At 70.0% G+C, this 57,671-nt stretch carries 54 protein-coding genes (1 of these 54 running past the window's edge); 24 read left to right on the top strand and 30 right to left on the bottom strand.

Annotated features, from left to right (window positions below; all coding sequences use genetic code 11):
* Positions 1-199: 199 nt before the first annotated feature.
* The gene (locus tag M1L60_RS17460; RefSeq protein ID WP_253238492.1) at positions 200-859 is read left to right on the top strand and encodes a rhomboid family intramembrane serine protease; all 660 of its coding nucleotides are present in this window, start codon (positions 200-202) and stop codon (positions 857-859) included.
* Here M1L60_RS17460 and M1L60_RS17465 read toward each other — a convergent pair.
* The 3 genes from M1L60_RS17465 to phoH2 form a co-directional block, all read right to left on the bottom strand.
* Complete coding sequence (locus M1L60_RS17465) at positions 856-1,632, bottom strand: S1 family peptidase (protein ID WP_253238493.1); 777 nt, start codon at positions 1,630-1,632, stop codon at positions 856-858. The two genes, M1L60_RS17460 and M1L60_RS17465, sit on opposite strands and share 4 nt — an antisense overlap.
* A gap of 68 nt (positions 1,633-1,700) precedes the next feature.
* Complete coding sequence (locus M1L60_RS17470; RefSeq protein ID WP_253238494.1) at positions 1,701-2,432, bottom strand: aggregation-promoting factor C-terminal-like domain-containing protein; 732 nt, start codon at positions 2,430-2,432, stop codon at positions 1,701-1,703.
* 288 nt (positions 2,433-2,720) lie between these two features.
* Positions 2,721-4,130: an RNA 5'-3' helicase PhoH2 gene (gene phoH2, locus M1L60_RS17475; RefSeq protein ID WP_253238495.1), complete on the bottom strand. Its 1,410-nt coding sequence runs from the start codon at positions 4,128-4,130 to the stop codon at positions 2,721-2,723.
* A 270-nt stretch (positions 4,131-4,400) separates the two neighbouring features.
* Between phoH2 and otsB the strand changes: the two genes are divergently transcribed.
* Positions 4,401-5,207, top strand: a complete 807-nt coding sequence (otsB, locus tag M1L60_RS17480; protein ID WP_253238496.1) for a trehalose-phosphatase — start codon at positions 4,401-4,403, stop codon at positions 5,205-5,207.
* On the opposite strand, the gene M1L60_RS17485 is transcribed toward otsB, so the two are convergent.
* From M1L60_RS17485 to M1L60_RS17505, 5 genes are all read right to left on the bottom strand, one after another.
* A complete protein-coding gene (locus M1L60_RS17485) occupies positions 5,204-5,986 on the bottom strand; it encodes an isoprenyl transferase (RefSeq protein WP_253238497.1) in 783 nt (260 codons plus the stop codon). The genes otsB and M1L60_RS17485 overlap by 4 nt on opposite strands.
* Before the next feature lie 32 nt (positions 5,987-6,018).
* The gene (locus M1L60_RS17490; protein ID WP_253238498.1) at positions 6,019-7,143 is read right to left on the bottom strand and encodes an NAD(P)/FAD-dependent oxidoreductase; all 1,125 of its coding nucleotides are present in this window, start codon (positions 7,141-7,143) and stop codon (positions 6,019-6,021) included.
* A 49-nt stretch (positions 7,144-7,192) separates the two neighbouring features.
* Positions 7,193-7,918 carry an SDR family NAD(P)-dependent oxidoreductase gene (locus M1L60_RS17495; RefSeq protein WP_253238499.1) on the bottom strand — a complete coding sequence of 242 codons (726 nt, stop codon included), beginning with the start codon at positions 7,916-7,918 and terminating at the stop codon, positions 7,193-7,195.
* A gap of 261 nt (positions 7,919-8,179) precedes the next feature.
* Entirely contained in the window at positions 8,180-9,016 is an 837-nt protein-coding gene (locus M1L60_RS17500) for a hypothetical protein (protein ID WP_253238500.1), read from the bottom strand.
* A gap of 29 nt (positions 9,017-9,045) precedes the next feature.
* Positions 9,046-10,842 carry a phosphoenolpyruvate carboxykinase (GTP) gene (locus M1L60_RS17505; protein WP_256516634.1) on the bottom strand — a complete coding sequence of 599 codons (1,797 nt, stop codon included), beginning with the start codon at positions 10,840-10,842 and terminating at the stop codon, positions 9,046-9,048.
* 260 nt (positions 10,843-11,102) lie between these two features.
* Here M1L60_RS17505 and M1L60_RS17510 point away from each other — a divergent pair, with 260 nt between their 5' ends.
* The 3 genes from M1L60_RS17510 to M1L60_RS17520 are packed head-to-tail and all read left to right on the top strand — an operon-like array spanning position 11,103 to position 12,990.
* The gene (locus M1L60_RS17510) at positions 11,103-11,843 is read left to right on the top strand and encodes a sigma-70 family RNA polymerase sigma factor (RefSeq protein WP_253238501.1); all 741 of its coding nucleotides are present in this window, start codon (positions 11,103-11,105) and stop codon (positions 11,841-11,843) included.
* A complete protein-coding gene (locus M1L60_RS17515) occupies positions 11,824-12,435 on the top strand; it encodes a GtrA family protein (RefSeq protein WP_438862121.1) in 612 nt (203 codons plus the stop codon). The genes M1L60_RS17510 and M1L60_RS17515 overlap by 20 nt, the downstream gene beginning before the upstream one ends.
* A gap of 27 nt (positions 12,436-12,462) precedes the next feature.
* The gene (locus M1L60_RS17520) at positions 12,463-12,990 is read left to right on the top strand and encodes a GtrA family protein (RefSeq protein WP_253238503.1); all 528 of its coding nucleotides are present in this window, start codon (positions 12,463-12,465) and stop codon (positions 12,988-12,990) included.
* Here the strand turns inward: M1L60_RS17520 and M1L60_RS17525 are convergent.
* The 3 genes from M1L60_RS17525 to M1L60_RS17535 are packed head-to-tail and all read right to left on the bottom strand — an operon-like array spanning position 12,971 to position 15,363.
* A complete protein-coding gene (locus M1L60_RS17525; protein WP_253238504.1) occupies positions 12,971-13,543 on the bottom strand; it encodes a PH domain-containing protein in 573 nt (190 codons plus the stop codon). The genes M1L60_RS17520 and M1L60_RS17525 overlap by 20 nt on opposite strands.
* Before the next feature lie 4 nt (positions 13,544-13,547).
* Positions 13,548-14,399 carry a biotin--[acetyl-CoA-carboxylase] ligase gene (locus M1L60_RS17530; protein ID WP_253238505.1) on the bottom strand — a complete coding sequence of 284 codons (852 nt, stop codon included), beginning with the start codon at positions 14,397-14,399 and terminating at the stop codon, positions 13,548-13,550.
* Between the two features lie 16 nt (positions 14,400-14,415).
* A complete protein-coding gene (locus tag M1L60_RS17535; RefSeq protein WP_253238506.1) occupies positions 14,416-15,363 on the bottom strand; it encodes a hypothetical protein in 948 nt (315 codons plus the stop codon).
* Here M1L60_RS17535 and M1L60_RS17540 point away from each other — a divergent pair.
* A complete protein-coding gene (locus tag M1L60_RS17540) occupies positions 15,326-17,038 on the top strand; it encodes an acyl-CoA carboxylase subunit beta (RefSeq protein WP_438862122.1) in 1,713 nt (570 codons plus the stop codon). The genes M1L60_RS17535 and M1L60_RS17540 overlap by 38 nt on opposite strands.
* Here the strand turns inward: M1L60_RS17540 and M1L60_RS17545 are convergent.
* The 3 genes from M1L60_RS17545 to M1L60_RS48635 form a co-directional block, all read right to left on the bottom strand.
* Positions 17,035-17,694, bottom strand: coding sequence for a M50 family metallopeptidase (locus tag M1L60_RS17545; RefSeq protein ID WP_253238508.1), 660 nt, complete (start codon positions 17,692-17,694; stop codon positions 17,035-17,037). The genes M1L60_RS17540 and M1L60_RS17545 overlap by 4 nt on opposite strands.
* Before the next feature lie 257 nt (positions 17,695-17,951).
* Positions 17,952-18,686 (bottom strand): M50 family metallopeptidase, encoded by a 735-nt coding sequence (locus M1L60_RS17550; protein WP_253238509.1) that lies wholly within the window; start codon positions 18,684-18,686, stop codon positions 17,952-17,954.
* A gap of 299 nt (positions 18,687-18,985) precedes the next feature.
* On the bottom strand, positions 18,986-22,168 hold the full coding sequence (locus tag M1L60_RS48635; protein ID WP_498370526.1) for a serine/threonine-protein kinase: 3,183 nt from the start codon (positions 22,166-22,168) through the stop codon (positions 18,986-18,988).
* A gap of 101 nt (positions 22,169-22,269) precedes the next feature.
* Here M1L60_RS48635 and M1L60_RS17560 point away from each other — a divergent pair, with 101 nt between their 5' ends.
* From M1L60_RS17560 to M1L60_RS17575, 4 genes are all read left to right on the top strand, one after another.
* Positions 22,270-22,467, top strand: a complete 198-nt coding sequence (locus tag M1L60_RS17560; RefSeq protein WP_253238510.1) for an acyl-CoA carboxylase subunit epsilon — start codon at positions 22,270-22,272, stop codon at positions 22,465-22,467.
* 92 nt (positions 22,468-22,559) lie between these two features.
* A complete protein-coding gene (locus M1L60_RS17565; RefSeq protein ID WP_253238511.1) occupies positions 22,560-22,988 on the top strand; it encodes a hypothetical protein in 429 nt (142 codons plus the stop codon).
* 1,492 nt (positions 22,989-24,480) lie between these two features.
* On the top strand, positions 24,481-25,518 hold the full coding sequence (locus M1L60_RS17570; protein ID WP_253238512.1) for a S8 family serine peptidase: 1,038 nt from the start codon (positions 24,481-24,483) through the stop codon (positions 25,516-25,518).
* Between the two features lie 102 nt (positions 25,519-25,620).
* Complete coding sequence (locus M1L60_RS17575) at positions 25,621-26,235, top strand: Maf family protein (RefSeq protein WP_253238513.1); 615 nt, start codon at positions 25,621-25,623, stop codon at positions 26,233-26,235.
* Positions 26,236-26,426: 191 nt separating this feature from the next.
* Here M1L60_RS17575 and M1L60_RS17580 read toward each other — a convergent pair whose 3' ends face one another.
* From M1L60_RS17580 to M1L60_RS17590, 3 genes are read right to left on the bottom strand one after another with little or no spacing between them, the layout of a single operon-like run.
* The gene (locus M1L60_RS17580; protein ID WP_253238514.1) at positions 26,427-27,182 is read right to left on the bottom strand and encodes an ABC transporter permease; all 756 of its coding nucleotides are present in this window, start codon (positions 27,180-27,182) and stop codon (positions 26,427-26,429) included.
* A gap of 3 nt (positions 27,183-27,185) precedes the next feature.
* The gene (locus M1L60_RS17585; protein ID WP_253238515.1) at positions 27,186-28,130 is read right to left on the bottom strand and encodes an ATP-binding cassette domain-containing protein; all 945 of its coding nucleotides are present in this window, start codon (positions 28,128-28,130) and stop codon (positions 27,186-27,188) included.
* Positions 28,131-28,159: 29 nt separating this feature from the next.
* Complete coding sequence (locus M1L60_RS17590) at positions 28,160-28,789, bottom strand: PadR family transcriptional regulator (protein ID WP_308208502.1); 630 nt, start codon at positions 28,787-28,789, stop codon at positions 28,160-28,162.
* A 44-nt stretch (positions 28,790-28,833) separates the two neighbouring features.
* Here M1L60_RS17590 and M1L60_RS17595 point away from each other — a divergent pair, with 44 nt between their 5' ends.
* On the top strand, positions 28,834-30,582 hold the full coding sequence (locus tag M1L60_RS17595; protein WP_253238516.1) for an acetyl/propionyl/methylcrotonyl-CoA carboxylase subunit alpha: 1,749 nt from the start codon (positions 28,834-28,836) through the stop codon (positions 30,580-30,582).
* 351 nt (positions 30,583-30,933) lie between these two features.
* Here M1L60_RS17595 and M1L60_RS17600 read toward each other — a convergent pair whose 3' ends face one another.
* Positions 30,934-31,476 carry a GNAT family N-acetyltransferase gene (locus M1L60_RS17600; RefSeq protein WP_438862123.1) on the bottom strand — a complete coding sequence of 181 codons (543 nt, stop codon included), beginning with the start codon at positions 31,474-31,476 and terminating at the stop codon, positions 30,934-30,936.
* A gap of 366 nt (positions 31,477-31,842) precedes the next feature.
* Between M1L60_RS17600 and M1L60_RS17605 the strand changes: the two genes are divergently transcribed.
* Entirely contained in the window at positions 31,843-32,640 is a 798-nt protein-coding gene (locus M1L60_RS17605; RefSeq protein ID WP_253238517.1) for a DedA family protein, read from the top strand.
* A gap of 21 nt (positions 32,641-32,661) precedes the next feature.
* Here the strand turns inward: M1L60_RS17605 and M1L60_RS17610 are convergent, their stop codons facing one another.
* Positions 32,662-34,107: an NAD(P)H-quinone dehydrogenase gene (locus M1L60_RS17610; RefSeq protein WP_253238518.1), complete on the bottom strand. Its 1,446-nt coding sequence runs from the start codon at positions 34,105-34,107 to the stop codon at positions 32,662-32,664.
* A gap of 87 nt (positions 34,108-34,194) precedes the next feature.
* On the opposite strand from M1L60_RS17610, the gene M1L60_RS17615 reads away from it, so the two are divergent.
* Positions 34,195-34,656, top strand: coding sequence for a gamma-glutamylcyclotransferase (locus tag M1L60_RS17615; RefSeq protein ID WP_253238519.1), 462 nt, complete (start codon positions 34,195-34,197; stop codon positions 34,654-34,656).
* On the opposite strand, the gene M1L60_RS17620 is transcribed toward M1L60_RS17615, so the two are convergent.
* The 4 genes from M1L60_RS17620 to M1L60_RS17635 all read right to left on the bottom strand — a co-directional run bounded on the left by M1L60_RS17620 (position 34,653) and on the right by M1L60_RS17635 (position 38,000).
* On the bottom strand, positions 34,653-35,603 hold the full coding sequence (locus tag M1L60_RS17620) for a GNAT family N-acetyltransferase (protein ID WP_253238520.1): 951 nt from the start codon (positions 35,601-35,603) through the stop codon (positions 34,653-34,655). The two genes, M1L60_RS17615 and M1L60_RS17620, sit on opposite strands and share 4 nt — an antisense overlap.
* 40 nt (positions 35,604-35,643) lie before the next feature.
* Entirely contained in the window at positions 35,644-36,381 is a 738-nt protein-coding gene (locus M1L60_RS17625; RefSeq protein ID WP_253238521.1) for an SCO6745 family protein, read from the bottom strand.
* A 67-nt stretch (positions 36,382-36,448) separates the two neighbouring features.
* Complete coding sequence (locus tag M1L60_RS17630) at positions 36,449-37,363, bottom strand: hypothetical protein (RefSeq protein WP_253238522.1); 915 nt, start codon at positions 37,361-37,363, stop codon at positions 36,449-36,451.
* 1 nt (position 37,364) lies between these two features.
* On the bottom strand, positions 37,365-38,000 hold the full coding sequence (locus M1L60_RS17635; RefSeq protein ID WP_253238523.1) for an MBL fold metallo-hydrolase: 636 nt from the start codon (positions 37,998-38,000) through the stop codon (positions 37,365-37,367).
* A 108-nt stretch (positions 38,001-38,108) separates the two neighbouring features.
* Between M1L60_RS17635 and M1L60_RS17640 the strand changes: the two genes are divergently transcribed.
* Positions 38,109-39,086: a DUF4349 domain-containing protein gene (locus M1L60_RS17640; protein WP_253238524.1), complete on the top strand. Its 978-nt coding sequence runs from the start codon at positions 38,109-38,111 to the stop codon at positions 39,084-39,086.
* Positions 39,087-39,089: 3 nt separating this feature from the next.
* Here M1L60_RS17640 and M1L60_RS17645 read toward each other — a convergent pair whose 3' ends face one another.
* Positions 39,090-40,346: an amidohydrolase gene (locus M1L60_RS17645; RefSeq protein ID WP_253238525.1), complete on the bottom strand. Its 1,257-nt coding sequence runs from the start codon at positions 40,344-40,346 to the stop codon at positions 39,090-39,092.
* 210 nt (positions 40,347-40,556) lie between these two features.
* Entirely contained in the window at positions 40,557-42,122 is a 1,566-nt protein-coding gene (locus M1L60_RS17650) for an acyl-CoA mutase large subunit family protein (protein WP_253238526.1), read from the bottom strand.
* Positions 42,123-42,328: 206 nt separating this feature from the next.
* Here M1L60_RS17650 and M1L60_RS17655 point away from each other — a divergent pair, with 206 nt between their 5' ends.
* Together M1L60_RS17655 and M1L60_RS17660 are read left to right on the top strand one after the other, a co-directional pair.
* Positions 42,329-44,239, top strand: coding sequence for a serine/threonine-protein kinase (locus M1L60_RS17655; protein WP_253238527.1), 1,911 nt, complete (start codon positions 42,329-42,331; stop codon positions 44,237-44,239).
* 27 nt (positions 44,240-44,266) lie between these two features.
* Complete coding sequence (locus tag M1L60_RS17660) at positions 44,267-45,904, top strand: phospho-sugar mutase (RefSeq protein WP_253238528.1); 1,638 nt, start codon at positions 44,267-44,269, stop codon at positions 45,902-45,904.
* On the opposite strand, the gene M1L60_RS17665 is transcribed toward M1L60_RS17660, so the two are convergent.
* Complete coding sequence (locus tag M1L60_RS17665) at positions 45,905-46,588, bottom strand: GOLPH3/VPS74 family protein (protein ID WP_253238529.1); 684 nt, start codon at positions 46,586-46,588, stop codon at positions 45,905-45,907. It abuts the gene before it with no gap.
* Between the two features lie 88 nt (positions 46,589-46,676).
* On the opposite strand from M1L60_RS17665, the gene M1L60_RS17670 reads away from it, so the two are divergent.
* Entirely contained in the window at positions 46,677-47,162 is a 486-nt protein-coding gene (locus tag M1L60_RS17670) for an NUDIX hydrolase (RefSeq protein WP_253238530.1), read from the top strand.
* On the opposite strand, the gene upp is transcribed toward M1L60_RS17670, so the two are convergent.
* A complete protein-coding gene (gene upp, locus M1L60_RS17675; protein ID WP_253238531.1) occupies positions 47,159-47,791 on the bottom strand; it encodes a uracil phosphoribosyltransferase in 633 nt (210 codons plus the stop codon). The genes M1L60_RS17670 and upp overlap by 4 nt on opposite strands.
* A gap of 60 nt (positions 47,792-47,851) precedes the next feature.
* Here upp and deoC point away from each other — a divergent pair, with 60 nt between their 5' ends.
* The 6 genes from deoC to M1L60_RS17705 all read left to right on the top strand — a co-directional run bounded on the left by deoC (position 47,852) and on the right by M1L60_RS17705 (position 55,917).
* Entirely contained in the window at positions 47,852-48,802 is a 951-nt protein-coding gene (gene deoC / locus M1L60_RS17680) for a deoxyribose-phosphate aldolase (RefSeq protein ID WP_253238532.1), read from the top strand.
* A gap of 5 nt (positions 48,803-48,807) precedes the next feature.
* A complete protein-coding gene (locus tag M1L60_RS17685; protein WP_253238533.1) occupies positions 48,808-50,226 on the top strand; it encodes an aldehyde dehydrogenase family protein in 1,419 nt (472 codons plus the stop codon).
* Positions 50,219-51,043, top strand: a complete 825-nt coding sequence (locus tag M1L60_RS17690) for an aldehyde dehydrogenase family protein (RefSeq protein WP_253238534.1) — start codon at positions 50,219-50,221, stop codon at positions 51,041-51,043. The genes M1L60_RS17685 and M1L60_RS17690 overlap by 8 nt, the downstream gene beginning before the upstream one ends.
* Before the next feature lie 121 nt (positions 51,044-51,164).
* Complete coding sequence (locus M1L60_RS17695) at positions 51,165-52,034, top strand: SatS C-terminal domain-containing protein (RefSeq protein ID WP_253238535.1); 870 nt, start codon at positions 51,165-51,167, stop codon at positions 52,032-52,034.
* 19 nt (positions 52,035-52,053) lie between these two features.
* Positions 52,054-54,333: a transposase gene (locus M1L60_RS17700; RefSeq protein WP_253238677.1), complete on the top strand. Its 2,280-nt coding sequence runs from the start codon at positions 52,054-52,056 to the stop codon at positions 54,331-54,333.
* A gap of 597 nt (positions 54,334-54,930) precedes the next feature.
* The gene (locus M1L60_RS17705) at positions 54,931-55,917 is read left to right on the top strand and encodes a glycosyltransferase family 2 protein (protein WP_253238536.1); all 987 of its coding nucleotides are present in this window, start codon (positions 54,931-54,933) and stop codon (positions 55,915-55,917) included.
* 8 nt (positions 55,918-55,925) lie between these two features.
* Here the strand turns inward: M1L60_RS17705 and M1L60_RS17710 are convergent, their stop codons facing one another.
* Both M1L60_RS17710 and M1L60_RS17715 read right to left on the bottom strand, forming a co-directional pair.
* A complete protein-coding gene (locus M1L60_RS17710; protein WP_253238537.1) occupies positions 55,926-56,573 on the bottom strand; it encodes a 4a-hydroxytetrahydrobiopterin dehydratase in 648 nt (215 codons plus the stop codon).
* Positions 56,570-57,046 (bottom strand): Lrp/AsnC family transcriptional regulator, encoded by a 477-nt coding sequence (locus M1L60_RS17715; protein WP_251803743.1) that lies wholly within the window; start codon positions 57,044-57,046, stop codon positions 56,570-56,572. Before M1L60_RS17715 ends, M1L60_RS17710 begins: the two co-directional genes overlap by 4 nt.
* Positions 57,047-57,137: 91 nt before the next feature.
* Between M1L60_RS17715 and M1L60_RS17720 the strand changes: the two genes are divergently transcribed.
* Complete coding sequence (locus tag M1L60_RS17720; protein WP_253238538.1) at positions 57,138-57,596, top strand: DUF2000 domain-containing protein; 459 nt, start codon at positions 57,138-57,140, stop codon at positions 57,594-57,596.
* On the opposite strand, the gene M1L60_RS17725 is transcribed toward M1L60_RS17720, so the two are convergent.
* A protein-coding gene (locus M1L60_RS17725) for a protein kinase family protein (protein WP_253238539.1) crosses the window boundary here: on the bottom strand, positions 57,585-57,671 show its 3' end. 846 nt of this gene lie beyond the right edge of the window; only the last 87 of its 933 coding nucleotides appear in the window; its start codon lies off the right edge, out of view; the stop codon is at positions 57,585-57,587. The genes M1L60_RS17720 and M1L60_RS17725 overlap by 12 nt on opposite strands.

The following is a 57,671-nucleotide window of genomic DNA, read 5'->3' on the forward strand; positions in this document are numbered from 1 at the left end:
GGCAGGGTCCGCCCACTGGAACGGCGGACGGGGCCTGCCATCGCGACAACCTGATTGTCTGAGAACTACCTGATGGCAGGGTCCGCCCACTGGAACGGCGGACGGGGCCTGCCATCGCGACAACCTGATTGTCTGAGAACTACCTGATGGCGGGGTCCGCCCATTGGCGGGGCCTGCCATCGCCTGGAACTATCGAAAGATGAGTTACGGGGAGCAGGCGCGCGCGGACGCAGCGGCGAAGTTCGGCACGGACGCTTTCTACGCGTCCCTGGGGCGGGCGTTCGTCACCATGTGCGCCGTCATCCCGGTGCTCTTCCTGGTCGAGGCGATCGACGTCGGCATCGGCTCGGGCCAGCTCGACGTGGCCGGCGGCATCATCCCGCATCGCATCGACGGGCTCGACGGCGTGCTGTTCAGCCCGTTCCTGCACGCGGGGTGGGACCACCTCTACGGCAACGCCGTCCCGCTGATCCTGGTCGGCACGTTCGCGCTGGCCGGCGGCACCAAGCGGTTCATCTGGTCGACCTTCGTGATCATGCTGGTGAGCGGCCTCGGCGTCTGGTTCGTGGGCGACCCCAACAGTGTGGTCGTGGGGGCCAGCGGCGTCGTCTTCGGTTACCTGGGCCTGCTGCTCACCCGCGGCCTGGTCGAGCGCTCGTGGTGGAACCTCGGCGTGGCCGCGTTCATCGGCCTGCTGTATTGGTACCAGCTCTACAACATCCTGCCGACCGACCAGCCGATCTCATGGCAGGGCCACCTGCTGGGCCTGCTGGGCGGCGCGATCGCGGCCATCATCTTCCGCCGCAAGCGGGTGCGCCCGGCCTCGTCCCCCAGCAGCACCTCGACGCTGGAGTTCTAGCGCAGCTTGCGCACGGCGGCCTTGATCGCCGGGCGGAACGTGGAGAGCTGGGTGTAGACGCCGGGGTACCCGTCTCGCGCGCACCCCAGGCCCCAGCTCACGATGCCCACCTGCACCCATTCGCCGTGCCGGCCGTGGCCGACCATCGGGCCCCCGCTGTCCCCCTGACACGTGTCGACACCGGGCGACCCGGCACAGAGCTGCTCATCCGACACCAGGGTCACCCCTGCCTTCTGGTACGCCAGGGCGCATTTGTCATCCGGCACGGTCGGCACGCTCGCGTAGTGCAGGCGCTCCTCCTGCTGCACGGAGTCCTCGCGGGTCAGGCCCCATCCCATCACCACGTACTTGCCGTCGCCGATCACGTCCCGGCCGATCGGCAGGGTCGGCAGGTGCAGGTCCCGGTCGAGGCGGACGACGGCCCAGTCGTCACCGCGGACCTCGTCGATGAAGCCCTCGGCCCGGATCACTCGTTCCGACTGGGCGGTCCGGGCCCGGCGGGATTTGAGGTCGGTGACACCGGCGGTGACCACGATGCTCTTGTTCTTGCCGGTGCCGTCGACGCAATGGCCTGCGGTCAGCACGATCCGGGGCTCGATCAGCGTCCCGCCGCAGCCCATCGAGAGGCGCACCGCCCACGGGAACTTGCCCTGCGGCGCCACCAGCCCGCCGATCACGTCGCGGGCCGGGCGCGCGTCGCTGATCGCTCGAGCGGGCTGCCCGCCGAACAGCAGGACCGCGGCCAAGGCCAGCAAAGCGGCTTTTCGGACCATACAGACATTTGATCACAGCAAAACGGGCCGCGCGATTAGCCGCGCGGCCCGTCAGAATGCTCGTCTACTTAGTACCAACCCACGTCCTGCGAGTGGCCCCACGCGCTGCACGGGGTGCCGTAGCGACCCTCGATGTAGCCGAGACCCCACTCGATCTGGGTGGCCGGGTTGCTCTTCCAGTCGCTGCCGGCCGAAGCCATCTTCTTGCCCGGCAGGGCCTGCGGGATGCCGTACGCACCCGAGCTGCGGTTGGTGGCCTTGTGGTTCCAGCCGCTTTCCTTCTTCCACAGCTTCTCGAGGCACGAGAACTGGGAGATCTTGAAGCCGGCGTCGAGCATCAGGGCACAGCCGGTGGCCCGGTTGCCGCTGAACTCGTCGCACGAGGCGGGGATGTCGCCGGTGAACTCCGGCGTACTGCCCGAGCCCTCGTCGCTGTCCTTCTTGGCCGCCTCTTCCTCGGCCTTCTTCTTGGCCGCCTCGGCGTCCGCCTTCTTCTTGGCGATGGCCTTGGTCTCGACCTTGTGCGCCTGACCGGCAGCGGCCTTGGCCGCGCTCGCGGCCGTGGCGGCGGCGTCACCCTCGGCGGCCCGGCGGGTCGCGCGGGCGGCGGCATGCTCGGCCTGGCGCTGCTTCAGCAACTGCACGTCGTCGACCGCGGCTACCCGCGCGACGGTGCCGGCCTCAGCGGTCTGCTGCTGGACTTCGTTGTCTTGTCCGAGGTAGATGCCGGTAGCCGCGCCCGCAACCAGCAGGCTGACCGAGGCAACTCGAACTCCGACCCGGCTCCAGAGCCGATTCACGAAGGTTCCCTTCGTCGGGGGCAATGACGCGGCGCCGGGCCCCCGCGAAGGTGGCCAGACACGCCGCGAGCACCGCGACCCACCGGCTCGAAAAGTTGATCTCCGATCACGATGAACACGCTTGGCGCTCGTCAGACACCATGGCCCACGGTGAAGTGGATGTGAAATGGCGACGCGCTCTTGTGAACTTGCTCACATGAATTCTACGCTCAAACCGGGTGAAAAAACCCGCCGATCACGACACTCCGGAGGGGAATCCGTGATCACACCACGGATTCTCCTCGCTACTCAGAGTGGAATTTCTTCGAGCAGGTCGGTGACCACTTCGGCGATCGGCGACCGCTCGGAACGGGTCAGCGTGACATGGGCGAAGATCGGGTGGCCCTTGAGCGCCTCGATCACCGCCGTGACGCCGTCGTGCCGGCCCACCCGCAGGTTGTCGCGCTGGGCCACGTCGTGGGTGAGCACCACCCGCGAGCCCTGACCGATGCGCGAGAGCACGGTGAGCAGCACGTTGCGTTCCAGCGACTGCGCCTCGTCGACGATCACGAAGGCGTCGTGCAGGCTGCGCCCGCGGATATGGGTCAGCGGCAGCACCTCGAGCAGCCCGCGGGCCATCACCTCTTCGACCACGTTGGCGTGCGCCACAGCGCCCAGCGTGTCGAACACGGCCTGGGCCCAGGGCGACATCTTCTCGTTCTCGCTGCCGGGCAGATAGCCCAGCTCCTGACCACCCACGGCATAGAGCGGACGGAAGACGATGACCTTTTTGTGACGGTTGCGCTCCATTGTGGCTTCGAGTCCGGCGCACAGCGCCAGCGCCGACTTGCCGGTGCCGGCCCGGCCGCCGAGCGAGACGATGCCGATCGACTCGTCGAGCAGGATGTCGAGGGCGACCCGCTGCTCGGCCGACCGGCCGCGCAGCCCGAACGCCTCCCGGTCGCCCCGGACCAGCCGCACGGTCTTGTCGGGGGTGACCCGGCCCAGCGCCGACCCGCGCGGCGAGTGCACCACGAGGCCCGTGTGACAGGGCAGGTGGTCGACCTCCTCCAGTTCCAGTTCCTCGCCGCTGTAGAGCGCGTTGACCTCTTCCTCGCCCAGCTTCAGGTCGGCCATGCCCGTCCACGTCGGGTCGCTGGCCTGCCCGTGGCGGTACTCGTCGGCCGTGAGTCCCACCGAAGCCGCCTTGACCCGCAGCGGCATGTCCTTGCTGACCAGCGTGACCTCGCGGCCCTCGGCGGCCAGCCCGAGGGCGACCGAGAGGATCCGGGTGTCGTTCGAGTCGTTGCGGAAGCCTTGCGGCAAAACGCTCTGGTCGGCGTGGTTGAGCTCGACGCGCAGCGTGCCGCCCTCGTCGTTGCAGAGCACGGGCTGGTCGAGCCGCCCGTACTTGATCCGCAGTTCGTCGAGAAGCCGCAGGGACTGCCGCGCGAACCACCCGAGCTCGGGATGGTGACGCTTGCCCTCCAACTCACTGATGACCACCAGGGGAATGATCACCTCGTGGTCGGTGAAGCGGCGGAACGCCGCCGGGTCGGACAGCAGGACCGAAGTGTCCAGAACGAAAACACGGCCCGCGGGGGCCGGTTCGGCGTCAGCGTGCCTGTCCCGGGTCTTGCGCCCGGTGCGCGCTGTGCTGGGGGAGACTTCGGCGGCCGAGTCGCGGGCGACGTCGGCATCTGATCGGCGAGATGTCACAGGCCTGCTCCAGCGGCGGGCGTGCAACCCGGTACGCCCGCGGTCCGCGCCTCCGGCGGCCCGTCTCATGCACGGGGTCGGATTGCGGGGCCCCGTGGCGTACTTTGTCGCAGGTCCGGGCCAACCGGCTGGCTCGGGATGACCCCGTGCCATGACTCAAACGCTAGCGGTCAACTGCGCTACGCGGTAGTACGCAAAAACGGGTGACGGACGACGTCCAGGCAAATTTCTCCGGCATGAAACGTCACCTGGTCCGGGTAATCTGACGACGTGGCACAGACTCCGCGTCCGACCCATCCGCCGAGCATCGACGAGGCTTGGGCCTTCACCGCCGCCCACGCATCGGCGACCACCTTCTTCTTCGACTTCGACGGCGTGCTCTCACCCGTCACCGACGACCCCGACGCGTCCCAGCCCGCGCCGGCCGTCCTCGGCACCCTGCAGCGCCTGGCCGGGGTGGTCCAGCGCGTCGCGATCGTGTCGGCCCGCCCGGTGAGCTTCCTGCACTCCCGGTTCTCCTCGCTCGAGCACGTCGACCTCTACGGGTTGTACGGGCTCGAGGTGTGGCACGACGGCAAGGTCGTCACCAACCCCGCCGCCGAGCCGTGGGTGCCCGCGATGGCCGAACTGGCCGAGCGGGCCCGGGCCGAGCTGCCCGCGTCGACCCTGGTCGAATACAAGCGGCTCTCCGTGGCCCTGCACTACCGCACCGCCCCGCACGAGGCGCCCGCGGTCGAGCGCTGGGGTCACGAGCAGGCCGAACAGCTCGGGCTGCGGGTCCAGGCCGGTCGCATGGTGGTCGAGCTCAAGCCCCCCGTCGACCAGGACAAGGGCATGGTCATCACCGAGGGCGTCCGCAACGCCGGGTGCGCGTGGTATTTCGGTGACGACATGTCCGACATCAAGGCGTTCGACGCGCTGCGTGCCCGCGAGGCCGTCGACCCGTCGTTCTTCGGGGTCGCGGTCGCCGTGGCCAACCCCGAGACGGGGGCCGAGGTGTCCAGTGCGGCCGACCTCACGCTCGACTCGCCCGACGCGGTCGCGGCCTTCCTCAGCGAGGGACTGACGAGGTTCTAGGCGCCGTAGCGGCGCTGCCTGCTTCCGTACGACCGCAGCGCGCGCAAGAAGTCGATGCGGCGGAAATCGGGCCAGTTGGCGTCGTGGAAATAGAACTCCGAGTGCGCCGACTGCCACAGCAGGAAGCCGGAGAGCCGCTGCTCCCCACTGGTGCGAATGACCAGGTCGGGGTCGGGTTGCCCACGGGTGTAGAGGTGCTCGGCGATGTGCTCGACGTCGAGTATCTCGGCCATCTCTTCGATCGTGCGCCCGGCCGCGGCCTGCTCGTGCAGCAGCGACCGCACGGCGTCGGCGATCTCACGGCGTCCGCCGTAGCCGACGGCCATGTTGACCTCGACCCCGACCGTACGGCCGCGGGTTTTCTCTTGAGCCGCTTTCAAGGTCGCCGCGGTGGCGGCGGGCAGCACGTCGAGCGCGCCCACCATGCGCAGCCGCCACGGGTTGCCGTCCTCGGCCAGTTCGGTGGCCAGATCTTCGATGATCTTCACGAGCGGGTCGAGCTCGGCGGCCGGCCGCTGCAGGTTGTCGGTGGCCAGCAGATAGAGCGTGACGTGCTTGATGCCGGCCTGGTCGCACCAGGTCAGCAGCTCTTTGATCCGGGTCGCGCCGACGCGGTGGCCGTCGTTGGGGTCGACGAAGCCCATCTCGCGGGCCCAGCGGCGGTTGCCGTCACACATGACGCCGACGTGCTGAGGCACGGGCTTGCCGGCCAGCTTGCCGGCCAGCCGACGTTCATACACGCGGTAGAACGGAGTGGAAATCAACGACCGCAGACTCATCGCTTAAAACCCTAGCCCTTGTCGGCGACGACTCAAGGGGCGGCCGGGTGACGGTGGCCCAACCGCGAGGCGATGCGACCGATCGTGCGGAGGTCGAAAACTCCGTCGCCGAGGCCGAGCTCCACCATCCGGTCGAAGACCTCCCCATCTCGGGCAGCCGCCGCCACCGCGGCGTCGACCACCCACGACTTGCGGGTGAGCAGAGCCGCGAAACTCGAGTGCCGAAGATGCCGGCCGAGGCGGTGACGAAGAGCACGCCCGTACCGTTCGGCGACCCGTTCCCCACCGGTCGCGGCCACCGCACCGGCCAGCGCTCCGGACAGGACGGCATAGAAGATGCCCTCCCCCGTGAACGGGTTGATCAGCGACAACGCGTCCCCCGCGAGCAGCACCCGCCCCCGCGCCGGCGGCGGCCGATGCGTCGACAACGGCAGGTGATGCCCCCGCAGCCCGGTCGGCTCACGGCCCGGCAGCAACGTCTCGAGGCGTTCCACGAGGTACGCCCGGGACAGCGGCACGCCGCGCAGGACCTCCCCGTACCCGACGTTCGCGGCGCCGTCCCCCAGCGGGAACTCCCACGCGTAGGCCGGCCAGCGCGCCCGCGTCGTGACGATGACCTGCTCGGTGGTGTTGCTGGTGCGCGCGTAACCTCTGAGCGCGACGGCCAGGTGCCCCGGCGGGTTCACCGGGAACCCCAGCGCCCGCCGCACCACCGAGCCCGCACCGTCGGCACCGATAAGCACTCCCGCCCGCCACCGCCCGTCGATGACAACACCGCCATCCACGGCCCGAACCGACCGTACGGTGTGTTTGCGCAGTTCCGCGCCGGCGTTCACCGCCGCCCGCAGCAACCGCTCGTCGAAGACTCGCCGCGGCACAGTGTGCGCCGCCCGGGGTAGCGGCCGCGCCACCGCCGACCCACCCGGGCCGACCAGCCGCAGCCGCTCGATCGCCGGGTAGCCGTCGGTGACGCCGTACACGCCGAGTCCTTCCAGGACGGTGACCGCGTCAGCCGCGATGCCATCACCGCACGGCTTGTCGCGAGGAAACTCGGCCCGGTCGAACAGCGCCACCGAGGCGCCCGCCCGCCGGGCCGCCAGCGCAGCCGCCGACCCGGCCGGACCAGCGCCGACGATCGCGACATCGAACTCCTGCATACCGAGAATCCTCGGTGATGAGCGGCGCCGGAGCATCCCCGGTCGCACGTCAGAAGATGATGTCACCATCCCGATCGACGAACCGCCCGGAGCCGTGACCGGGGCCTTCGGTGGCCAGCGCGACAACGGCGTCGGTGCCCTCGGTGACGGTCTGCGGGCCGGAATGTCCGTTGAAGTCCGTCGCGGTGTAGCCCGGGTCGGCGGCGTTGATCCGCATGTCCGGCATCGCCTTGGCGTACTGGGTGGTCAGCATGGTCAGCGCCGCCTTGGACGACGTGTAGGCCGGGAAGACCGCCTTCGACTCGGCCCGGGCCGGGTCGTGCGTGGCCGCCAGCGACCCCATCCCGCTGCTCACGTTGACCACGACCGGGTCGGCCGAACGCCGCAGCAACGGCAGGAAGGCCTCGGTCGTACGCACCACGCCGACGACGTTGACATCGAGCACCTCGCGGATGTCGGTGACGCTGGTCGAGCCATACGTGCCCGGGATCCCCGCGTTGTTGATCAGGACGTCGACGCGTCCCTCGTGCCGCTCGACGTCGGCGGCGGCCGCGGCCACCGACTCGTCGTCGGTGACGTCGATGCGGACGAACCGGGCGCCGATCGTCCCGGCGGCGGCCGCACCCCGGCCGGCGTCGCGGGCGCCCAGCAGGACGGTGTGGCCGAGCTCGACGAGCCGGCGGGCGGTCTCGTAGCCGAGACCCTTGTTGGCCCCTTCGGTCGGGCCGATCGCCGTCGACTGCGACGTGCTGAGCGACGGCGACGCCGAGCTCAAGCTGGTGGTCCTCACCGCTGCGGCAGGCAGCGACGACGAGATCAAACTGCGCCTGGCCCTGCTGTCCGGTGTGCTCTGAGGAGCGCACGCCGCCGGTTTCATCGCGTCGATATCGATTGCGCGGTCTGCTCCCGGTTCCTGGCGTCGGTCGCATTCGACGAAAGGACGAGCGGATGGGTCCGATCTTGCGCCGCCTCGAACCTGAGGACTGGCGATGCCGGCGAGACCTGCGGCTGGCCGCGCTCGACGATTGACTCAGGCTCATGCGGCTTCGAGCTTGACTGCTCGGTGCAGCGCGTACCAGGTCAGCAGGCCTGCGACCAGCAGTGGAGCGCCGTCGCGGATGAGGCCGTCCACGCCGAGCAGGAAATAGCAGAGGGGCAGGTCCCACAGCAGCACGAAGAGGGTCAGCCAGCCCAGGTAGCGGCGCGCCCCCGCCTTGCCGCGGAGCAGGAAGAACGTGCCGAGCAACACCGCGTAGCTGACGCCGATGCCCGTGGCCAGCCAGAACAGGACGGCGAGCAGCCATTCCGGGCGGTCGCGCAGTTCGCCGAACGAGATCAGACACGGCACGAGCATCAGCGGGCTGTAGGTGAACGCCGTGATGCGGGCCGTCAGCAGCCAGCCGGTCACCGGCGCCCGGCGTGGGGCGGCCTCCTGCATGCGGACGCCGTCGCGGGTGAACACCAGGCGGTTCGGGTGTCGCACCAGGTGTTCGCGGACCACCGGGTGCCGGTAGAGCATGGCGACCACGGCCCCGCACAGGATGACCAGCACCGCGAAGCCGGCCACGCCGGGGAGTGGGGGCAGGCCGGAGCGCGGCACGACCAGGCGGCCCACGGCGAAGATCGTGGTCACGGCCAGGATCAGGCCCAGCGGGCGGGCGACGGCGCGGTTTCGCCGCACCTGCCGGACGAGCAGGAGCCAGCCGAGGGTACGCAGCAACGCCCAGCCGGTGCGCACTGCCAATCCGAAGCCGTGCGATGGCGCGTACAAGTAGTTGAAGACCTCGACCACGACGGTGGCCGCGGCCGTGGCCAGCAGGAGGGCGGTCAGCACACTCAGCGCGCGTGGCCGCCGCTCCGCATCGATTGTCACCACCGGGTCTTACCCGGTGGGCGCCGGAATCAGGCCAGGCGGGCCTTCAGCGCGTCCAACTCGGCCCACAGCACGGCCGGCAGTTTGTCGCCGAACTTCTCGAACCACTCGGTGACCTGCGGGATCTCGGCCAGCCACTCGTCGCGGTCGACGCGCAGCGCCGCTTCCAGCTGCTCGTCGGTGAGGTCGAGGCCCGTACGGTCGAGGGCCGCCACGGTCGGCACGTGGCCGATGGGCGTCTCGACTGCCTCACCGCGGCCGTCGAGTCGCTCGACGATCCACTTGAGGACGCGGCTGTTCTCGCCGAAGCCGGGCCACAGGAAGCCGCCGTCCTCGTCGCGGCGGAACCAGTTGACGTAGAAGATCTTCGGCAGTTGAGCAGCGTCGCCGGGGGCGCCCTTGGCGATGTCGATCCAGTGCTGGAAGTAGTCGCCGGCGTGGTAGCCGATGAACGGCAGCATCGCCATCGGGTCGCGGCGGACGACACCGACCTGGCCGACCGCGGCCGCCGTGGTCTCGCTGGACAGGGTGGCGCCGAGGTAGACGCCGTGGACCCAGTCGCGGGCCTCGGCGACCAGCGGGACGGTGGTCTTGCGGCGGCCGCCGAACAGGATCGCGTCGATCGGCACGCCGCGCGGGTCGTGGTATTCGTCGGCCAGAATCGGACACTGCTCGATCGGCGTACAGAAACGGCTGTTGGGGTGGCTCGAGGGGGCGTCCGACTCGGGGGTCCAGTCCTCGCCCTTCCACGAGACGAGGTGGTCGGGGGGCGTGCCCATGCCCTCCCACCAGATGTCGCCGTCGTCGGTCAGGGCCACGTTGGTGAAGACCGAGTTGCCGCGGGCCAGCGTGCGCATCGCGTTCGGGTTGGTGTGGAAGTCGGTGCCGGGGGCGACCCCGAACAGTCCGTACTCCGGGTTGGTGGCCCACAGCCGGCCGTCCTCGCCGAAGCGCATCCAGGCGATGTCGTCGCCGACCGTCTCGACCTTCCAGCCGGGCAGGGTCGGCTCGAGCATGGCCAGGTTGGTCTTGCCGCAGGCCGACGGGAACGCGCCGGCGACGAAGCGGACCTGCCCCTCGGGCGAGGTCAGCTTCATGATCAGCATGTGTTCGGCCAGCCAGCCCTCGTCGCGGGCGGCCACGCTGGCGATCCGCAGCGAGTAGCACTTCTTGCCGAGCAGCGAGTTGCCGCCGTACCCGGAACCGAAAGACCAGATCTCGCGGGTCTCGGGGAAATGGGAGATGTACTTGGTCTCGTTGCACGGCCAGGCGACGTCGGTCTGGCCCGGATCGAGCGGGGCGCCCACCGAGTGCATGGCGGGCACGAAGTCGGCGTCGGAGCCCATCGCCTCGAGCACGGCCGAGCCCATCCGCGTCATGATCCGCATGCTGGCGACGACGTAGGGGCTGTCGGTCAGCTCGACGCCGAACATGGGCTGTTCCGCGTCGAGCGGTCCCATGCAGAACGGCACCACATACATGGTGCGACCGCGCATGCAGCCCCGGTACAGCTCGGTCATCGTCGACTTCATCTCGGCCGGGGCCATCCAGTTGTTGGTGGGTCCGGCGTCGGCCTCGTCGGCCGAGCAGATGAAGGTGCGCTCCTCGACGCGGGCCACGTCGTTCGGGTCGGTGCGGGCCCAGAACGAGTTCGGCTTCTTCGCGGGATCGAGGCGCACGAGCGCGCCCGACTCGACCAGCGTGTCGGTGATCGTGGCCCACTCCTGGTCGGAGCCGTCGCACCAAACGATGCGGTCGGGAGTGGTCAGGGCCGCCATGTCGTCGATCCAGGCGGCGAGGCGAGCGTGTTTTCCAAAAGCGGGCAAGTCGTGCTCCTTCGGTCGGCGCTGACCTACGAGATGGCTCAGCCTAAGCCGCCGACACTGTGAGTTCATCGGCCGTTGCTGTGGATAACCGCACAATCCTCGGTCTCGATGCTCGTACGCGATCGATCCTTCACCGAAGAGCGCAACTCCGCGCAACGGCCGGGCACGCCCGACGAAAGGTCGACTTTCGCAAAACGGATATAACCGCCTAAGCTGGTTGTCATCGGGCTTTCCTCTTACTCCCGCCGTAGGAGGCAGGAATGACGCCGGACACCGAGCTCTTGGCCGCCGTCCGGGCCGGGGACACTGCGGCGTACGGGACGCTCTATGAACGCCACCGCGCGGCCGCCCGCCAGCTGGCGTGGGGCCTGACCAACGACCCGGCCGACGTCGACGACCTCGTGGCCGAGACGTTCGCCAAGGTGTTCGCCTCACTGCGAGCCGGCCGCGGGCCGCTGGTCGCCTTTCGCGCGTACCTCAACACGACCATGCGGCACGTCTGCTACCACCGGGCCCAGCGGGACCGGCGGCTCGAGTTCACCGACGACCTCACCCGGTACGACGAGGGCCAGCCCTACGTCGACCCGGCGCTCGACCGGCTGGAACGCAACTACGCCGCGGCCGCATTCCGCCAGCTGCCCGAGCGCTGGCGTGACGTGCTGTGGCAGACCGCCGTTGAAGGGAACAGCCCGGCCGAGGTGGCCGGGATGCTGGGGATGACGCCCAACGCGGTGGCCGTGCTGGCCCATCGGGCGCGGGAGGGGCTGCGCAGCCTCTACCTCCAGCAACATGTGACGACCGCCGACCACCCCGAGTGCCGGTGGGCGGGTGACCGGCTCGGCGTCCACCTGCGCGGGCGACTGGCCCCGCGGGACGGCAACCGGATGCGCGTCCATCTGGGGTGGTGCGCCGAGTGCCGGAAGCGAGTGGCCGAGATTGCCGAAATCAGCGAGATCCACCCTCCGTACCGGCAACGTGACCATGCGGAGTCCAGCGGTTAAGACTCGCCAACGAAAACAGCGGTCCGTGACTGCCCCCGGTACTCTCGGGACCGTGCCCGAATCCTCGTCGACGCAGCCGACCGGCCTGCGCCACCGGCTCCGGGCGCTGATTCGCGAGCTCGGGAAGTTCGGCACGGTCGGCGGCGTCGCGTTCGCCATCGACGTGGCGATCTTCAACGTGCTGCTCCAGGCCGGTTTCGAGACGCTGATCGCCAAGACCATCTCGACCGTGATCGCGACCACCTTCGCCTTCGCCGGCAACCGGTTCTGGACCTGGCGTCACCGCGCCCACACGAACATGGCCCGGCAGTACACGGTTTTCTTCGTGCTCAACGCCATAGGGCTGGGCATCGGGCTCGCCTGCCTGGCCATCAGCCACTACGGTCTCGGGCAGCTCTCCCCCGTCTTCCAGACCCAGCTCGCGGACAACATCTCGGGCCAGCTGGTCGGCACCGCAGCCGGCTCGCTGTTCCGTTTCTGGTCCTACCGCCGGTTCGTCTTCCCGGCCACGACCCCGCCGGGCACGCCACCACGACAGGAGCACAGCGCGGCCGGTCCAGTGCCGCCGTCCCCCATTCGTGACACGGCGTAACAGCCCTCTCTCCCGTAAGGTTGCTCAATGCCTTCAGCTCGCGCGCTGACGGAACACCTGCGCCGTCTCGCCCCCGAAGTTCTGGCGTTCGGCGTCATCGGTGCCGGAAACACCCTGCTCTACCTGGTGATCACGTGGGTCGCGCTGCCGATCGGCGCCGTCAAGGCCAGCGTCATCGCCACCGTGGTCACCACCACGCTGGCGTACATCGCCAACCGGTACTGGACCTATCGCAACCACAGCCGCACCGCGCTGCGGCGGGAGTACACGCTCTTCTTCGGCTTCAACCTGATCGGCATGCTCATCCAGTCCGGGTCGATCGCCATCGGCAAGTACGGCTTCGGGCTGACCGAGGCCGACGACGCGCACGCGTTCATGGCCGTCACCGCTGTCGGCATCGTGGTGGCCACGGTGTTCCGGTTCTGGGCCTACCGCACGTTCGTCTTCCTCAAGCCGCCGGTCGACGGGCACGAGGGCGATCTGGCCGAGCTGGACGCGGTGGCCGGCCTGGCCGAGCTCAGCACCGAGGACGAGCCTAGCCGCGCTGCTTCCTGAACAGACCCTTCCGCTGTACGGGGACCTCGGGCTCGATCTCGTCCGCGTCCTCGTCGTCCGGGCGCAGCAGCCGGTCCTGCTCGATCAGCTCGTAGAGCAGCGTCTGCACCTGCTGGGCCCGGGGCACCGCGGTCAGCACCACGGCCTGCTCGCCGATCGAGTCGATCTTCAGGGTGCCCGTGCCGAACGCCCGGTCGAGCACCGACTGGTTCACCACGTGGTCGTTGACCCGGTTGAGGGGCAGGTCCCGCCGCTCCCGGGCGATCACGCCGTCCTGCAGCAGGATCCGCTCGTCGGTCAGCACGTAGTGGGTGCACCGCCAGATCACCAGCGGCGCCACCCCGTACCGGACGCCCTGGTAGAGCATGATGGCCGCGATCACCAGGAAGGCGACGCGGCCGCCCTCGGTGCTGGGCAGCATGACCCATGCTCCGGCGGTCACGACCACCGCGAGCAGCGTGAGCAGGCCGGGGCCCAGGGCCGTCTTCCAGTGCGGATGCAGGTGGAGGACGAGCTCTTCCTCCTCGGCGAGAACTTCAGCGGGGAACGCCACGCCGTCAGCGTACGTGCAGCACGTCACCCGCTGAGACTTGATGCACAGTGCCGTCCGCCGTCCGGACGACCAATTGACCGGCCCCGTCGACCTCGGTCGCCTCGCCGGTGATCGTCTCGCCCGCGGGCAGCAGCACCCGGACCTGCCGGCCGATGGTCGAACAACCCCGGCGGTAGGCCGCGAGCAGCCCGGACATCTCCGCGTCGCCGCCCGCCTCGCGCCAACCCGCGTACCAGGAGCCGAAGCCGCGCAGCAGTGCCCGCAGCAACGGATCGCGGTCGGTGACAGCTGCCCCGGCCACCCGCAGTGACGTGGCGGGCAGCCCGGTGGTCTCGGGCAGCTCCTCGGCCCGGGTCGTCACGTTGAGCCCGATGCCGAGCACGACCGCGTCACCCGACACCTCGGCCAGGATGCCGGCGCACTTGCGGTCATTCACGAGCAGGTCGTTCGGCCACTTCAGGGTTGCCTCGACCTCGGCCACCCGCTCGATCGCCTCGCGCAGGGCCACACCGGCCAGCAGCGGCAGCCAAGCGAAGGTGGCCGGCGACAGGGTGCGCCACTCGTGTTCACGGTCGGGCCGGCCCGGTCGCAACAGGACACTCAGGGTGAGCCCGGCCCGAGGCGGGGAGACCCACTGCCGGTCGCGGCGGCCCCGGCCCGCGGTCTGCTGCTCGGCCACCACGATCAGGCCCTCGGGCACACCTTTGGCTACCGCGGCGTTGACGTCGGCGTTGGTCGAGGCCGTCTCGGCGACGACCTCGACCCGCGTCCACAGGCTGCCCGGGGTCACCAGCGCGCGTTCGAGCGAGCGCGGCGACAGCGGAGGTCGGTCGAGGTCCGTGAACGGCGAGGACATTGGCCGAGCCTAGCTCTTACCGGGGTGGCGGTTCGGCGGCGTGTCGGCTCACGTACATCCGGGTGCTGCGCTCGGGGGGCTCGACCGACGGGCGGGGGCGGGGACGCGGGCGGCGCCGGCGGGCGGGCGCCGGATCGTCGGAGGCCGCGGCGAAGAGCTGGGTGGTGGGGAGCGCTTCGTTCTCCGTACGCCATTCTCGTCGTTCCCGGCGGTCGCTGCGGCTCTCCCGTTTGTCGTTGCGGGCCGCCCACGAGCGGGGCATGGGGGTCCGCCCGTCGGGCCGGGCCGAGACGACCTCGGTCGGCTCGTGCTCCACCGGGGCCAGGTCGAAGCCGGTGGCGGGCTCGTAGTCGGGCACCGAGGGGAGGCGCTCGACGGGGGCCGGCCAGCCGTAGCCCTTGGCCGACGGTTCGGGGTCGGGGTCCAGGTCGACGGGGATCGGCGTCCAGTACTCGCCGGCCGGGGGCTCCTCGGGGACGTGCTGGTACTCGGGGCGGACCCAGCCGTGGACGCGGTGGCCGTAGCGCTCGGCGGGATGGTCCGGCTCGTCGTCGTCGAAGTCGTCGAAGTCGTCGAAGTCCGGCACCGGCTCGGGCGGCAGGTCGGGCACCAGTTCGAGACCCACCAGCTCGGCCGGTTCCGGGGCGTAGTCGACCGGCTCGGGCTCGTAGTCGACGAAGCTGTGGTCGCGCGCCGGCTCGAGGGCCCGCGGCTCGTCCTCGTACGGGAAAAGATCGTCGACGACCGACGCCGGCGCTCCCCGCGGATCCTTCTCGGCCGGCGGGATCAACGGCTCCGGGGGACGGCTGCGACGCCGGCTGCCCTTCGACCCGAGGGGTTTGGGCTGGATGTCGGGCCCGGCCCGTCGGCTCCCCCGGCCGAACAGCACGGAGCGGAAGCAGATCAGCGTGGCGAGCCCCCCGGCGATGAGGGCGAGACCGGCCGCGGTCATCCAGTTGGTCACGACACAGGTAACGAATGGGGCATTGAGTGCGAAACGCACGCGTAGCGGCACGCCGCCTGCTAGCGCACTACGATCATTACCGACCAGTACACCGCCGCCCGTGGAGAGCGCAGGAACCACCGTGACCGACATCCACACCACGGCGGGCAAGCTCGCCGACCTCGCCCGGCGCACCGACGAAGCCGTGCACGCCGGTTCGGCCCGAGCGGTCGAGAAGCAGCACGCCCGCGGCAAGAAAACCGCCCGCGAACGCATCGAGATGCTGCTCGACGAGGGATCGTTCGTCGAGCTGGACGCGCTGGCCCGGCACCGGTCGACCAACTTCGGGCTCGAGCAGAACCGCCCCTACGGCGACGGCGTGGTCACCGGCTACGGCACGGTCGACGGCCGGCAGGTCTGCGTCTTCTCCCAGGACTTCACGATCTTCGGCGGCTCGCTGGGCGAGGTCTTCGGCGAGAAGATCGTCAAGGTGCTCGACCTGGCCATGAAGATCGGCTGCCCGATCATCGGGATCAACGACTCCGGCGGCGCCCGCATCCAGGAGGGCGTGGTCGCGCTCGGCCTCTACGCCGACATCTTCTTCCGCAACGTGCGGGCCAGCGGCGTCATCCCGCAGATCTCGCTGATCATGGGCCCGTGCGCGGGCGGCGCGGTCTACTCCCCCGCGATCACCGACTTCACGGTCATGGTCGACCAGACCTCGCACATGTTCATCACCGGCCCCGACGTGATCAAGACGGTCACCGGTGAAGAGGTGGGCATGGAAGATCTCGGTGGCGCCCGCACCCACAACAGCCGCAGCGGGAACGCGCACTACCTGGCGTCCGATGAGGACGACGCGATCGACTACGTGCGCGCGTTGCTGTCGTACCTGCCGTCGAACAACCTGGACGATGCTCCGACTTTTGAGGATTCGGCGCTCTCCGAGCCTGACCTGGCCCTGGACACCCTGATCCCCGACTCGGCCAACCAGCCGTACGACATCAAGACGGTCGTCGAGACTGTGGTCGACGACTTCCTCGAGGTCCAGCCGCTCTACGCGCAGAACATCGTGGTCGGCTTCGGCCGGGTCGAGGGCCGCCCGGTCGGCGTCGTCGCCAACCAGCCGCTGCACCTGGCGGGCACGCTCGACATCGCGGCCTCGGAAAAGGCCGCCCGTTTCGTACGCACGTGTGACGCCTTCAACATCCCCGTGGTCACGTTCGTGGACGTGCCCGGCTTCCTCCCCGGCACGTCCCAGGAGTGGGACGGCATCATCCGGCGCGGCGCCAAACTGATCTACGCGTACGCCGAAGCCACCGTCCCCAAGGTCACCGTGATCACCCGCAAGGCCTACGGCGGCGCGTACGACGTGATGGGCTCCAAACACCTCGGAGCCGACCTCAACTTCGCGTGGCCGACCGCGCAGATCGCCGTGATGGGCGCCCAAGGAGCGGTGAACATCCTCTACCGCTCCGAACTGGCCGACGCCGACGACCCGGCCGCCCGCCGCGCCGAACTGATCCAGGAATACGAGGACACCCTGGCCAACCCGTACATCGCGGCCGAACGCGGCTACGTCGACGCCGTGATCACGCCGTCGGAGACGCGGGCCCAGGTCACCCGTGGGCTACGCACCCTGCGCACCAAGCGCGAAACCCTGCCGCCCAAGAAGCACGGCAACATTCCGCTCTAGAGCGGATTGGTCAGCAGCATGACGCCGCCGTAGACCAGGGCAGCCATCGAACCGAGCCAGAACAGCGCCACGAAGAACGCGTCGGACAACCCGGTCGCCTTGGCCAGCGACCCGGTGTCGGGTTCGCCGCCGTTCTTCCAGTTGCCGTACAGCTCGGGAATCTGGCGGGTGCCACCCATCAGCAAGAACCAGATCCAGATGTACGTGAACACGAGCTGGACGTCCGCGCCGGCGCGCATCGCCACCGTCCACACGAGCGCGCCGGTCGCGGGCACGGCGATGAACCCGAAGATGTTGCGCACCATCACCAGCAGCAAGGCCAGCAGCACCAGGGTCATGAGCAGGATCGACCGCGGACTGATGCCGCGCACCAGCATCCAGGCCCCGGCCAGTCCGAAGATCGACGGGCCCAGGTACCCGGCCAGTCCCGCGGCGAGAGTCTGCAGGACCGACCACTTCTCTTGCCGATAGACGGTCGCGCCGGCCCCGCCGCGATCCACCCGGACCTTCTTGACGACCAGCCCGGTGAGCGACCCGAACATCGCATGCCCACCCTCGTGGGCGATCGTGATGGCATGGGTGGTGATCCGCCACAACGGCACGGCCGCGATGAAGGCCACGATCGCGGTCGTCCATGCCAGCCCCGGGCCCTCCATGCCCGGAAGTTATCCCCGCGGGCGCAGCCACCCCATCACCCTTCGGTCCGGATATGTAACCCGAAGGAAGCGTTCCGTGATTGCAGTTCATCCACCTGCGCGCTGCTTCACGCGGGGCGCCACAGCCTGTGGACGAATCCGTTTCACCCGCCGTCACCTGTGGACAACTCACCTCGTCAGGCTTGACACCGGCGTAGTTTCACTCACATCTCCCCGAGGCGGGAGGGGGCTAGGGATGGAGACGCCGCTTTTGAAGATCAAGAAGTGCTGGCTGGGAGCCACTGGCCGGCGAGCAGGAAAGCGCCCACGAGCAGGGCGATCACGTTGACGACCAGGAAGACGCCGACCCAGAAGAGTGCGGGCACGTGAGTGATGTGGGCCAGTTGATCCGCGTCCGACTCGGGCATGCGGCCTCGGCGGCGCAGGCTCTGCAGCTCGAAGACCGGGCGCACACCGCCGAACAGCAGGAACCACACCCCGGCGTACGCAAATGCGGCTTGCACCTCGGGCGACGCCCACCAGGAGACGGCGAAGACGATCGCCCCCGTGACGACCAGGGAGAGCACGCCGAACAGGTTCCGGATGTTGATCAGCATGAGGAGCAGCAACAGCACGGCCAGCCAGAGCAGCAGCGTGATGCGGTTGCCGCCGAGCAGCCAGGCGCCCAGCACACCGACCAGTGATGGTGCGATGTAGCCGCCCAAAAGGGTGAGCATCATGCCGGGGCCGGTCGGGCGGCCCGACGACAGGGTCAGGCCGGACGTGTCGAACTCGAGCCGGATGCCGCGCAACCGACGCCCGGTGAGCAGGGCGAACAGCGCGTGCCCACCCTCGTGGGCGATCGTGACGGCGTTGCGGGCGATCCGCCACACCGGCCGGAACGCCACCGCCAGCAGACCGGCCAGCGCGGTGAGCAGCACCAGCAGGCCGGGCGGGTCCGGTTGGGCCCCGAGCAGCTTGTCCCAGAAGTCAGTCACGCTCTCGATCGACACAGCGCGGAACTGTATCTGATCCCGCTAAGCGGATCCTGTTATGCGCGAACTTTGGTAGCACGCTTAGTGAGCAGCGGTCGGGCCACTATCACCCCACCGGCCAGCACCACCAGCGCGACGAGGACCGAGATCGTGACCAAGGCCCCGGCCGCAGCGGCGAGAATGGCCAGGTCAGCGAGGGCCACGAGCATCCACAGAGCCATCGTGGGCTTCCGGCCGTGCCGTCGGCAGATCATGTCGTACCTCCGATCGTGATGCGAAGTGAACTACCCATTCATTCGCGTCATCACTCACCGGAGTTACTTTTTGGGCTGAAACCCCTGGTAAACGAGCTTCAGATCGGCCTGCGAAGCGTTCCAGTCCTCGGGCGAGACATACCAGGAGAGCGAGTACGCCTGATTGTCGCTGACGATGATGTTGCGCTTCACCGCGTGCTGCGGGTTGCCGGTGCTCGTCGTGTAGAAGAACTCCCAGTCCGCGGCCTGCTTGAAATAGTTGCTGACCGGGACCAGCTTCACCTTCTCGTAATTCCGGTAGTCGCGGCCGGCGCGGTCCCTCTCCTGCTGCTTCCAGTCGGCGAGCGCGTCGGGCTTGGGGTCGTCGGTCTGGTCGATCAGCAGCAGGCGGTTGTTCCACTTGATACGCGTCTCGCTGCCGGACTTCCGCACGTCAGCACCCTTGGGCGCCGGAACCTTGAAGCCGGTGCTGTCGGAGTAGACGCGCCACGTGCTCGGCAGGGTCTGCGCGGGCGGGCTCGACGGTGGGGTGGTCGCCGGCTTGGACGGGGTGCTGCTGGTGGCCGGCTTCTCCGGAGCGCCGCCAGCCGATGCCGTGGGGACCGCCGGGGGCTGCTGGGACTGGTTGTCGTCACCACCGTCGTCGTTGCCGAGGACGCCGATGAGCACGGCCACCAGCACCACGATGAGCAGCAGGATGCCACCAGCGACGGCGGCCTGGCCGTACGTGAGCCGGGTGCCGAAAACGGTGACGCCGGGCGATTGACGCACCGGCATGGGCGTCCAGGCCGGGCGGGCCGAGCGGTTGAACGCGGGGGCCGGGCTCATCGGCTCGACGTCGTCGTCCGGCACGGGTTCGGCCCTGGGCGGGGCCGCACGCTTCACGGCGGGCACTTCCACCTGCGTACGGTCTTCGGCCGCGACGGATTCGGCCGGCTTCGCGGCCTTGTCGTCCTTGGTCTGTACGTCGGTGGCCTCGTCCGCCACGGCCGTCTTCTCGCTCGTGGCGACGGCTTCCGCCTCGGGTGCTGGCGGCTTCTCGACGCTCATCGGCGTCGTGGCTTCGGGCGCGCTTTCCTGCTCGGCAGTATCCGGCGCTTTTGACTGCTCGGCGGTCACCGGCGCGTTCGGCTGCTCGGCGGTTTCCGGTTCGCTGTCGGGCGTGGCGGCCGCTGGGGCGCTGGTCGGCGCAGCAGAGGCCGCGACGGCGGCGGCGGACTCCGGCTGCTCGGCAGCAGGCTTCTGCCTCTTCGCCGGTACGGCTGCCTTCTTGCCCTTGGCCGGGGTGGTTTTGGCGGGGCTGACGACCTGGGTCGCGTCCACGACCACGGGCTTCTCGGCCTCAGCCGGCTCATCCGACTTGGTGGCCTCGGTCTTTACTCCGGCCGGGGCGGTCTCTTCAGGCTGGGCCTCGGCCGGCTTGGTCTCCGCGAGCTTGGACTCGGCCGCTTCGGGCTTCGCAGGCTCGGGCTTCGTCGCCGTTTCGGGCTTCGTCGCCGTTTCGGGCTTTGTCGCGGGCTCGGGCTTCGTCGCCGGCTCGAGCTTTGTCGCGGGCTCGGGCTCAATCGCGGGCTCGGGATTTGTCGTCCGGTCGACGGGCGCCGAGATCTTCGTGGTCTTGTCGGCCGGCGGGGCGACCGGGGCCGCGATCTTCGTCGTCCGGTCGGCCGGCTCGGAGATCTTGGTCGTCTGGTCGACGGGCGCCGAGATCTTGGTCGTCGGGTCGGCCGAGGGCTGCTTCGGCTTGGCCGGCGCCGGGGTGTTCTTCAGCGGCGTCTGGATCTTGGTGGTCGGGTCGGCCTGGGCCGGGACCGGCTTCGGCTCGGCCGGCGCGTCCGGTTCCGTCCGCGGGATCAGCGCCGTGGCGTCGGCCAGCGAGCGCTCGTGCTCGGGGGCAGCCTTCTTACGGCGGTTGGCCGCGACATCAGCCGCCGTGAAACCGGACTGCGCGCCACGCGACGTACGGGAAAGACCACCGCTCGCGTGCGGGCCTGAGCGCGGCGAATCGGGCGCGATGAACGTGGTCTTGTCGTCGCGGATCGGCGGCCCGTCGATCCGCGTGGCGTCGAGCTTGGGCCCGTCGACCCTGGTCGCGTCGAGGCGCGGCGCGTCCACCTTCGGCGCGTCGACCCGGGTCGGGGTCTCGGCGGCGGGACGGCTCACCGGGGCCTTGCCCGGCGCGAAGATCGGCCGGCCCTCACCGGCGCCCGGGCGACCCGGGTTGACCGGCGGCTGCGGCGGGCTCGCGGCCCGGCCCTGCCCCGGGGTCACCGGCGTACGCCCCGGCGGGTTGGCCGGACGGGCGACGGGCGGACGCGGACCGGGCACCACCGGGGTCGAAGCGGTGCCCCCGGTCAACGCGGCCCGGTCGCGGCCGACACCCGGACGACGCATCGTCGGGCTCATCGGGAAACTCAGCTTGGAACGGCGGCCGGCCGCGCGCAGCAGCAGACGCTCGGCCTCCTCGGCGTTGATGCGGTGCGTCGGGTCCTTGCGCAGCAGGCCGTTGAGCACGGGCTTCATCGGGCCGGCGTTACGCGCGGGCGGCGGGTTCTCGGTGGCCAGCGCGGCCAGCGTGGCGATCGCGGACGGGCGGGCGAACGGCGAAGCGCCCTCGACCGCGGCGTACAGCGTGGCGCCCAGCGACCACAGGTCGGCCGCCGGACCGGCGGAACCGTCCCGGGCCCGCTCGGGCGCGATGTAGGCCGGGGAGCCCAGCACGAGACCCGTACGCGTGACGTTGGGGTCGCCCGGCACGGTGGCCAGCCCGAAGTCGGTGAGCACGACCCGGCCCTCGGCCCCGATGAGCACGTTGCCCGGCTTGACGTCGCGGTGCACGACGCCGGCCCGGTGAGCGGCCCGCAGCGCGTTGAGCACGCCCAGGCCCATCTCGGCCGTCCGGACCGGGCTGAAGGGCCCGTCGGCGGCCAGCGTGTCCTGCAGCGAGCGGGACGGCACGTACTCCATGACGATCCACGGGTCGGCGTCCGTCCGCAGCACGTCGAAGACACGGACCACGTTGATGTTGTTGAGCCGGGCGATCGCGCGTGCCTCGCGCAGCGACCTCTCCCGCATCTCTTGCCGCTCGGCCGCGGTCAGCCCCGGCGGCGGCACCAGTTCCTTGATGGCGACCTCACGGTGCAGGACGACATCGGTCGCCCGCCAGACACGACCCATCCCGCCCTGACCGAGCGGCGCGATAAGCCGGTAACGGTCAGCGACTACGAGCGGGGGAGAGGAAGACATCACGGAGAAAATACCCGGTCATGTCGAGCGACAGCGAATCGATCAGCCGAGTGTGGGATGCGTGTCACCGGATCTTCCCAGCCAGGCCGTACGCTCGGTCGATGAATACGGAACCGCTGGTCAGCGTCGTCCGCGGCGAGCCGACCGAGATCGAGCTGGCCGCGCTGGTCACGGTGCTGATGGCAGCATCCAGCGAAGTGGATGCGTCCCCTGCTCAGCCCCCGGTTTCCCACTGGGCCCGATCCGCACGCCCATCGATGCGCCAAAGCTCGTGGAAGGCGTCCCACCTCCCCCGATAGATCATCATCCGTCACTGTCCACAGGGTCCCCGGCGCTGGCAGTGACCGACTACGCTCACAGGCGCTTGGAAGTTCCGACCGGGGAGGCGCAGATGATTCCGGAGGAGGACCGCGGTCCCGCATGGCTGCGTGACTACGGCACCACCGACTTCGGCGCGATCGAGGCCGACATCCAGGCCATGGAACAGTTCGCCGCCAAACTCGCCGCCAACGTGAAAGACAGCTACGCCCCCCACATGTCGACGGTGAGCGAGTCGATGGGCACCCCGCTGCCCCCGCCGCCGGGCGAGTTCGTCGAGCTTTCGTCGTTCCTGCTGGCCCACCGCGAGGCGCAGGACGTCACCCATCAGAACGTCTACAACTACGCGAACGGCACTCAGGGCTTCGCCAACGCGGCCGCCGACATCAGCAAGCAGTACAGCGGCAGCGACGCTTTCGCCCACGCCCGCGTCAGCGACGTCAACAAGGCATTCGACAAGGTCGGCATCCCCGACGCCACCACGCCCGAGGGAGACCTCTGATGCTCGTCGCAGCAGGCGGTGGCGGTGCCGGCGGCACGCCGTGGGGCATGCTGACCGTGCAACAGATGCAGACGCTGATCCAAAACCCCGACACCGAGCGCCACTATGAGCTGCTGACGGGCTGGAAGCAGTCGGCCGACCTCCTGGTCGAACACCGCTGGCAGGTGCAGAACTACCGAGACAACCTCGCATCGGTCTGGCCCCCGGAAAAGAACGCAGCCTCGGCGGCCTACATCGCCCGCCTGGACGAGCTGATCACCAACCTGAGCGAAACCTACGAAGCGGCAGTCTCCAACCACGACGCCTTCGCCGCGGCCACGCTCTCCATCAGCCTCGCCCAAAAAGAAATGAACGACCTAGCCCGCGAGTACGAGTCAAACGAGCAACTCCTACTCACCCACACAGCCCAACAACAGTCGGCCAGCGCCAACCCCCAACCCACCCCCAGCCCAAGCCCCAGCGGCGAACAGCCCCCCGTCGCCCCCGGCCGCCAGGAAGCCCTACACCAAAAAGCCGTAACCCTCCTGAGCGGCGTAAGCGCAGACCTCGCCCTGGCTCAATTCAACATTCAGACGCCCAAGCCATATCGGCCGAATCCTAAGTTTGACGACCCGACCGAGACTGGCAGCGGGGGTTATGTACCTCCCGCCATCCCTCCTGTCGTGCCGAGCTTCGGTACCGAGGCGGCTCCTTCGACGAGCTCGCGGCCCCCGACTGCGCCCTTCCCAACATCGCCGTCCGTCGCGCCACCCGGGACCCCGCAGCCGCCCGCTCCTCAGCCAGGGCTAGTTCTGGGTGGTGCAAATCCTTCGGCCTCGCCACCCCCTTTCTCCGGACCCGCAACGCTTGCACCAACAGTTCCCACCGTCTCTGGACCCTCACCGCTCTTACCTGGCGGGATACCGCCAGGGCCAACTGCTTTCAGCCCTCTCGGCGGAAGTTCGGTCTTGCCGCCCGCGACGTCTGGGGCGCCCAGTCGGAATACAAGCGTGCTCCGCGATGGGCTCGGCCGCCCCGGAGGATCGGCTTCAGGAAACCCTCATGTGATGCCACCGGGTGGGCTGATCGGTGGGGTCCCCGGCGTCGGCGTGGCTCAGCCCGGCGGCGCACGGCCCTCCCCCAATCGAGTAAACCCGGTCGGGGGCGTCATTGGCGGCGCGCCACAGGGCAAGGCAAGCGGAGTTGGTGCCCTTAGCCCACACTCCCCCGCGACCAGCGGTATTTACGGCCAACCGAATGGCCACAGACGCAGTCAACGGCAACAACAAGACCACAATCGGTGGGATCCCGATAATCCGTGGCAGACGGAATCTGGTGTCGAACCCGTCGTCCTGCCACCTCGAGAACGTCGCATCGATCCCGGACCTGCGATCGGCCTAAGTTGAGGGCATTTCGCAGAGCGGGTGCTGCAACCGGAGTTGCATTCCTTGCCATCGCACTAAACCCTCCAAGTCCTGCGTTTGCGGATTCTGTCCGCGATCGTCAGTGGTACTTGAAGAGCTTGGATGTTACTAAAACAGCAAGCATTGCAACGGGCGAAGGGATCACAGTAGCCGTCCTAGACACCGGGGTATTCCCGCACCGCGATATCAAGAATAACCTGCTTTCTGGTAGCGACCAAACCACGACCAACACCAGCAACGGGCAAAGAGATTTCGATGGGCATGGAACTCGAATGGCTGCGCTGATCGCGGGTCACGGACGAGAACCCAAATCAGGCATTCGGGGAATCGCACCTGCTGCAAAAATCCTACCCATTACCATTTCCAAAACTGGTCGCGAGATCGACTCTGAGGTCATGTCCAAGGGCATATGGTGGGCTGCGCAACACGATGCCAAGATCATCAACATCTCAGCTGGAGCCGGACCCGGCTTCAGCCTTCGCGAAGCCATTGATTCTGCGATCGACGACGACATAGTCGTCATTGCGGCAGTGGGCAACACATCTTCAGGCGCGATCGTCAGCTACCCTGCCGCCTTTGACGGTGTTCTTGCGGTTGGAGCTTCAGGAAGAGATGGAGACCACTCGCCCACTTCCGTGGAAGACGATAAAATCCAGATTTGTGCGCCTGGGGTCGACATCATCTCCGCTCAGCCGAAAAACGGCTACGGGTCCGCCACTGGAACCTCCGATTCTGCTGCAATTGTTTCCGGCGCCGCCGCTCTCGTAAGGGCTAAGTTTCCCGAGCTCTCGGCAAAGGGCGTTATTCAACGACTGACCGAGACAGCGGATGACATCGGACCACCCGGGCGAGATAATGAGTGCGGATTTGGGCGCCTCAATATCATTAAAGCGCTAACCAGTAACGTGCCACCGGCAGGAGAAGCGACTCCTACCCCCAACACCGACCTTCCGGGCAGACCCAGCAGCGCATCCAGTGTTATCAGGCCGCAGTTTGCATCGCCTAGCGTCACCGCAACGCCCGAACAAGCTAGCGACGACCGCATTTTGGTGTGGGCCAGCCTTGCAGCCGGCTTGGCTGTCGTCGGGGTGGTTATTGCGGCTGGGCTGCGTCGGCGGCGGGGATAGCGAGGTACGCAGGCGGCATTGTTCGGGGTGGTGGCCTCGTTTGGGGCCGAAACGGTGGGTTGTGGGGGACTTGGGGCCGGTGGGGCTTGTAGCCTCGTCAGCGTGGAGAAGGACATCGCGTACCGGTTGATTCTTGCTTCGGCTAGTCCGGCTCGGCGTGGGTTGCTGAGTGCGGCTGGGATCGAGGCGGACGTCATGGTCAGTGGCGTGGATGAGTCGACCGTGGAGGCTGCGGATGCCGACGCGCTCTGTCTTGCCCTTGCCCGGATGAAGGCGCGCACCATCGCCGCCCAACTGAACGCTGACCCGGGGGTCGTGGTGCTCGGGTGCGATTCCGTGCTGGCCTTCGAGGGGGACATCTTCGGCAAGCCGGCCAACGCCGAAGAAGCCACAGCGCGCTGGAAGCGCATGCGCGGGCGCGCCGGCGTGCTGCACACGGGGCATCACGTGACCAGCCTCGTCACCGGTAAGCAGGCCGAGGCGGTCGGCACCACCACCGTGCACTTCGCGGACATCAGCGATGCCGAGATCGCGGCCTACGTGGCCAGCGGGGAGCCGTTGCACGTGGCCGGCTCGTTCACGCTCGACGGGCGCGGGAGCGCCTTCGTCGAGCGCATCGAAGGCGACCCCGGCAACGTCATCGGGCTGTCACTCCCCCTGCTTCGCAACCTCCTCGCCGAGATGGGCGTGCCCTACATCGCCCTCTGGAACAAGTAGGCGCCGGTCAGCGGACGCTTCGGGCGAACTCCCGAGCGGCCCAACCCCTGGCCGAGATGGCTGTGCCGCACCGCGCGCACTGGAACAAGTAGGCGCTGCTCAACGGACGCTTCGGGCGAACTCACGGGCGGCCCAACCCCTGGCCGAGATGGGCGTGCCGCAACGCCCGCACTGGAACAAGTAGGCGCTGCTCAACGGACGCTTCGGGCGAACTCCCGGGCGGCCCAGCCCACGGCCAGGACGGCCAGCACGGCCATGATGAGCAGGCCCTGCCACACGTCGGGTGAGCCCAGGTCGCCGCGGAACAGCGCCCGGGTGCCGTTGACCGCCCACGAGAACGGGTTCCAGTCGGCGACGCCCTGGAGCCAGCCGGGGGCGTACGTCAACGGCAGCAGGATTCCGCTGAGCAGCAGCACCGGCTGGGCGACCGTGTTCATCAGCGGGGCCAGCGCGTCTTCGCTCTTCACCACCAGGGCCACGCCGTACGAGACGGCGGACGTCATCAGTGAGATCAGGGCGAGCATCAGGTAGGCCAGCAGCAGGTTGGGCACGAAGACCCGCAGGTCGAACACCAGCGCCAGCAGCGTGATGATGACCGCCTGGGCGATCAGGGACACCACGTCGCGCAGGGACCGGCCCAGCAGCAGCGCCAGGCGGCTGACCGGAGTGACCCGCGAACGCTCGATGACACCGGCCCGCAGCTCGGCGATGAGGCCGAAGCCCTGGAACAAGCCGCCGAAGATGGCCAGGAGCACGAGCAGACCGGGGACGAAGATCTCGTATGCCTCGGCGTTGGTCGGCACCTGCAGGGCCGGCTTCAGCAGCGGGGCGAACAGCAGCAGGTACATCACCGGCTGGAAGACGCCGACGAGGATCCAGACGGGGTTGCGCAGCAGCAACTGCATCTGGCGGTTGAAGATCAGTGAGGTGTCGTGCAGCAGCTTCATGGGTCAGCTCTCCCGCAGCGATCGGCCGGTCTTGGTGAGGAACACGTCGTCGAGGCTGGGGCGGTGCAGTTCGACCGTGCCGAGCGGGACGCCGGCCGCGTCGAGGGCGCGCAGGATCTGCGGGATCGCCACGGCGCCGTCCTCGACGTAGAGGCGCACGTTGTCCTCGTACGTCTCGAGCTTGTAGGAAGTCAGGGCCTGGGCCGCGGGCTGGACCGCGTCGACGGGCAGGCCGACCCGGACCACGTCGCCCGAGATCTCGCGTTTGAGCTCGGCCGGTGTGCCCGACGCGACGATCTCGCCGTTGTCCATGATGGAGATGCGGTCGCAGAGCGCGTCGGCCTCGTCGAGGTAGTGGGTCGTGATGAAGACGGTCATGCCCTCCGCACGCAGCCGTCTGATCTCGTCCCACATGTGCGCCCGGCTCTGCGGGTCGAGACCCGTCGTCGGCTCGTCGAGGAAGACGACGCGGGGCTCGTGGATGATGCCGAGCGCGATGTCGACCCGGCGCCGCTGGCCACCGGAGTAGGTCTTGCACTTGCGGTCGGCGTACTCAGTCAGTTGAAAGCCCTCGAGAACGCGCTCGGCCCGGGCCAGCGCATCGCTCTTGGACGCGCCGTAGAGGCGCGACTGAAGAACGAGCTCTTCGCGGGCGGTGGAGTCGTCCCAGGTGCTGCCGCCCTGGGCGACGTAGCCGATGCGGCGGCGCACCTCGCCCGGGTCGGCGCGCAGGTCGGCGCCGGCGATAGTGGCCGTGCCGTCGTCGGGGACGATCAGCGTGGCCAGCATGCGCAGCGTGGTGGTCTTGCCGGCCCCGTTGGGCCCCAGGAAGCCGAAGATCTCGCCCTCGGCGACGGTGAGGTCGACGCCTCGGACAGCCTCGACCGTTTTCTTGTCGCGCCCCTGGCGCGAGACGAACGACTTGCGTAGTCCGCGAGTCTCAATCATGCGAGGCAGCCTACGACCGTCAAGTTTGACTAGTCAAACTTGACTTCCACGTCGAGACCTCTCTTGGCGGGCTCGGTGATCTCGCCGCCCGACTGCGCGTCGCGCAACGTCCGCCAGGCGTCGCCCATCGTCTCGATGCGCTTCGCCGTACGCTCGCACCAGGCGATCTCGGCCTCGGCCATGGCGATGTTGCGCTCCCACATCCAGGCCACGAACACCGGCTTGTCGTCGGCCCAGTCGGCCGTCATCGCGACCTCGAGGTGCTGGGCGCCGGCCCGCAGCTGGGCCGCCCGGCTGCGCAACGCCGCCGCGGACTCCTCGCGCGACAGCGCGGGCAGGAACGAGAAGGCGGCCATGAAGGGGTCGGGCCCCGGGCTCAGGTTCCACCAGCCGTTACGCAGCAGCGACTGGAACTCGGCCTTGCCCTTGTCGGTTATCTCGTACGTCGTACGCGCGGGACGGGCCCCCACTTGCTCGGTGGCCACCTCGCGGAGAAGACCCTCATCGGTCAACTTGCGCAGACCGTGATAGATCGACCCGGGCTGGACGTTCGCCCATTTGTCGGCGCTCCAGCTCAGCAGCTCACGCCGTACGTCGTAACCGTGCACCGGCTCCAGCCACTGCACCAGGCCGAGGATCATCATGCGGGTCGAGGACACCTTGTCAGCGTAAAACTGTCGGCCGCTGCGGCTAGGCTCAGGCCGTGCGCAAGGTATTGATCGCCAACCGTGGCGAGATCGCCGTCCGGGTCATCCGGGCCTGCCAGGACGCCGGTCTGACCAGCGTCGCCGTCTATGCCGACAGCGATCGTGACGCGCTGCCCGCCCGGCTCGCCGACGAGGCGTACGCGCTGGTGGGCGAGACCGCGACCGAGACCTACCTGCGCATCGACAAGCTGCTCGAGGTCGCCGCGCGCAGCGGCGCCGACGCGGTCCATCCGGGCTACGGCTTCCTCTCCGAGAATGCCGAGTTCGCCCAGGCCGTACTCGATGCGGGGTTGACCTGGATCGGCCCGACCCCGCAGGCGATCCGCGACCTGGGCGACAAGGTCACCGCGCGGCACATCGCCCAGCGGGCCGGGGCGCCGCTGGTGCCGGGCACGGCCGAGCCGGTGGCCGACGCGGCCGAGATCGTCGCGTTCGCCGCGCAGCACGGCCTGCCGGTGGCGATCAAGGCGGCGTTCGGCGGGGGTGGGCGCGGGCTCAAGGTCGCGCGCACGATCGACGAGATCCCGTCGCTGTTCGAGAGCGCGACCCGCGAGGCGGTGGCCGCGTTCGGGCGGGGCGAGTGTTTCGTCGAGCGCTATCTCGACCGCCCGCGCCACGTCGAGGCCCAGGTGCTGGCCGACACGCACGGCACCGTCATCGTCGTCGGCACCCGCGACTGCTCCCTGCAGCGGCGGCATCAGAAACTCGTCGAAGAGGCGCCGGCGCCGTTCCTCACCGCCGAGCAGCGGGCGTCCATTCACGAGAGCGCCAAGGCGATCTGCCGCGAGGCCGGCTATCACGGCGCGGGCACGGTCGAATACCTGGTCGGCCAGGACGGCACGATCTCCTTCCTCGAGGTGAACACCCGCCTCCAGGTCGAGCACCCGGTGAGCGAGGAAACGGCCGGAATCGATTTGGTACGCGAGCAGTTCCGCATCGCCGCGGGCCAGGCTTTGCAGTTCACGAGCGATCCGGTCCCGCGCGGCCATTCCATCGAGTTCCGCATCAACGGCGAAGACCCGGGCCGCAATTTCCTGCCCGCTCCCGGCGCGGTCGAGACGCTGGTGTGGCCGCTCGGCCCGGGCGTCCGCGTCGACGCAGGGGTCGAGGCGGGCAGCGTTGTCGGCGGAAACTTCGACTCCCTGCTGGCCAAGATCATCGTTTCCGGCCGTACGCGGGAAGAGGCTCTGGAACGCTCGCGCCGGGTCCTCGACGAGACAGTCATCACCGGCCTGGCCACCGTGCTGCCGTTCCACCGTGCGGTGGTGCGCGATCCCGCCTTCACCTCCGAGCCGTTCACGGTCCATACCCGCTGGATCGAGACGGAGTGGGCGGGCGGTGTCGAACCGTTCACTCCGAGCGGCCAGCCGACTTCGGAGGCGGACGAGCGCGAGACGGTCGTGGTCGAGGTGGGCGGCAAGCGCCTAGAGGTCAAGCTGCCGGCCAAGCTGCTGCGCGGCGGTCCGGCTTCGGCGACGGCCACGCGGCCGGCTGCGCGGCGCAGCGGCGGGGGCGCTCAGAGCCAGGCCAGTGGGGCCGCGTTGACCGCACCCATGCAGGGCACGGTGGTCAAGGTGGCGGTGGCCGACGGCGACAGCGTGTCCGAAGGGGACGTGATCGTGGTCGTCGAGGCCATGAAGATGGAACAGCCGCTCACCGCCCACCAGGCCGGCACGGTGTCCGGCCTGTCGGTGAAGGTCGGCGAGTCCGTCACCGCCGGGTCGGTGGTGTGCACCATCGAGTGATCGTGGTCGGGCGTCACCCCGGTTGAGCTGGACAAACAGGGCCCGGGCCGGCGCAACCGGATCCTGGCCGCGGCCGGGAAAGGCGCCGGTCAGCCACAGCGCGGCAAAAATGGCCAGTGCCCAGGTCGCCTGCCCAGCCACCCTTGCCTCCACCGACGCGGCGGCGGCCCCCTCCAACACCGGTCCGGCCGGGGTTCCGGGGTGCAGGATGCCGCCGAGGAGGTCCGAGACGCTCAGGCCGAGGGCGCCGGCTGACCGGCGCGGGCGGCCAGCAGGGCCGGGTCGTTCTGGTGGTAGAGCTCGGGCGCAACATCACCTCGAATTGGGCCGCCAGGTAACGGCGAGGCGGGCTCAGCTGGTGGGGAGCCAGTAGCGGAGCTTCTCGTCGCGGCGGGCGGCGGGGAGGCCGCCGTTGCGTTCGATGGTGCGGCGGGAGGGCTCGTTGTCGTAGTCGCACGTGATGAGGACGCGGGGGAAGCCGAGCGCGGCCGCGATCGGGCGGGATGCGGCCAGCATGGCGGTGGCGTGGCCCTGGCGGCGGGCCGAGGGGCGGACGTCGTAGCCGATATGACCGTTGCGTTCGCCGGCGGGACCGGGGGCCAGTCGGTGGCGGATGTTGAGCCGGCCCAGATAGATGTCGCCCTCCAGCCACCACAGCACCGTGGTGGGGACGTAGCCGGGCGGGCGGGGCGTGTCGTCCAGGCGTTGCGCCCGCAGGAAGCCGACAAATTCCGCGAAGCCCGCCGGAGTGCGCCAGATCGCTGCGTACGCCCGCAGGTCGGCCCCGATGTTGCTGAAGTCGTCGATACCGCCGCGGCCCTCGGCGAGGTACTCGTCCATGGCGGCCAGGAAGGACGGCTGAGCGTCGACTGTGGGCGGAACCAGCGAAGGCACGCGCCCAGCGTAGGCGAGAAGGAGGCCGCGGGAGAGCGGGGAGAAGCAGGGGTGAGCCGCCCGTACGGGACCTACGGACGGCCCACCGGCCGGCACGCCCGAGAACGGGGGACCCGGGGTTCCGGCAACTTCACGGTACGCCCGCGATGCTGTCGCGAAAAGTCGAAGGGACGAATCGGGACCGAACACCCTTACGAGACGACTGCGTCTAGAAAATGACAGGCGCTCGGGGGATCGAGACCTTACCGTGTCAGGCATCACCGACGACCGGGTCTGATCAGGGAGCATGCTGAACACAGCACATTCTCAGGTGACTCCACGAACAATGTCGTGAGGCCCCGAAAAAGCCGCGAGGTGGCGAGACCGATGACCGAACTGTTGACCATGATGGCAACACCGGCATGGGCGTACCTTGCTCTTTTCGGCTTCCTCGCCGTCGACGCGCTGATCCCGGTGGTGCCGATCCAGGCGATCATGATCACATCCGGCGCGCTGACTGTCTACGGAAATCTTGATCTTGCTCTGGTCATCGCCGTCGGCGCCCTGGGCATGTTCACCGGCGACGCCATCGCGTTCGTGCTGGGCCGCAGCAGCGCCGATCGGGGCTCGGGCCGCCTGGCCGCCCTACGTGCCCGCTACGCCCCCAAGCACGACGACGAGAACAAAGACCCTTCCCGTACGAAACAGGCCGCCGCCCGCTTCACCCGGGGCCTGCGCCGGCCGGGTCCGCTCGTCCTGCTGCTCTGCCGGTTCGTGCCGGGCGGGCGCATGGCGGCCGGTTTCCACGCCGGCCGCCGCGGCTACCCGGTCAAGCTGTTCGTCCTCTACGACGGGGCCGCCGCGCTGGCCTGGGGCTCGTACGGCGGCCTGGTCGGCCACATCGGGGGCACGGCGATCACCCAGTCGGCCTGGCGCCTGTTCGCCATCGCCGCCACCGCCGCCGTCGTCTTCGGCACCGCGGGCTGGATCCTGGCCCTCTTCGGCGGCCGCAAGGACGAAGCGGGCCGCAAGGGAGAGGCCGGCCGCAGAGAAGAGGCCGGGAGGGCCGCTGCCACCGACGTCGAGCAGGCGCTCGCCGCCGGGGCCGCTGACTTCCGCCCGGCCCGCGAGCCAGGCGCTACTGCAGTTCGTGCCGCATCAGCCGACGGCCCGCTTCCGCGATAGATCCGGCAACAGCGCCGGGTGCTACTGCAGTTCGTGCTGCATCAGCTGTCGGGCCGCTTCCGCGATAGACCCCGACAGCGAGGGATAGATCGTGATCGTGTGGGCCAGTTGGTCCACGGTCAGGTTGTTCTCGATCGCCATCGTGATCGGCAGGATCAACTCGCTCGCCTTGGGCGCCACCACCACCCCGCCGATGATCTGACCCGTGGCCGGGCGGCAGAACAGCTTGACGAAGCCGTCGTGCAGATCGGCCATCTTGGCCCGCGCGTTGCCGGTCAGCGGCAGCATCACCTGGCGGGCCGGCGTGCGGCCCGAGTCGACCTCGTTCTGCGAGACGCCGACGGTGGCCAGTTCGGGGTCGGTGAAGACGTTGGCCGAGACCGTGCGCAGCCGCAGCGGCGCCACCGCCTCACCCATCGCGTGCCAGATGGCGATACGCCCCTGCATGGCGGCCACGCTGGCCAGCGGCAGCACCCCGGTGCAGTCGCCGGCGGCGTAGATGCCGGGCACGTTGGTGCGCGACACGCGGTCGACGGTCACGTAGCCGCCGTCGCCGACCTGAACCCCGTACTCCTCGAGCCCGAGCGCCGCCGTGTTGGGCACCGCGCCGACCGCGATGAGCGCGTGCGAGCCCTCGACGACCTGCCCGTCGCCCAGCGTGACCTGCACGCCGGAGCCCGTGTTGACCACGGACTTGCCCCGGGACTGGCTGAGAATGGTCATGCCCCGCTCGCGGAAGACCCGCTCGATCGCCATGGCGGCGTCGGCGTCCTCGTGCGGCATGACCCGCTCGCGGCTGGAGACCAGTGTGACCTGCACGCCCATGGCCAGGTAGGCGCTGGCGAACTCGGCGCCGGTCACACCGGAACCGATCACGATGAGGTGCGACGGCAGTTCGGTGAGGTCGTAGAGCTGCCGCCAGTCGAGGATGCGCTCACCGTCGGGCTGGGCGGTGGCCAGCACCCGCGGGGTCGCCCCGGTGGCCAGCAGCACGGTGGTGGCCTCGACGGCGTAGGTCTGCCCATCCGACCACCCCGCCGCCGCCCCTGACCGGGCTGAAGGCTGAGCCTCGTGGGGCGTGACGAGCACCTGGTGGGTGTGGCCCAGCGTGTCCTCGCCCAGCCGGGCGTGGCCGTGCACGACGTCGACCCCGGCCTTGACCAGCTTGGCCTGGATGTCGGCCGACTGGGCCAGGGCCAGCTTCTTGACCCGCTCGTTGACCGCCACTGCGTCGACCGAGACGCCCTCGAGGCCGGCCGAGCGGACGCCGAAGCGTTCGTTGTGCCGATACCCCGTCATGACCTCGGAGCTCGCGATGAACGTTTTGGACGGCACACAGTCGGTCAGGACGCAGGCGCCGCCCGGGCCCTCGGCTTCGACGAGGGTGACGTCCGCGTCGAGCTGAGCGGCGACCAGGGCCGCCTCGTACCCGCCCGGGCCCCCACCGATGATCACGATCCGACTCACGAGGTTCCAACCTTCCGATGTGGCAACTGTGCCGACACGCACTCCTTGTATTCTCCACGACCGCCGTGTCCGGCTATCGTCATCGCCGTGCGTCATTACGCCGCGTATGGCTCAAACCTCGACCCGGCCCGCATGCGGGCCTACTGTCCGCACTCGCCCATGGTGGGCGTGGGGTGGATAGAAGGCTGGCGCCTGACCTTTGCCGGTGAGGGGGAAATCGGCAGCGAGGGCGCGGTCACGACGATCGTCGAGTCGCCCGGCGACCGCGTCTTCGTGTCGCTCTACGACGTCCACCCGTGGGATGCGTCACAGCTCGACGAGGTCGAGGGGGTGACCGCGGGCGCATACCAGAAGGTCACCGTGCGTGTATCGACGCTCGAGGGTGAGTTCAGCGCCTGGGTCTATGTCTTCGCCGGCTACGAGGGTGGCCTGCCCACGGCGTGGTACCTGAGCGAGATCGCCACCGCGGCCGAGAAGGCGGGCGCCCCCGACGACTACGTCGAGGAACTGCGCCGCCGCCCGACCGGCACGGCGTCACCCGAGGCCTAGATCCACTTCTGGTAGATGTTGGCCTCGTACAGCGGCTTCATGCCGACGGCGAGGTAGAGCCGGGCGGCCTGCGTCGGGTTCTCCATGTCGACGCCCAGACCCGCCTTGTCGCGGCCTTTCGCGGCATAGGCGGCGAAGGCGCGCCGCAGCAGGGCTTCGCCCAGACCCCTTTTCCGGTACGACCCCAGCACCGCCAGCCGCTTGACCCAGCCCTCGCCCGAGTCCTCGTCGTAGGACGACTCGAGCACCCCGGCGACCACGCCGTCCACCTCGGCCACGAACCACTCGTCGAAGACCGGCGCCGGGTCGTCGGCGACCTGCTGGCGCCAGCTGTCGAAGGACGCGCTGCGGTGGTCGGAGTCGAGAAAAGCCCGCTCGATCACGCTGTGGAAGGCGCGCAGGTCGTCCTCGTCGTCGGCCCGGACCGTACGCAGGGTGACGCCCGACGGCGGCGCCGGGGCCTCGGCCGGCACGCCGCTCAGCGGGATCTGCATGCGGGCGTGTTGCTTGAGGAAGGCGAATCCGTGCTCGGTCAGCAGGTCGATGTACGCGGTCTCGCTCGGCACCGCACCGGCCCGCACCTCGTACGTACGGTGGCCGAATTTGATCTTGCGCTCGTCGACCCGGGCCAGCATGAGCTCGAGCAACGGGCGCATGGCCGGAAGCCCGTCGCCGGGCCAGACGTACACCTCGATGAAGTCGCGGTTCTCGCCGGTCGCGTTGCCCGGATAGGTCCAGCCCACGATGCGCCCGCCGGCGTCGAGCACGACCCAGACGTCGCGCTCCAGGTCGGTGTTGGGCTCGGTCAGCGCCTCGCGCACCTCTTCCGAGGTGTAGTCGGGGTACCCCACGGCAGCGATGTCGCTGGCGTGCACCAGCGCGAGGATGGCCGGCGAGTCGTCGAGGGTGGGCCGGCGCACGCTCCAGCCGTCGGGAAGCTCAGTCACCCGGGCATCGGATCACGACCCGGGCCCGCCGGGCGAGCCCTTATTGGGCCAGCCGGTGCCGCAGCGATTCCAGCAGGCCGATGAGTTCGACCCGTTCACCCAGGTCGAGGGCCGCGTAGGCCTGCCCGGCCATCGCGTCGGCGACCGACTCGGCCCAGATCAACCGGCGGACGATCGGACCGGCCGGCGGATAGGGCGGCTGCCAGCCGAACGCGACGGCGCCGGTCTCGCCCTCGGGCCCGGCGATGATCGCCTGCAGCGGGGTGAGACCCCCGGCCCGTACGGCCACCAGCTGCACGCCGAGGCGGTGCTCGTGCAGCAGGTGCAGGAGCACCGCCGCCTGCGCACCGGGCGTCTGGTCGGGCACCGGCATGGCCCGCCACGCGGCGAACAGCGGCAGCCCGGCGTAGTCGACCGCGGCCACCACGCGCCGGGTCAGCTCGTGCAGGCGGGCCAGCCGGGGGAAGCCGCCGAGCTGCTCACTGCCCCAGGTGCACAGCTCGTGCAGGTGCCAGGTGGCGACCTCCATGGGCGCGGAGGTCTTGGCCGTCGCCTCCCAGCCGTCGATGACGGCCTCGGGCGCGATCATGCCGATCGACGCGGCGACGGTCTCGGGGCGGACCTCGCCGAGCGCGCCGGCCCGGGCCGAAACGTGGTACGCCCAGCCGGAGAGGCCCAAGAGCCGGGCTCGGCGAAGGGTCTGGGGCGACTCGGCAAAGGCGCCCACTATCGTCGCGAGTCCCGTCTTGGCAGTGGCGGCAGCCTGTTCGGGTGTCACCCGCCCGATTCTGCTCTCCCTGACACGTTCTGGAAAATATTCTTTCTGTTCCGGTGGACGATCCGGATCAATCCGATAAGTCTGATTCAAGATCCTCCAGAGCGGCTTGTACGTCACCGACCTGGCGCCGAGCAGCGGCCGCTTCCCGTTCGGCGAGGCGGCGGGCTTGCTTGCGGCGGGCCACTTCGGCCTGGGCTTCAGTACGTCGGCGTTCCAGTTCGGCCAGCTCGGCGTCCAGGTCCTCGACAACGTGACCAGCGTCACGTTCGGCCGCCTCGGCCTTCTCGAGCTGGGTGTCGGCCCGCTTCTCGGCCGACTGTGCGTTGGTCAGCTCGCGGCGCAGCTCCCGGCGGCGCTGCTCGAGCTCGCGGTGGCGCTTCTCCTCGGCCGCCCGCTCGCGGGCCGACTGCTGCGGGAACTCGACGACCTCGCCGCCCTCGCCGTCACCCTCGTCGTCGATCTCGTCGGCGGCCTCGTCGGTGACCAGCCGCAGCCTGGGCCGGGGCACCTCGCCGAACCCGGCGTAGGTGGCGGCCCGGATCAACCGGCCGGTGCGCACCTGGGCCGCGATCTCGGGCTCGGCCAGCGCGGCGGTCAGCGTGGCCTCGACCTCGCCCAGCGGCAGCTTGGCCGACCGGTCCTCGTCGCGGGCCAGTTTGCCGGCCGCCGCGACCAGCGCCGAGACCACCTGGCGGCGCTGGGCGGTCAGCTCGCGCAGGGCCGAGCCGTCGAGACCGCGCTGGGCGTCGCGCAGCGCGGAGGACAGCTCGACCAGCTCCTCGATCAGCTCGGGCCGGCGCAGGGCGAGCAGGTTGACCACCCAGGCGGCCACGGTCGGCTTCTTGAGGGCAGCCAGGCGCTTCGCGGTGGCTTTGTCGCCGGCCTGGCGGGCCTGCTCGATCGCGGCCGTGCGGGCGGCGACGAAGCCGTCCGGCGGGGACTCGTAGAGCCGCTGGATCAGCTCGTCGGTGGCGCTGGGCACGTCAGGCGATGCTAGTGCCGGGCGCGACGTGCGCGTACTTCGTGCCGCCGAGTCGTTCGAGATGCCCGTCCGACACCTTGGCCCCGGTCTCGGTGAGCAGATAGTCGTGCAGGGCGAAGGCCCGCCCCGGCTTGACCGCGCGGACGAAGTCGATGGACTCGGAAAGCTTCATCCAAGGAGCATTCAACGGCGCGAAAAGCGTGTCCACCGTCGTGTCCTCCGGCACGGTGAACGAGTCACCGGGGTGGTACAGATTCGTGGCCCCGTCGGCGATCAGGTAGCCCACGTTCGCGATGCGCGGGATGTCGGGGTGAATGATCGCGTGCTGACCGCCGTACACCCGGACCTGATAGCCCGCGGCCTCGAACGTCCCGCCGGGCTCGACCGCGGTGGCCACCTCGGCGAACTGCGGGTGCTGGCTCAGCACGTCGGCGTGGGCGAACAGCCGCAGACCGGGCCGCTTCCCGATCTCGTCGCCCAGCGCGTCGGGGTCGAGGTGGTCGAAGTGCTCGTGGGTGATGAGCACCGCGTCGGCGCCGTCGAGCGCCGCCCGCTCGCTGAACGCGCCCGGGTCGACCACGAGGACGCCCGCGCCCTCGACCCGCAGACAGGAATGGGTGAACTTCGTGATGCGCACGGGATCCCTCCGCTGCCGATTCGTAACCGCTCATCTCGCAGTCTGCCGGAACCGGAATGGCTCCGCCGCACGTCCCAGGGGCACACCGAAACGGGGTTGGGAGAAAGCATGCGCGCTTTTCGCTCGAGAACCACATATTTGCTCGGCACAGTCGTATTGACCGGCGTCCTGCTCGCTGGTTGCGGGTCCGGCGATTCGTCGGACTCGGCCGGCATGTCCGCGGCCGACGCCCCGGCCATGAACGAAGCGGCCCCGCAGAAGGCCGAGGGCGGCGGGTCGGGCACGCAGGCCGACACCCAGGCCAAGGCGCCCGACCTGCGGGTCGAGCAGCGCGACATCATTTATCGGGGCACCGTCACCGTACGGGTCGAGAACGTCGACGCCGCGGCCGGTCAGGCCGGGGGCATCGCCAAGACGGCCGGCGGCTTCGTCAGCGGTGACAACCGCAGCAGCGGCTCGGGCGCCGACACGGCGACGATGGAACTGCGCATCCCGGCCCCCAAGTTCGACGCGGCCGTGGCCCAGCTGGCCAAGCTCGGCACCGAGGAGCAGCGCCAGATCAGCACCGAGGACGTCACCGAGCAGACCATCGACCTCGACGCCCGGATCACCGTGCAGCAGGCCCGGGTCGACAGCGGCCGCAAGCTGCTGGCCCAGGCCAAGTCGCTCAACGACCTGGTCATGCTCGAGCGCGAGGTGGCGACCCGCGAGGCCGACCTGGCATCGCTGCAGGCCAAGAAGCGCAATCTGGCCGACCTGACGGCCCTTTCGACGATCACCGTGACGCTGCTCGACCCCGAGGCCGACGCGGTGGTCGAGGAGGGGCCGCCCGGGTTCCTGAGCGGGCTCGGCGCGGGCTGGGACGCGTTGCTGGCGTCGCTGCGGGTGCTGCTGACCGTGCTGGGCGCGTTGCTGCCCTGGCTCATCGCATTCGGGCTGCCGATCTGGGGCATCCTTTACGCCGTACGCCGTTACAACCGCACCCGCCGGGCCGCGCACCCGGCCCCGGCGTATGCGCACCAGCCCCCGCCGGCGGCGCAGCCCCCAGTGTCGGGACCGCCCGCGCAGCAGGACCAGCAGCCGTAAGACCTAGAACGCGGCCGTCGCCAGGGCGGCGAGGGCGGTGTGGACCATCACGCGGACGCCGTAGCCGATGCAGCTCTCGTCCACATCGAAGTCGCCCTGGTGCAGGTCGTGCTTCTCGTCCGAGCCGGGCACCCCGGTGCCCAGCCGGATCATCGCCCCCGGCACCTGGTCGAGATAGAACGCGAAGTCCTCGCCGCCCATGCTGATCTCGGCCTCGACCACCCGCTCGGCGCCGAGCGCGGCCCCGGCCGCCCCGGCGATCACCGCGGCCGCCATCCGGTCGTTGATCACCGGCGGGACGCCGCGGTGATAGCCCACCTCGACCTGGGCCCCGGTCGGTGCGACCACGTCCTTGATCAGCTGGGTGACCAGCTCGGGGGCCGTCCGCCAGGCGTCGCGCGAGAGGATGCGCACGGTGCCCCGGGCCACGCCCTCACCCGGGATGGCGTTGAACGCCTCGCCCGCGTGCACCGCGCCCCACACCATCGACAGGCCGGCCCGCGGGTCGACCCGGCGACCGAGCAGCGCCGGCACGTCCACGATGACCTTGCTCAGGGCGTACACCAGATCGGCCGTCAGGTGAGGCCGGGCGGTGTGCCCGCCGGGGCCGCTCAGCTTGATGTCGACCGTGTCGGCGGCCGCGGTGAACGGGCCCGAGCGCACCCCGATCAGCCCGGACGGCAGCTGCGGGTAGCAGTGCAGCGCGAAGATCGCGGCGACGTCCTTGAGCGCGCCCGCGGCGATCAGCTTGGGCGCACCCGACGGAACCGTCTCCTCGGCGCACTGGAAGATCAGCCGGACCCGGCCCGGCAGCTGACCGCTCTCGGCCAGCTGCTGCAGGGCCAGGCCGAGCCCGAGCATCACAGTGGTGTGCACGTCGTGACCGCAGGCGTGCGCGACCTTGGGCACGGTGGACTTGTAAGGCACGTCCTTGAGGTCTTGCAGCGGCAGCGCGTCGAGGTCGGCGCGGAACGCGATGACCCGGTCGCCCTCGCCGATGTCACAGAACAGACCGTTGCCCTCGGGCAGCATCTGCGGCGAGAGCCCGGCCACGGCGAGCTCGCGGGCGACCAGGGCCGCCGTCTCGAACTCGTGATAGGACGGCTCGGGGTGGGCGTGAATGTGCCGACGAATAGCTACGAGCTCCGCGCCACGGGTGGCGAGCCAGCGGTCGAGCTGGCCGGGCAGGGGCTCGGCGCCGGGCAGCGGCCCGGGCCACTCCGCTTGGGCCCCTTCGGGCTCCGTCAGAGTAGTAGTCACGTCGGTTTCCGCACTCTCGAAGTTTTGTCAGGTTTTTGTGACGCGCGACAGCTTAGACCGTTTTAGGTGACGCTGTGCAACGCCATTCCCGTGCCGAGTGGATAGCGCGCGGTGACAAAAGACCTGGGTACGGGAGCTGGTGGCTCCCATCACCCCTACAACCTGTTACGAATGTGGAGGTGACGCAGGTTCAACGGTGCCACGCGGTGGTCAGAAACGCTCGACCGGGTGGTGGACGCCCCACACACCGCGCAAGGTGTGGCACACCTCGCCCACAGTGGCACGAAGGCGCAACGCCTCTTTCATCAAAGGTAGGACGTTCTCGCTCCCACCGGCGGCCTTCGCCAAATCCGCCAGGGCGGCCTCGACCGCGGCGTTGTCACGCCCGGCGCGCAGAGCGGCCAGCCGGGCCACCTGGGCCGCCTCGATCGCCGGGTCGACGCGGAGCGGCTCGTAGCGTTCCTCCTCGTCGGCCGCGAACCGGTTGACGCCGACCACGACCCGCTCGCCGCTGTCGATCTCGTTGGCGATCCGGTAGGCCGAGGCCTCGATCTCTTGCTTCTGGAAACCCTGCTCGATGGCGTCGACGGCCGAGCCGTACGAGAAGACGCGCTCGATCAGTTCGGCCGCCTGCCGCTCCACCTCGTCGGTCATCGCCTCGATGGCGTACGACCCGGCGAACGGGTCGACCGTGCCGGTCAGGCCCGATTCGTACGCCAGCACCTGCTGGGTGCGCAGGGCCAGGCGGGCCGATTTCTCGGTGGGCAGCGCGATCGCCTCGTCATAGGCGTTCGTGTGCAGCGACTGGGTGCCGCCGGCCACCGCACCCAGGGCCTGGATGGCCACCCGCACCAGGTTGACCTCGGGCTGCTGGGCGGTGAGCTGCACGCCCGCGGTCTGGGTGTGGAACCGCAGCATGAGCGACTTCGGATTCTGCGCGCCGAATTCCTCACGCATGATCCGAGCCCACATGCGCCGGGCCGCGCGGAACTTGGCGATCTCTTCCAGGAGGGTGGTGCGGGCGACGAAGAAAAATGACAGCCGGGGTGCAAAATCATCGACGGCGAGGCCGGCCGCGAGCGCGGCCCGTACGTACTCGATGCCGTTGGCCAGCGTGAAGGCGATTTCCTGTGCGGGCGAGGCCCCGGCCTCGGCCATGTGATAGCCGGAGATCGAAATAGTGTTCCATTTCGGGATCTCGGACCGGCAATAGGCGAATGTGTCGGCGACCAGCCGCAACGACGGTTTCGGCGGGAAGATGTAGGTGCCCCGCGCGATGTATTCCTTCAAGATGTCGTTCTGGATCGTGCCCTGCAGCGCCGACCCGGGCAGGCCCTGCTCCTCGGCCACCAGCTGATAGAGCAGCAGCAGCACCGAGCCCGGCGCGTTGATGGTCATCGAGGTCGAGACCTGGTCGAGCGGGATGCCCTGGAAGAGCTGGCGCATGTCGTCGATCGAGTCGATGGCCACGCCGACCTTGCCGACCTCGCCGTGCGCGATCGCCTCGTCGGAGTCGTAGCCCATCTGGGTGGGCAGGTCGAACGCCACCGACAGGCCCATCGTGCCCGCGGCCAGCAGCTGGTGGTAGCGCGCGTTGGACTCGGCCGCCGTGCCGAAACCGGCGTACTGCCGCATCGTCCACGGGCGTTTCGTGTACATCGTCGGGTAGACGCCGCGGGTGTACGGGAACTCGCCCGGTTCGCCGATCGGGGCCTCCGGCGCCACGTCCCCGGGTTCGTACACCGGCTTGATCTCAAAACCCGACTCCGCGTTCACATCGGGAATCCTAAGGCTTCGTTCAACCCTGGAGCGTGAGGACTTTCGCACTCTGCGTCCGAATCCTTCGACACAATGCGATTTCACCGTCACCTACCGTCGAGTTCACCGGAACACGGCGACAGTGACTTTCAAATCGGGGCCGGGACACGGCAAGATAGCGGGGTTGGTCGAAGGCCCCCTAAACCCCCTCGGTGGCATCCTCAGTGACTCAGATTCCGACGTGGAGCGGTGGCAACAACGCTCCCACCAGCGGACGCGCAGCCCCGGGCACGCTCATCGGCGGGCGATACACCTTGCGTGCCGCGGTGGGCCACGGTGGCATGGGCACGGTGTGGCGCGCGGCGGACACGCTGCTGCGACGCGACGTGGCCATCAAAGAAGTCATCCTCCCGCCCGGCCTGGCGCCGAGCGACCGCGACGCGATGTACGAGCGGACCATGCGCGAGGCCCGCGCCGCGGCCGCCCTGCAGCACCCGGCCGTGGTGCAGGTCTACGACGTCGTCCATGAGAACGGCCGGCCGTGGATCGTGATGGAGCTGCTCGACGCGCGCAGCCTGGCCGACATGGTCATCGAGGACGGGCCGGTCCCCGCCCGCGTGGTCGCCAAGATCGGCATCGCGCTCCTCGGCGCCCTCGAGGTCGCGCACGCCCACGGTGTGCTGCACCGCGACGTCAAGCCGGCCAACGTGCTGATCTGCCAGGACGGCCGCTGTGTGCTGACCGACTTCGGCGTCGCCCGCATGCCCACCGACGTGCAGCTGACCACCCCCGGCATGGTGCTCGGCTCGCCCCACTTCATCTCGCCCGAGCGCGCCATGGGCAGCTCGTTCGGCCCGCCGAGCGACCTGTTCTCGCTGGGCGTCACGCTCTACACGGCGATCGAGGGCCGGCCCCCGTTCGACAAGGGCGACCCCATCGAGACCATGCACGCCGTGGTCGAGGATCCGCCGACCCCGGCCGTGCGGGCCGGCTCGCTCACCCCGGTGCTGATGGGCCTGCTCGAGAAGGACCCCGACCGGCGGATGGACGTGCAGACCGCCCGCACCATGCTGCGGCAGCAGCTGGCCGGCCCGCTGGCCAGCAAGAGCCCGCCGCACATGATGACCGACCCGTACTCGGTCGTCCCCGCGCAGCGCCCGCCGGCGGCCGCCCCGGCCGAGACCCAGCCGATCCCGCCGTCGAAGAACGGGCAGATCGGGGGCCGGGCCATGCTCGCGCCCGGCGAGTCCCTGACCGACCACCTCAACCGGGTGCAGCAGGGCAACGCGTCCACCCCGGGCAACGCCCGGCGGCGGGCCGCCGCTTCGACCCCGACCGGCCTGATGCCGGCCGCCTCGGGCGACACCACGAGCGTGCTGCCGCCGCGGGGGGCCTGGAACGGCGCCCGGGCCGCGCACGACCCGATGCCCGGCACGGTCGTCGGCGGTTCCGGGGCCAAGCGCAAGGCGATGATCGACAAGACGGTCGCCACGGTGCGCGAAACCACCGGCAAAGCGGTCACGACCTTCAAGAGCTGGCCGCAGAAGCAGCAGCTGATCGCCGGTGGCGGCGCGCTGGCTGTGGTCGTCCTGCTGATCGTGGTCTTCTCTCTGGTCGGCTCGGGCGGCGACGACCCCGTCACGCCCCAGGCCGGCCCCACCGGCAACTCCGCGGCCAAGCCGGCCGCGCTGCCGACCCAGCAGTACAACGACCGCGGCATCACGGTGGCCGTGCCCAAGGGCTGGACCAAGAAGTCGGGCGGGGTCTGGGTCGACTACGTGGACCCGGACGACGCCAAGCGCAAGGTCCGCATCCTGGTCGAGGACGCCTCGTCCAAGGCCACGCCGCAGTCGTTCCTGGGCGTCGCCGAGAACACGCTGCGGACCCGGTCGGCCAACTGCCCCAAGCCGTACGCGCAGGTGGGCCTGACCGACACCAAGATCGGCGGGCGCGACGGCGCTGTGCTCGAGTACACGTGCGGCACCGGCGACAGCGGCCGGCACGGGCTCTGGGGCGCGGTGATCGCGGGCGGCAAGGCGTACTCGTTCTTCCTCACCGCGAACGAGACCCAGTTCGCGGCCAGCAAGCCGATCTTCGACCAGATGATCAAGACCTACGCCCTGCAGGCCTCCTGAGCGGTCGCGGCGTGCTATCAATCCCTGATGGCGCCTGACGACTTGAAGAGCCTGGCCGACGCGTGGCTGGCCGACGACCCGGACCCGGCCACGCGGGACGAGCTGACCCGGCTGATCGCCGGGCTGCCCGGCACCGAGGCCGAACTGCGCGACCGGTTCGCCGGCCCGCTCACCTTCGGCACGGCCGGGCTACGGGGACGGCTGCGGGCCGGGCCCAACGGCATGAACCTGGCCGTCGTAACGCGGGCCGCGGCCGGGCTCGTCGGCTGGCTGGCATCGCAGGGTGGCCAGGGTCCGCTGGTGATCGGGTACGACGCCCGGCACGGCTCGAAAGAGTTCGCCGAGCAGACGGCCCGGGTCGCCACCGGGTCGGGCCGGGACGCGCTGGTCATGCCCGCGTTGCGGCCGACCCCGGTGCTGGCCTACGCCGTCCGCGCGCTCGACGCCGTGGCCGGCGTGATGGTCACCGCCAGCCACAACCCGCCCCAGGACAACGGCTACAAGGTCTATCTGGGCCGTGAGCTGGGCGGCCCGGCCGGTGACGGCGCCCAGATCGTGCCGCCGGCCGACGCCGGCATCGAGGCCGCCATCCGCGCCATCGGGCCGATCGCCGACATCCCGCTCGGCTCGACCGGCACGCTGATCGATGAAAAGACCGTCGAGGGGTACGCCCGGAGTGCCGCCGCCGTCCTCAGCGCGGACGGGCCGCGTGATCTCGCGGTGGCGTACACACCGATGCACGGTGTCGGGGGCGCCACGCTGCTGGCCGCGTTCGCGGCCGCCGGTTTCCCGGCCCCGGCCGTGGTGGCGGCGCAGGCCGAGCCCGACCCCGAGTTCCCGACCGTCGCCTTCCCCAACCCGGAGGAGCCGGGCGCCATGGACCGGCTGCTCGCGCTGGCCGCCTCGACCGGCGCCGACCTGGCCATCGCCAACGACCCCGACGCCGACCGGTGCGCGGTGGCCGTTCCGACCGGCGACGGCGGGTGGCGGGCGCTGCGCGGGGACGAGCTGGGCGCCCTGCTGGGTGATCACCTGATCCGGCGGGGTGTGCCCGGGACGTACGCGACCACGATCGTCTCGTCGCAGCTGCTGGGCCGCCTGTGCGCGGCCCGGGGCGTGCCCTACGCCGAGACGCTGACCGGGTTCAAGTGGATCGTGCGGGCGGCCGACGAGCTGGCCTACGGCTACGAGGAGGCGCTCGGCTACTGCGTGGCGCCCGGCATGGTGCGCGACAAGGACGGCATCACCGCCGCGCTGACGGTGGCCGAGCTCGCGGCCGGGCTCAAGGCCGAGGGGCGCACCCTGGCCGACCGGCTCGACGAGCTGGCCGCCGAGTTCGGCGTGCACGCCACCGACCAGCTCTCGGTGCGGGTCGACGACCTGGCCGAGATCGGAGCGGCCATGACCCGGGCCCGGCAGGCGCCGCCGGCCACGCTGCTCGGAGCGCCCGCGAGCGTGACCGACGATGCCGCCAACAACGTGCTGACCTTCCGCACCGGCGCGGTGCGGGCCGTGATCCGGCCGTCCGGCACCGAGCCCAAGCTCAAGGCGTACCTCGAGGTGGTCGAGCCGGTCGGCGCGGCGGGCCTGGCCGCGGCCCGGGAACGGGCCGGCCGGGGCCTGGTCGAGCTGCGGCGCGAGATCGCCGCCGCTCTCGGCGTCTGATCAGGCCGGCCTGGGCGTGCCCAGCGCGGCCTGGATGGCCTTGCCCAGCGTCGCCACGACCAGCGCGACGCTGGGGCGGACGATCGAGTCCTCCAGGTTGCCGCCGGCCATGAAGCCGGCGCCCGAAGCGATCTGCTCGAGCCGCTCGTGGGCGCGCTGCACGTCCTCGGCCGGCAGCCGCAGGGCGGGCTCCATGCGGCACGAGACGAGCAGGGTGGCCAGGGCGGCGGTGCGCTCGTCGCACAGGGCCCCGGTGGTCAGCGCCTTGGCCAGCCGGTCCCGGATCTCGGCCTCGAAGGCCGGGTCGGTGGTCGGGTAGCGGTGCACGTGGATGACGCCCATCTGGGTCTCGTCGATGTCCTGGATCACGCCCCGGGCGACCAGGTCCTCGAGGACGCGGGCGCGCAGGCGGTGCCGCAGGCGCTGCAGCCACTGGGCCGGGGTGTGCGGCTCGTCGTCGGCCGCCTTGGCCAGCACGGCGTCGGCGATCGATTCACCGGTCGGCGTGGGGTCGATGACTTTCAGGTACCCGTCGACGTACGCGATCCGCCCGGCCAGCGCGAGGTCGACCAGCACGCCCGCGGCCATGCCCAGGTCGAGGCCGATGCGGGAGCCGGTCGCCTTGCCGGTCTGGTCGTCGTACGCGAGGAGGAGCAGTTCCTCGGCGAGTGCGATGGAGGTCATGGCTCGAAACGATAGTGTCCGCAGTCACGCAAACGGATCGCCAGGTCGGTTATATCCAGGTTGCAGGCGTTCCCCTAGAGTCGCTGCCGTGCAGGCGATCATCGCGACCCTCGGTTACGTGCTCTCCCCCGCCGGCGACGAGGTGCTGATGGTGCGGCGGGACACGCGGCCCGACGACCTCCACTACGGCAAGTACAACGGGCTGGGCGGCAAGCTCGAGCCGGACGAGGACGTGGTGAGCGGGCTGCGGCGCGAGATCTACGAGGAGGCCGGGATCGAGTGCGCGGCGGTCGAGATGGCCGGCACGATCTCGTGGCCCGGCTTCGGCCGCGGCGGCGCCAACTGGTTCGGATTCCTGTTCCGGGTCACCGCCTGGACGGGCACCCCGCTGACCGGCAACGACGAGGGCAGCCTGCACTGGGTGCCGGTCAAGGACGTGCTCACGGGCCAGGTGCCGATGTGGGAGTCCGACCGGCACTTCCTGCCCCTGGTCTTCGCCGACTCCCCTACCGTCTTCCACGGCGTCATGCCGTTCTCGGACGGCAAGGCCCTTTCGTGGAGCTTCGTGAATTAGAAGCGCCTCATGCCGCCGAACTGACGGTCGCCGGCGTCGCCGAGGCCGGGGACGATGTACTTCTTGTCGTTCAGGCCCTCGTCGATCGAGGCGGTGACCAGGCGCAACGGCAGGCCGGACTCCTCGAGGCGGCGGACGCCCTCGGGCGCGGCCAGCACGCAGCAGATGATCACGTCGGTGCAGCCGCGGTCGACCAGCAGCTGACAGCAGTGCAGCAGCGAACCGCCGGTGGCCAGCATCGGGTCGAGCACCAGCACCGGCTGACCCGAGAGGTCACCCGGCAGCGATTCCATGTAGGCGCGGGGCTCGTACGTGTGCTCGTCGCGGGCCAGACCCACGAAGCCCATCGACGACTCGGGCAGCAGGGCCAGCGCCGAGTCGGCCATGCCCAGGCCGGCCCGCAGCACCGGGACGATCAGCGGCGGGTTGGCCAGCCGGATGCCCTCGGTCGGGGCCACCGGCGTGCTGATCGGGTAGGTCTCGGTGGCGAACGAGCGTGCCGCCTCGTAGACCACCATCGTGGTCAGCTCGTGCAGGGACGCCCGGAAGACGCCGGAGTCGGTCTCGGCCTTGCGCATGGCGGTGAGCCGGGTCTGAGCCAGCGGGTGATCTACGACGAGTACGTCCACGCCGATCAACCTACCGGTCATTCAAGATCAACTGTCGGGGGCCCGCGTAGAATCCCTTTCATGACTGCGACAGCGACGTCAAGGCTGTCCGGCCGGCCCGATTCACCCGCCGATCTCCGGACCTTCCTGCACGGTCTGCCCGGTGTCGACAAGGTGGGCATCGAGGCCAGGGCGGCGGCGCTGGGCACCCGATCCGTGAAGACCAGCAGCAAGGCGCAGGCCATCGACCTGGCCATCCGCATGGTCGACCTCACCACCCTCGAGGGCGCCGACACCCCCGGCAAGGTCCGGGCCCTCTCGGCCAAGGCCCTGCGACCCGACCCGGCCGACCCCACCTGCCCGCCGGTCGCCGCGGTCTGCGTCTATCCGGCCATGGTGCCGACGGCGGCCGCCGTGCTGGCCGGTTCCGGCGTCCACCTGGCCAGCGTGGCCACCGCCTTCCCGTCCGGCCAGGCGCCGCTCGAGGTCAAGCTGGCCGACACCCGCGACGCGGTGGCCGGCGGGGCCGACGAGATCGACATGGTGATCAGCCGGGGCGCGTTCCTGGCCGGCGACTACGCCAAGGTGTTCGACGAGATCGTCGCGGTCAAAGAGGCGTCCGGCCCGGCCCACCTCAAGGTCATCCTCGAGACGGGCGAGCTCGGCACCTACGACAACGTCCGGCGCGCGTCCTGGCTGGCCATGCTGGCCGGGGCCGACTTCATCAAGACCTCGACCGGCAAGGTCCCGGTGGCCGCGACGCCGCCGGTCACCCTGCTCATGCTCGAGGCCGTGCGCGACTTCCGCGAGCGGTACGGGCGCCAGGTCGGCGTCAAACCGGCCGGCGGCATCCGTACGACGAAAGACGCGATCAAGTATCTCGTGATGATCAACGAGACCGTGGGCGACGACTGGCTCTCCCCCGACTGGTTCCGCTTCGGCGCGTCCTCGCTGCTCAACGATCTGCTGATGCAGCGAACCAAGCTCACCACCGGCCACTACGCCGGCCCTGACTACTTCACGTTGGACTGAGGCCGATGTTCGAGTACGCACCCGCGCCCGAATCCCGCTCGATCGTCTCGCTCGCGCCGTCGTACGGGCTGTTCATCGACGGCGAGTTCGGCGAGGCCAAGGACACGTTCAAGACGATCAACCCGGCCACCGAAGAGGTGCTGACCGAGGTCGCGCTGGCCGGCCCGGAAGACGTCGACCGCGCCGTCGCCGCCGCCCGCCGGGCTTTCGAGAGCTGGTCGGCCCGCCCCGGCTCGGAACGCGCGAAATACCTGTTCCGCATCGCCCGGATCATCCAGGAGCGCTCGCGCGAACTGGCCGTGCTCGAGTCGCTCGACAACGGCAAGCCGATCAAGGAGTCCCGCGACGTCGACCTGCCCCTGGTCGCGGCCCACTTCTTCTACTACGCGGGCTGGGCCGACAAGCTCAAGTACGCCGGCTTCGGCTCCGACCCGCGTCCGCTGGGTGTGGCCGGCCAGGTCATCCCCTGGAACTTCCCGCTGCTCATGCTGGCCTGGAAGATCGCCCCGGCCCTGGCCACCGGCAACACCGTGGTGCTCAAGCCGGCCGAGACGACCCCGCTCTCCGCGCTCTTCTTCGCCGACGTCTGCCGCCAGGCCGACCTGCCCCCGGGCGTGGTCAACATCGTCACCGGGGCCGGTGACACCGGGCGCTACCTGGTCGAACACCCCGACGTCAACAAGGTCGCGTTCACCGGCTCGACCGAGGTGGGCCGCCAGATCGCCCGCTCGGTGGCCGGCACCGGCAAGCGGCTCTCGCTCGAGCTGGGCGGCAAGGCGGCCAACATCGTCTTCGACGACGCGCCGATCGACCAGGCCGTCGAGGGGATCGTCAACGGCATCTTCTTCAACCAGGGGCACGTCTGCTGCGCGGGCTCGCGCCTGCTGGTTCAAGAGTCGGTCGCCGAGGAGCTGCTCTCCTCGCTGCGCCGCCGCATGGCCACGCTGCGGGTCGGCGACCCGCTCGACAAGAACACCGACATCGGCGCGATCAACTCGCGGGCCCAGCTCGACAAGATTGTTGAATTGTCGGAAATCGGTAGCGAGGAGGGTGCTGAGCGCTGGTCGCCGCCGTGCGATCTGCCCGACCGCGGCTTCTGGTTCGCTCCGACGATCTTCACCGGCGTCACCCAGGCCCACCGGATCGCCCGGGAAGAGATCTTCGGCCCGGTGCTGTCGGTGCTGACTTTCCGGACGCCGGCCGAGGCCGTCGAGAAGGCCAACAACACGCCGTACGGGTTGTCGGCCGGCATCTGGTCCGACAAGGGCTCGCAGATCCTGGCCGTGGCCGACAAGCTCCGGGCCGGGGTCGTCTGGGCCAACACGTTCAACAAGTTCGATCCCACGTCGCCGTTCGGCGGCTACAAAGAGTCCGGTTACGGTCGCGAGGGCGGCCGGCACGGCCTGGAGGCGTACCTTGCCTAAGTCTTCGACTCCGACCCGCCTGGCGGTGCGGAAGACCTACAAGCTGTACGTGGGCGGGAAGTTCCCGCGCAGCGAGTCAGGACGGACCTATCTGGTGGACGGCGACAACGTGGCCCTCGCCTCCCGCAAGGACGCCCGGGACGCGGTCGTCGCCGCCCGCGCGGCCCAGCCCAAGTGGGCCGGCGCCACGGCGTACAACCGGGGCCAGGTGCTCTACCGCATCGCCGAGATGGTCGAGGCCCGCCGGGCCGAGTTCAAGGCGCTGGGGGTGAGCGGGGCCGAGGTGGACGCCGTGACCGACCGCTGGGTCTGGTACGCGGGCTGGTCCGACAAGATCGCCCAGGTCGCCGGCAACGCCAACCCGGTGGCCGGGCCGTTCTTCAACATCTCGGCCCCCGAGCCGACCGGCGTGGTCGGCGTCGTCGCCCCGCCGTCGCTGCTCGGGCTGGTCAGCGTGATCGCCCCGGCCGTCGTCACCGGCAACACCGTGGTCGTGGTGGCTTCCAACCCGCAGGCCGCGATCACCCTGGCCGAGGTTCTCGCCACCTCCGACGTCCCGGGCGGGGTGGTGAACATCCTCACCGGTTCGGGCGCCGAGATCGCGCCCTGGCTCGCCTCGCACGACGACGTCAACGCCCTCGACCTGGCCGGGATCGAGGACGCCGACCTGGCCACCGAACTCGAACGGGCGGCGGCCGGCACCCTGAAGCGGGTCCTTCGCCCCGTTTCGGGCGTTGACTACACGGAGGACCCGGGCACGGGGGCCATGACCGCTCTGTTGGAGATCAAGACGGTCTGGCACCCGAAGGGTTTCTGACCGTTTCTCACCGGTCAATGGGGAAGTGCGGGGGACGGTCAGCCCTCGCCCAGGCGCGCCCACTAGGGTGTGTCGGCAGTATCACCCGTCCCCGTCAGTCAGATCGATCCCGGAGGTCACCGTGACCAGCCAGTCCGACGAGCCCGAGGCGTCCGCGCCCGTGGCCGCGAAGTCCGAGGCCGGACTCTCCGGGCGTGCCCTCTGGGACAAGGTCGGTGTCGAGCCGGTCGAGATCGCGCTGCCGGGCGGGGTCGCGCTGACCCTGCGGGCCTACCGCCAGGCGTCCACGCTGACCCCGACCGAGATCGAGACCGACGAGGACGACCCCTTCGAGGCCCGCAAGCGCGCCGCCGCCCGCGACGATGACGACGACGAGGAAGAAGTCATCGTCGACGAGGAGTACCAGGCGCTGCTGGCCGAGGGTGAGGTCGACAAGGACGCCAAGGCGGCCGACGAGCCCGACCCGGCCGACTTCGAGGACGAGTCCGCCGCCGATGCGGACGACGAAGAGGTGCCCGCCTTCCTCAGCCACAAGGGCCGCTTGATCGCCTTCAAGTCCCCCGAGTCGCTGGTCTCCTTCATTCGTTCGGGTGCTCCGCACGATCTCGCACAAATCGAGTCCTGGAGCACCCTGGCCGAGCAGGTACAGTCGACCGACGTCGACCCGCTGCCGGAAGACCGCTACGAGCTCGACCTCGTGGTCGAGAACCTGCGCGGCGGTCACGACACGTGGGACCTGCCACTGCTCATCGCGGCCGGCGAGGTGGCGCGTGACCTGGGTCACGCTCTCCGGATCAAGCCGGTGATCCTGGCACTGTCGCCCGGTTCACCGCTCGACGACCTGGACGAATCCCTTCGTTCCGCGGAAAGTGGCGGAATGGGTGGTTTCTTCGGTCGGCGCCGATTGAAGAAAATCGGTGCACAACAGGCAAGTCTCGGCTGGCGCTCGGTAATCGGCAAGATCTCTGCAGCTGTGGACTGGCGCGACTGACCCCTCAACAGGGACCATCATCTCTTGGCCATACAGCTGCCTCGGGGAGGAGGACGACGCCGTGGCGCTCGTGCGCGTGTACTGCGGTCTGGCGTCGGCGGATGAAGCGGTGCGTGGGGCCTCGGCCACACAGCTGACCATCGCCGTCGTGGATGACGCAGGACGACTGCTCGGCGTTCACGAGATAGGCGACGATCCCGGCGGTTACGCCGAGCTCGGCGCGCTGCTCGTGGAACGGACGAGTGGATTCACCGACGCCGCGGTCGCCGCCGACAGCGACGACCACCTGGTCACCTCCCTGCTCACGGCGGCCGGCCGGCCGCTGGTCGTGGCCGACGACGACACCGCCGACGACTTCGCCGAGCGGTTCGCCGACGACGACTCCGTCGAAGAGATGCAGGCCCCGCCCGCGGCCCGCCGGGCCGTCGGCCTGGCCCGCGCGCTCCAGGCGGGCGCCCTGGTCGCCGGCGCCCTGCCGGTGCCGCGCGAACTGGTCAGTTACAAGCCGGTCCTGGCCGCCCACGTCGCCCTGCTCAGCGGGCGGCACGCGGCCGCCATCGCGCTGCGCGAGGTGCTGCGCGAGCTCTACCCGGCCGCGCTGCGCGCCTACCCCGACCCGTCGCACCCGCTCGCGCTGTCCGTGCTCGACGCGCTGCCCGAGCCGGGCCGTCTCACGTCGCAGGGCGAGCCGTCGCAGATCGCCGAGCAGGTCGCGGTCGAGCTCACCCGGGCCGGCGCCGGCTCCGAAGACGAGATCATCGCCGCTGTCACCGCGCTCCAGGTCGCGATCAGCGAGTCGCCCCGCCGCGGCGGGGTCAACAAGTCGCTGGCCCCCGCGGCCGGCGAAACGGTGCGCCAGGCGGTGGCCTCGGTCCGCGCCTGCGACGCCGCCTGCGCGTCGCTGGTCGGCACGCTCGCCGCCCGGGCCGGCGCCGCCGAGGCGGGCCGCCGCAACCGCCGCGCCGAGGCCGCTCCGCTGCAGTCCGTGCCCGGCTTCAGCCGGCGCACCCGCCCCGAGCCCGCTGCCACCGGCACCGGCCCGATCACGCCGCAGCCGCTCACCACGCCACCGGTCGCGCCCAGCCCGGTCATGCCGCCGCCGCTGGCCCCCCGGCCGGTCTCGCAGCCGCCGGCCGCGCCCGCCGCGCTGTTCCCCAATCGCACGCCCGCCCCGGGCAACCGGCCCGTCTCGGTGCCGCCGCCCCCGCCGGGCATGACGCCGATCACCCCGGGTTCGCGCCCGGCGGCCGGCGCCCGCACCCCGGTCCCGCCGACCGGCACGGTGTTCCCGGCGGCGTCGGTGTCCCCGGCCGCGGCCGCGCCGTCCTCCGGCGCGCCCAACGGCAGCACGCCGGCCGACACCGGCCAGCCGTTCCGGGCCACCCTGACCAACGCGGCGATCAACAGCGTCCGCGCCGAGCGTCAGCGCACGGTCATACCGCCGCGCCCGACGACCCGGCCCTCGGCCCCCGCGGCCGACGCCACCGACTACTCGCTGCCCATGCCCACGCAGCGCCCCGGCCAGGAGCCCGCCGAGCCCGGCTCGCGCGCCAACTGGCCGCTACTTAACAGCAGCAGCGACGACTCGGCGACCACGCCCGCCGCCTCGACGAGCGCCCCGCCCGCCGACGGCCGGGTCCGCCCGCCCTGGCAGGACATGCCCAAGGAGCCGCCGGCCCTGCGCCTGGTCGAGCCCCAGCTGGCCAACAGCCTCGACACGACCGTCACCGACATGGCGCCGGTCACCGCCGAGCCGCCGCCACTGCGCCTGGTCGACAGCCGCAACGGCCGCCGCAGCCCGGGCCAGACGACGACGAAGCTGACGGCGCTCGACCGCAGCACCACGCCCCCGGTGCCCGCCGACAGCAACGACACCGACCTGCTGATCTTCGCGGCGGCCCGCTCGGCCTGGTTCACCGGCCACAGCGAGCAGCCCGACAAGCTCGACTGGACCAACCCGAACGACACCGGCTGGCGCGCCGCCGAAAAGGCGTCGACACCCGCGGTGGCGGCCGAGACGGCAGCCGGTCTGCCCAAGCGCGTGCCCCAGGCCAACCTGGTGCCCGGCTCCCCACTGCGCGACGAGCGCCCCCTGCGCATCGTCCGCGACGCGGCCAGCATCGCCGCCCACACCACGGGCTACTTCCGGGGCTGGCGGCGCGGCCAGGAAATCGGCGGCTTCGCCATGGGCGGCCGCCCGGGCCGCGAGGCCGCCGGCGGCTGGGACTTCACCCGCGACCGCGAGGGCGCCGACGATTTCCGCAACAGCAACAACAACGCGGGCTACGGCTCCCGCTAGTCCCTGAAGCATCCTCGGCCCGGTTGCCCGCTGCACGCGGAACAACCGGGCCGAATGCTGTTCACGACGAGTCTTCGACGACCTCGCCACGACGTGGCCCTTGGCCACCGGCGGCTTGGACTTCACCTGCGACCGCGAGGGCACCGACGATTTCCGCAACAGCGACAACAACGCGGGTCACGGCTTCCGCTGGACGCGCGTCACCCGTTCGGTCCGGCCGCTCCGCCCATGAAGCCGGGCCCGAGCGCTGTGTGCTGGTCTCGCCGGAGCCGGCACCTGCAAAGGTTCCGGCCGGCGCGGTCTTCATCTTCTCGGAGAAGGTGGAGCTTGATGGGGTCGCTGGACTTTTCCACAATCCCGCGTAATCCACAGGCAGGCCCCGGCCGGCCCACCCGTCCTCGCCAGCCACGCGATAATGGCTGCGGGGGCGTCCCCCTGGGTGGGTGGGCTCGGACGGGCCAACGATCTTGGTGGGCTGTTGCGGCGAAGTGGTTCGGCGCATGAGGCCTGCGCTTGTTCTATGCGCCTGGCTCACTACCCGCACCTGGGGACCGAATCAGGGTTCAGCTCTGGGACCACAGAGCCGAACAGGCACTTGTGAGCATTTCGTTTCTGGCCGCCTGTCTGATCGTGCGCGACGAGGCGGACGAGATCGCCGGGTGTCTCGAGTCGCTGGCCGGGGTGGTCGACGAGGTGCATGTCCATGACACCGGGTCGAGTGACGGAACGCCTCAGATCGCCTCAGAGCTTGGCGCGGCCGTCACTCTGGGCCGGTGGGCCGATGACTTCGCTGCGGCCCGCAACGAGGCTCTGGCGGGGTGGAGTGCTCTCTGGGTGCTGAGTGTGGACGCCGATCAGCGGTACACCGGGGACCCTCGGCGACTGCGGGCCTTTCTGGAGGGCAGCGCGGCCGACGTCGTTGAGGTCGAGGTGGACAACGCGCACGACGAGTTGCCGTACACGAACACCGCGGCCCACCTGTTCCGGAAAGAGCGGGTGCGCTGGGCGGGCCGGGTGCATGAGCGGCTGGTCGGGGCGGCGCCCGTCGTCGTCGCGGCGCCGCGGGACGCCATCGTGCTGGCGCACGAGGGTTATGCCCGGGCCGATGTGCGTACGGCCAAGGCGCTGCGCAACGCCGAGCTGGCCCGCCGGACCCTACAGGAGGCGGGCGACGACCGGCCCCTGATCGCCCGCACCCTGCTTGACCTCGGTCGCAGCCTGATCGGGGCGGGGCGGCGGCAGGAGGCGGTCGACACGCTGGAGATGTTGCGGGAGCTCTTTCCGGGTACGCCGGAGTGGCTGCGCGGCACCGACTTCCTGGCTCGGCTGGTGCTGGCAGCCGGCCTGGACGACGTCTGTCTCACTCTGGTCGGGCAGATGCGCGCGGCCGGAGCGTCCGGGCCCTACTGCGACTGGCTGGCCGCGCAGGCCCTGGCCCAGTTGGGCGACGTCGACACCGCGACCCGGCTGCTGGCCGGCGTGACCGAGGTGGTCGACACCGCGGGCCGCCGCCACGATCCGCGGGCTCTGGAGCAGCTCCGCACCCTGCTGGGCGAGCTGGAACTGGCAGACAGACCGGTCTGACTGTGTGGTCAGAGCGGGTGGGTGCGGTCCTGCCATGTGCAGAGGCAGACCCGGTTGCCCTCCGGATCGGCCAGCACCCAGAACGACGGCGCCTCCGCGTCGCTGACCAGGGTGCCGCCGGCGGCCAGGGCGGCGTCGATGCGGGGCTGGACCTGGGCCGGGTCGATCCAGACGTCGGGGTGCCAGCGCTGGCGCGGCTCCTCGTCGCCGGACTGCTGAAACCATAGTGCGGGCTGCAGACCGGCCGGGTCGGTGACGTCGACGTCGTCCGGCGTCATCCGCAGGATCGCCGCCCAGAACGGGATCACCCCGCCCCGTGCCGGGCTGTCCAGGGCCCACTCGATCCGGGACACGTCGACGGCCGAGCCGCGTAGTCCGAGCGCCGAGGCGACCGACGCGACGGCCCGGGCCAGGCGCACGTCCCGCGATGTCACGCCGCCGGCGTCATGGCTGGTCAGGCGGACGTCGACCGCGGTGTAGCGCAGGGTCAGGTCGGGGTGATGGTTCATCTGCTCGGCCACGTCGCCGATGGCGTTGACCAGGGCCAGGCCCGCGGCGAAGTCCTTGGTCTCGATCCGGGTGAACAGGCCGCCGGGCAGGTAGGTCCAGCCGTCCAGCTGCTCGGCCGCGATCTGCTTTCCGTCGAGCTTCGTCATGAGCCCATCCTCACCCGGTTGTTGCGAATGTGCTCGTACACGATCGACGTCCGGACGTCGGCCACCTCGGGGCGCTGGGTCAGCCGGTCGATGACGAACTCGTACAGGCTGTCGTTGTCGGGGACGGCCACGTGCACGATGAAGTCGTCGGTGCCGGTCGTCACGTAGAGCCCGAGCGTGTCGGGCAGGGTGGAGACCCACTCGCGGAACGCCTCGATGTTGCGGCGGGACGGCGGCCGGATCCGGATGGCGATGAGCGCCTGCACCGGCCGGCCGACGGCCTTGAGGTCGACGTCGAGGATCGCCCCGCGGATCACGCCGCGGCGACGCAGCGCCCGGGTGCGGTCGAGGGCTGTGGTCGGGGAGACACCGACGGCCGCGGCCACCTCGCGGTTGGTCTTCCGTGCATCCAACTGGAGTTCCCGCAGGATCGCCGTATCAAGTTCGTCCAGGTCCACCGATTCGGCCCTCATTCCGATACAAGTACGGATCTGTTGCCGTCGAACCTAACAGGTGCCTAGCATTCCGGTCGTAAGCTGCCTTTACGTACGGAGAGGAACCACCATGGTGGGATTTGCGCCGACCGAGATCGATCCGAGCGCGCCGACCCGCGCGGCCCGGCTCAAGTGGGTGGTCGTGGTCGACGCCGACCTGCCCGCCGGCCGCGCCACCAATGCCGCGATCTGCACTGCCGCCGCCACCTCGCAGGCAGTGTCCGGGCTGCTGGGCGACGACGCTATGGACGCGGACGGCAACGCGCACCCGGGTCTGCCCTGGGCCGGCTGCACGGTGCTCTCGGCCGATGCCACCACCCTGCGCACGATCCGGGCCAAGGCGGCCGCCCGGCCCGACTTCTTTGTGGCCGACATGCCGGCCGCCGCCCAGCAGACGCGCGTCTACACCGAGTACCTGTCGTCCGTGGCCGGCACCGCGGCCGAGGGCCTCGACTACTACGCGGTCAGCCTCGTCGGCCCGCGCAACCCGGTTGACAAGCTGATCGGCAAGCTTCCGCTACTCGCCTAGGGCCAACGCCTTCTGGATGTTCCACTCGGCCAGGTCGAGCATCCACTGCCGGTTGGGGAAATCGGTGCCGGCGAT

The sequence above is a fragment of the Paractinoplanes aksuensis genome (genome assembly GCF_024137025.1).
Taxonomy (GTDB): Bacteria; Actinomycetota; Actinomycetes; order Mycobacteriales; family Micromonosporaceae; genus Actinoplanes; species Actinoplanes aksuensis.

Bases quoted from the DNA above. Each gene is read 5' to 3' on its own strand.
- M1L60_RS17460 (WP_253238492.1), top strand. From the start codon at position 200: ATGAGTTACGGGGAGCAGGCGCGCGCGGACGCAGCGGCGAAGTTCGGC.
- M1L60_RS17465 (WP_253238493.1), bottom strand. From the start codon at position 1,632: ATGGTCCGAAAAGCCGCTTTGCTGGCCTTGGCCGCGGTCCTGCTGTTC.
- M1L60_RS17485 (WP_253238497.1), bottom strand. From the start codon at position 5,986: ATGAGTCTGCGGTCGTTGATTTCCACTCCGTTCTACCGCGTGTATGAA.
- M1L60_RS17490 (WP_253238498.1), bottom strand. From the start codon at position 7,143: ATGCAGGAGTTCGATGTCGCGATCGTCGGCGCTGGTCCGGCCGGGTCG.
- M1L60_RS17510 (WP_253238501.1), top strand. From the start codon at position 11,103: ATGACGCCGGACACCGAGCTCTTGGCCGCCGTCCGGGCCGGGGACACT.
- M1L60_RS17515 (WP_438862121.1), top strand. From the start codon at position 11,824: ATGCGGAGTCCAGCGGTTAAGACTCGCCAACGAAAACAGCGGTCCGTG.
- M1L60_RS17520 (WP_253238503.1), top strand. From the start codon at position 12,463: ATGCCTTCAGCTCGCGCGCTGACGGAACACCTGCGCCGTCTCGCCCCC.
- M1L60_RS17530 (WP_253238505.1), bottom strand. From the start codon at position 14,399: ATGTCCTCGCCGTTCACGGACCTCGACCGACCTCCGCTGTCGCCGCGC.
- M1L60_RS17540 (WP_438862122.1), top strand. From the start codon at position 15,326: ATGAGGGCGAGACCGGCCGCGGTCATCCAGTTGGTCACGACACAGGTA.
- M1L60_RS17545 (WP_253238508.1), bottom strand. From the start codon at position 17,694: ATGGAGGGCCCGGGGCTGGCATGGACGACCGCGATCGTGGCCTTCATC.
- M1L60_RS48635 (WP_498370526.1), bottom strand. From the start codon at position 22,168: ATGTCTTCCTCTCCCCCGCTCGTAGTCGCTGACCGTTACCGGCTTATC.
- M1L60_RS17560 (WP_253238510.1), top strand. From the start codon at position 22,270: ATGAATACGGAACCGCTGGTCAGCGTCGTCCGCGGCGAGCCGACCGAG.
- M1L60_RS17565 (WP_253238511.1), top strand. From the start codon at position 22,560: ATGATTCCGGAGGAGGACCGCGGTCCCGCATGGCTGCGTGACTACGGC.
- M1L60_RS17580 (WP_253238514.1), bottom strand. From the start codon at position 27,182: ATGAAGCTGCTGCACGACACCTCACTGATCTTCAACCGCCAGATGCAG.
- M1L60_RS17585 (WP_253238515.1), bottom strand. From the start codon at position 28,130: ATGATTGAGACTCGCGGACTACGCAAGTCGTTCGTCTCGCGCCAGGGG.
- M1L60_RS17605 (WP_253238517.1), top strand. From the start codon at position 31,843: ATGACCGAACTGTTGACCATGATGGCAACACCGGCATGGGCGTACCTT.
- M1L60_RS17640 (WP_253238524.1), top strand. From the start codon at position 38,109: ATGCGCGCTTTTCGCTCGAGAACCACATATTTGCTCGGCACAGTCGTA.
- M1L60_RS17660 (WP_253238528.1), top strand. From the start codon at position 44,267: ATGGCGCCTGACGACTTGAAGAGCCTGGCCGACGCGTGGCTGGCCGAC.
- M1L60_RS17665 (WP_253238529.1), bottom strand. From the start codon at position 46,588: ATGACCTCCATCGCACTCGCCGAGGAACTGCTCCTCCTCGCGTACGAC.
- deoC (WP_253238532.1), top strand. From the start codon at position 47,852: ATGACTGCGACAGCGACGTCAAGGCTGTCCGGCCGGCCCGATTCACCC.
- M1L60_RS17685 (WP_253238533.1), top strand. From the start codon at position 48,808: ATGTTCGAGTACGCACCCGCGCCCGAATCCCGCTCGATCGTCTCGCTC.
- M1L60_RS17710 (WP_253238537.1), bottom strand. From the start codon at position 56,573: ATGACGAAGCTCGACGGAAAGCAGATCGCGGCCGAGCAGCTGGACGGC.
- M1L60_RS17715 (WP_251803743.1), bottom strand. From the start codon at position 57,046: ATGAGGGCCGAATCGGTGGACCTGGACGAACTTGATACGGCGATCCTG.
- M1L60_RS17720 (WP_253238538.1), top strand. From the start codon at position 57,138: ATGGTGGGATTTGCGCCGACCGAGATCGATCCGAGCGCGCCGACCCGC.